The organism is Rhodococcus sp. IEGM 1302 (assembly GCF_030056935.1).
In the GTDB taxonomy this organism is placed as follows: Bacteria; Actinomycetota; Actinomycetes; order Mycobacteriales; family Mycobacteriaceae; genus Rhodococcus_F; species Rhodococcus_F qingshengii.
Map to the genome: position 1 here is coordinate 56,457 of NZ_JASHKY010000019.1, position 45,978 is coordinate 102,434.

The window sequence follows — 45,978 nt, forward strand, 5'->3', positions numbered from 1 at the left end:
CGAACGCTGCCAGATGGGTGTTCGTACTGACTTTCTCGCCGTGCAGTCGGCTGATCACGTAACTGGTGGAACCGATCCGCAGGATCAAGACGATTTCCGCGATCAACTGCGCCGTCCGTGGTTCCAGGAAGTTGAACCACGCCGTCGCGAGAATGACGACAGGAACAACCGCAGAGGTGAGGATCGGGACGGAATCGCGAAGAGAGTCGATTCTCTCCGCGGTCGTCAGTCGGCGATCGTTGCGAATGCTCTCGCCGACTCCCTCGGCAAATGTGTGGGCGATGTATGTCGACAATGCCGTGCCGACCACAATCGCGGCGCCGAGCGATTCCTGAGATTTCGTCACCGGTATGAGTGCGGCGAGGACAAGAATGTTGCCGTAGATGTAGGCGGTGGTCCTCGCCGCCACACGTTCTTGTCCCAGCGGCGCACCGTGAGACGTGATCGGACGGTTCAGCAGGGTTCGCAGGTCCCACTCCATGTTCAGAGCATGGCAGATCAGACCCTGGGGCTGTAGTGCATCGGGTTATCTCGCTGCTCGAGCGGGGGCAGGTTGCGCGCCGGTGTGTGGACCAGTGGTGCATCGGCGGGGATTCGGCCGTCAGCTCGATCCCATCCCGCGCGAGCACGTGGCTGATACCGGTATCGCCACGGCACCAGACGGAAGACGGCGTTGACGGTGCGGCCGACAGCGTTGTGAATTTTCTGATCGCGACTGGTCCACGAGTAGCCGAGTAGGTCTCGAACCGGTTGGTCGTACATTCCGACCGTCAGCCACACGAATCCGCGGGCGAGGGGGATTCGGGCGAGCCGCCACAAGGGATCGGGTAGCCACGTCATGTACGGGGGCTTGCCGAGTCCCGACAGGTCGAGGACGTCGCGGGTCGCCTTGTTGTCTTCGAGTACGTTGCGGCACATGTGGTCCCAGTACTCCTGAAATGCTTCCCAGGTCTCGGGAACAGGGCGCATGCTCATCCCGTACAGGCGGTACCACTGAATGTGCTCGGTGAAGAGCTGACGTTTCTGGGCCTCGGTCAAGCCACCGGAGAAGTTCTCGGCAGTGACGATTGTGCCCATGAAGAACGTTGCGTGCGCCCAGTAGAAAGTATCGGGATCGAGTGCGTGATACCGACGCCCCAACTTGTCGACGCCCTTGATTCGTGTGTGATAGCCGCGGACTTCTTCGGCTGTCTGCTGCGCGCGATCGCCGTCGAAGACCACGCCTGCAATGGGATACAGCGAGCGGTACAGTCGTTCCCACCGCTCGTCGAAGAATTGTGAATGCTCCTCGACTCCGGCGCCGAGGCCGGGGTGCATGTTCTGCATCGAACCGGCCCAGACGCCTTGCAGCATCCCGCGCCAGTCGCCGAAATACCTCCACGTCAGGGAATCCGGACCGAGGGGAACCGGGGTGCTGCTGTCGTCAAGTTGACTACGCATGTTGTCAGATTAGGATCGACAACAGCGGTAGTCAAGGATCGAATGCCGGGTGCATTGAAGATCAAGTGTCGGCGAAGTGGGGAAGTTGTGAGCATCGAAGAACGCAGGGCCACTCGAAAGGCGACGTTGTTCGACGTCGGAGTGACACTGCTCGGTGCGGTCGACGGTCCGGCCGTCAACGTGCGTGCGGTCTGCAAGGCCGCCGGTTTGACCGAGCGGTACTTCTACGAAAGCTTCACCGATCGCGATCAGTACGTTGTCGCGGTCCACACGTTTGTCGCCGAGCGTGCGCAGTCGGCGCTTGCGTCGGCAGTGGAGTCGGAGACGACATCCGAGGCCGTCGCCACCGCTGCGGTCGACGCTTTCGTCAAGCTCATGGTCGACGATCCGGCGATGGGGAGAGTGCTCCTGATCGCCCCGCTCTCGGAACCCGTTCTGAGCGGCCGCGGTATCGAATCGATGCCGGCGTTCGTCGACCTGGTGTACGACCAGTTGTCCGAGATCGCTGATCCCGTGGACAAGCAACTGGTGGCAGTCGGACTGGTCGGGGCGTTGTTCACACTGTTCATCGGTTATCTGGACGGCACGATCGTCGTGGACCGTGATCGATTTGTCCGCCACTGCGTCAGGCTGCTGATCAACGCTAACCAGGCGTGAAGGGCTGGCAGGCCGGGCAGAAGAAGATATTTCGCTCGGTGAGCTGATCCGGTCCGAGGGTGTCTTCTCTGATGCGAGTTCCGCAACGGCGGCATGGTTTTCCGCGTCTGCCGTACACCCATGTCTGCCTACCGGGGCGGGTGTCGCCGGTGGTGACCCGGATGCGACGCGACTTGTTGACGTTGATGGTGCGAAAAGACAGATCCACTATCGCGTCGAGATTCCCCGCGAGATGTGTCGGCGTTTTCGGGTGAATACCTCGTAGGAAGCAGATCTCGTTTCGGTACACGTTGCCCAGTCCGGCCATCACCCGCTGATCCAGGAGCGCGATTCCGATCGGTACGGAGTCGGCAGCCCGAAGATTTCGGGCGGCCACGGAACTGTCCCAATCGGTCCCGAGCAGATCCGGTCCGAGATGTCCGACGGCCTCCTGTTCCTGCCCGAGTTCGAGGATCTCGGTGATTCCCAGTGAAAAGCCAACTGCTACAGAGTCTTCGGTGGCCAAGATGATGCGCGCTTGATGAGCGGGTCGGCGCCAGCGCTCGCCGGGGCGATAAATCTGCCACTGACCTTCCATCTTCAGATGCGTGTGAATGGACGCTTCGCCCACTCGGATCAGGAGATGTTTTCCGCGGCTGGCGACGGAATCCACGCGGTGGCCCGAGAGATCAACCGTGGCGTAACGAGGAACGCGGACGTCGCAGGTGGTGAGTACCTTCTCGGCCAGGGCAGCGCGCAGTTCATTGGCGGCCCGCCACACGGTATCGCCCTCAGGCATGGTCGCCGCACCCACACTTCAGGATCTCAACTTCCACGATCTCAATCATCATGACCCCAATCCTCATGACCGCAACCGGAATCCGCGAGGGGTGGCCGCGAAGCCGGCTTCGACCAGGACCGGAGCAAAATCGTTGCCGTGGATGGTCTCTCCGTCGACCTTCTCCACTACCAACTTGTCGATGGCGCGAGAAGTCACCTTCTGAGCAAGTGACAGTGCTGCCAGGCGCAACGTTCCGCCGTCGTCGGTGAATGTCAGGATCGTGCGACCGCCGCGCTCGACGAACAGAACCAACTCACCCTCCACCAGAACTACCAGTGCGCCGGCTTTTCGTCCGGGTCGGTGTCCTGGTGACTCTTCGCCCCCCGACGCCGGCCACGGCAGCGCCGCGCCGTACGGGTTTGCCGGGTCGCACGCCGCGAGAGTGACTGCAGCCGAGGAGGTGTGGCGCCCCTCGATGGAATCACCGAACGTCCGCAAGCGGTCCACCACGGGAGGCGTGGAGAATTGAGCGCCGCCCAGGGTGTCCACGAAGTATCCGCGTCGAGCGCGCCCGTTGTCCTCGAACGTGCTCAGTACCTTGTAGATCAACGCGAAACCGCCCGGCACGTTCTCGCTCATCACCGAACCGCGGGTGACGACGCCGTATCGTTCGAGCAGCAGATCAGCCGTGGCGTGCGCCCGGATAGTGGGGTCAGGTTCGATACCTGGCAGCTGGAACCACCGACCGGAGGCAGTTGCCGGTCCCGTGCGCGCGGGCGTGGAAGCGCGGGCCATTCCGCGGTACGGACGGGCCCGCGGAACACGGCGAGGTGATCGGTGACTGGTTGTTGTTCTGGTGGTGTCGGAGAGAAGTGCGCGCAGCGGTGCAACGGTGTCGTTACCGATGTGTCCGAGCCACACCAACTCCCACAGTGCCGTCGTCACCGCACTGTCGACCGTGTCCGCAGCCGACTCCGTAGTTCGCAACGCGTCGACCAACTGGCGGAAGAAGTAGGCACCGCCGCCGGACAGCAGGTCGAGGATGCGCTTCTGCAATTCCGAGACGTCGGTGTCGGCGGGCGAATTGAGCGTGATCGGTGCCAGGTCGGCGGGGTGCAGCACTACCCACCCGTCTTTGCCCGAGATAGCTCCCGATCCGGACCACAGGACTTCACCCGTCGACGTGAGTTCGTCCAACATCGCGGGAGAGTAGTCGGCAACTCGGCTCGGCAGGATCAACGATTCGAGAGCGGACGCCGGAATCGGAACGCCGGCAAGTTGATCGACCACCGTTGCAACACCGTCGATTCCTCGCAGCGTGCCGCCTACGTGCTGCCAACTGGGAAGGAATCGCCCGAGCGTCGCGGTGCTGACCGGCTCGACCTCCTGCCGTGCCGCGGCGAGCGAGCGTCGCCGCAAGCGACGCAGGACCTCGGCGTCGCACCATTCGCTCCCGGTTGCAGACGGGCGGAATTCACCTTCCAGGACCCGCTTTTCGAGCGCGAGCCGACCGAGAACGTCACGCGCGACTGATACTCCGAGACCGAAGCGTGCAGCCGCGTCGGCGAGAGTGAAGGGACCGTGGGTGCGGGCGTACCGGCTCAGGAGGTCGTCGAGTGGTTGATCGACCGGCTCGATGAACGCGGCCGGAACGCCGATGGGTAGGGGAACGCCGAGTCCATCGCGAAGCCGCGCTGCATCTTCGACGACGGTCCACCAGCTCTCGCCCGCATACGAGACGTGGAGGGCGCGTTTGTCCGTAACCAACTTCTCGAGCCATGAGACCGGGTCCTCGAGACAGCGTTCGGTGACTTCTTCGGTGGTCAGCGGGCCGAGCATGCGGAGGAGATCGGCAACACCCTCGAGGTCCTTGGCCTTTCGGTCAGGGACGAGCCGTTGCAGTTCACGTTCGGCCTGCTCGATCACTCCGGCGTCGAGGAGCTCGCGCAGCTCGACGCGGCCGAGGAGTTCGGCCAACAGCGTGGAGTCCAAGGACAAAGCGGCGGCGCGTCGCTCGGCGAGGGGGCTGTCGCCCTCGTACATGAACGCACCCACGTAGTTGAACAGGAGCGCACTGGCGAACGGAGACGGAGAGGCCGTCTCCACCTCGACGATTCGAATCTGCCTTTTCTCGATCTTGCCGAACAATTCCTTCAGTGCAGGCAGGTCGTAAACGTCCTGCAAGCACTCGCGTACGGTCTCGAGCAGGATCGGGAAGGTCGGGAACTTGCGGGCGACGTCCAGCAGTTGCGCCGACCGCTGACGCTGCTGCCACAGCGGTGCACGTTTTCCGGGATTGCGGCGGGGGAGAAGCAGTGCGCGGGCGGCACATTCGCGGAATCGGGAAGCGAAGAGCGCGGAGCCGCCCACCTCCTGGGTGACCAGATCTTCGATGTCCTCGACGTCGAAGGTGAACAGTTCGGCGCCGGGAGGTTCGTTCTCGGTGTCGGGGAGTCGGATGATGATGCCGTCGTCGGAGGCCGTCGGGCTGGAATCGACGCCGTATCGTTCCTGCAGGCGCGCCCCGATGGCGAGGGCCCACGGTGCGTGAACCCGTTGGCCGTACGGGGAATGCAGCACCAGACGCCAATCACCGAGTTCGTCGCGGAAGCGTTCGACCACCAGGGTTCGATCCGACGGCACCTGCCCGGTGGCATTCTTCTGCTCACCGACGAGTTGGATCAGGTTGGTAGTCGCGTTGTGATCGAGCCCGCCCACGCGGCAACGCTCGACGACGTCGGCTTCGTTGCCGAGAGCCGTTTCGCGGACGAACTGCCCCAACGCCTGTCCGAGTTCGGCGGGGCGACCGAGTCCGTCGCCGTGCCAGAAGGGCAAACGACCCGGCATGCCGTAGGCGGGGCTGACCAGAACCCGATCGAAGGTGATCTCCTCGATCCGCCAACTGGTGGCGCCGAGCGCGAAGACGTCGCCGACCCGGGATTCGTAGACCATTTCCTCGTCGAGTTCGCCGACGCGGGACGCTTTCTCGCCAACCATGTAGACGGTGAAGAGGCCGCGGTCGGGGATTGCGCCGCCGGAAGTGACGGCCAAACGCTGCGAACCCGGGCGGCCCGTGAGCGTGTTGGACTCACGATCCCAGACAAGGCGAGGACGTAATTCGGCGAACTCGTCCGAGGGGTACCGCCCCGCCAGCAAGTCCAGAGTCGATTCGTACGCCGAACGGGGAAGCGTTGCAAAGGAACCGCTTCGGCGCACGGTCTCGAACCAGTCGTCGACGTCGATCGGTTCGAGAGCGGTGGCCGCAACAGTTTGCTGAGCGAGGATGTCGAGGGGATTGGCCGGAACGGCCATCGCTTCGATCTTGCCTTCGACCATGCGCTCGACCGTCACCGCGCAATGAATCAGGTCGGTGCGATGCTTGGGGAAGACGACGCCTCGCGATATCTCACCGACCTGGTGGCCGGCGCGGCCGACACGTTGCAGGCCGCTGGCAACCGAAGGCGGTGCCTCCACCTGGATGACCAAGTCGACGGCGCCCATGTCGATTCCGAGTTCGAGACTGCTGGTGGCGACGACGCATCGCAATCGACCCGATTTGAGGTCGTCTTCGATGAGGGCTCGCTGGTCTTTGCTGACCGATCCGTGGTGGGCGCGAGCAAGGAGGGGTTCTGCGCCGTAGTTGACCTCGGTGGGAGCCCCGATCTGCGCGGGCGGGCGAGATGTTTTCTCGACGGCCAGACCGATGCGTTCTGCATGAATCTCGTTGAGCCTGGCTGTCAATCGTTCGGCGAGGCGGCGAGAGTTGGCGAACACGATGGACGATCGGTGGTCGAGAACGAGGTCGACGATCTGTTCCTCGACGTGGGGCCAGATCGAACCGGCTTGCGGGGTGGGAGATTCGGAACCGTCGTCCGGCGTCGCGATCCCCAGTTCGGTCATGTCCTCGACGGGAACACGGACCGTGAGGTCGAAGGTCTTGGCGGCAGGCGGAGCCACGATTCGGATCGGTGCCGAACCGGCGAGGAACCGCCCGATCTCCTCGTGCGGACGGACAGTGGCCGACAATCCGATGCGTTGCGCCGGACGCTCGAGCAAGCCGTCCAGGCGTTCCAGTGAGAGCGCGAGGTGAGAGCCGCGCTTGGTGCCCGCCACCGCGTGAACCTCGTCGACGATCACGGTGTCGACACCGACCAGTGTTTCCCGGGCAGCGGAGGTGAGCATCAGGAACAACGACTCAGGCGTGGTGATCAGGATGTCCGGGGGTCGTTTGATCAACGAGCGCCGATCGGCCTGGGACGTATCACCGGAACGGACACCGACGGTGATCTCGGGCGGAGTGAGGCCTAGACGCTTCGCCGTCTGCGTGATGCCGACCAGCGGCGCGCGAAGGTTCCGCTCGACGTCCACACCCAGCGCTTTGAGCGGCGAAATGTAGAGGACTTTGGTGGCGCGTTCGCCTTCGTCCTTGGCGGCGAGTTGATCGAGGGCCCACAGGAACGCCGACAATGTCTTGCCGGAGCCGGTGGGCGCGACGACAAGTGTGTGAGAGCCACTCGCGATGGATTCCCAGGCGCCGAGCTGCGCAGCAGTCGGAGCGCTGAAAGCGCCGCCGAACCACTCGCGTGTGGCGGGCGAGAACCTACCGAGGACGTTGGTCACGACCACCATATTGCCCCTTCCCACCGACAGCGTGTTCGTGCCTGCAGCCGAAGCGCAGAGCATACTATTTGCCCTGTTATAGCGATTCTCTTGTTATCGAGAAGGCGAGTGCCTGATGGAAGCAGTCAAGATTGTCCTCGAGCTGGCGGTAGTGCTCGGGGCGATTGTCATGGGTACCAGATCGAGCGGTGTCGCTCTCGGTCTGTGGGGCGGCGCAGGTGTTGCCGTCCTCGTGTTCGTCTTCGGAGAGGACGTCGGCAGTCCGCCGGTCGACGCTCTCCTCATCGTCCTGTCCGTCGTCCTCGCGTCGTCGATGATGCAGGCGGCCGGTGGTATCGACTGGATGGTCACCATCGCGGCCAAGTTGATCGAATCTCGCCCGAAACAGATCACGCTGATCGCGCCGTTGGTGTCATTCCTGTTCTCGGTCGGTGCCGGCACGTCCAACATCCTCTACCCACTGCTCCCCGTCATCTACGACGTCTCGTACAAGAACGGTGTGCGGCCGTCACGACCGCTGTCGCTGTCAGTTGTCTCGACCGGTGTGGCGCTGGCGTGTAGTCCGGTGTCCGCGGCAATGGCGGCAATGGTCACGCTGACCGACGTGCCGCCTTACGATTTCGAACTCATCGACATCATCAAGATCACCTTCCCGGCTGCTGTTGTCGGCATCATCCTTTCCTCCATCGCGGTCAACCGACTCGGCAAAGATCTCGACGACGACCCGGAGATACAGGCGAAGATGAAGTCGGGCGAATTGGCCGGACCTGGTGCAGCCTCCAAGACCGAACTCGTCTCGACGAAGACCGGACGAAACGCGGCACTGATCTTCCTCGCCGGCGTCCTGGCTATCGTGATCTTCGGCCTGTTCAAGGGGATTCGTCCCGAAGCTGCCGACGGTACTCCGATGGGGATGACACCGATCATCGAAATGCTGATGTTCGTCGTGGGTACGTTGATCCTGCTGGTGTGCCGCCCGAATGTCGCCGACGTGCCGTCGTCGACGGTGTTCCGTGCCGGTATGGTCTCGGCCATCGCGCTGTTCGGTCTGGCATGGCTGACGGACACGTTCATCAGCGCCCATTCCGAGCTGATCACGAGCACCGTCGGCGACTGGGTCAACGCCGCGCCGTGGATCTTCGCGCTCGGTGTCTTCCTGGTCTGTGTACTGACGACCAGTCAGTCGACCGCTACGAGGACCATCGTGCCGATCGGTCTCGCTGCCGGGATTGCACCCGGTCTGGTGAGCGGAATGTGGGCCGGAGCGTTTGCCGGCGTCTATCTGTTGCCGACAAACGGTTCGCAGATCGCGGCTGCGAACTTCGACCTCTCGGGCAGCACGAAGCTCGGTTCCAAGCTCGTCGACCACTCGTTCTTCCTGCCGACCATCATCTTGGCCGTCACGACGATTGCGGCCGGCGCGTTGTTCGGAGTGGTGCTCGGTTGAGTATTGCGGCTGAGTCAGCCCTGAGTGACAGCGCTGAGTCAGCTGTTGCGGTAGTGGTCCCAGCTCGCCTTGCACGCGTGAGCGAGCTGGTCCACCCGTTCGGCGTCGGGTGTAGGCCAGTCGACGCCGGGTTCCATGATGTAGGCGGCCAGTTCGTCTCCCAGTAGGAATTCTCGTTTGAATTCGGCCTGAACCGCGCTCAACGTGATCCCGGCTTCGGCGGCGCGGGCGCTCAATTCGGCGAATCTCGCTCCGGCTCGGATGATTTCGAAACTGCCGAGGTACGGCTGATTGAGAGCGACCGCATCCGGATCGTCGACCTGAAATCCCTTGCGATGTGAGACCGCAAGTGTGCGAATGAGCTCCGGATCCATCGTCACGGGATTGTCGCCGCGTCGATTACCGTCGTGATCGCCACGATTGGAGAGTGCGACGACGTCGGGGAGTCGATCTGCTTCCGGCCGTTCGACATTGACGGCGCCGTCCCGCCGGGTGGTGTGGTTCATCGTGTCGTGGAACGACAACGTCGTGAACGATCGACCGAGTTCGAAGCTCTTCTCCACCATGGCTTCGATCAGTGTGTCGCGAGTTCTTTCGTAGACACCCAAACCGTGTTCGGCTGTCTCGGTGAAGGTCTCGGCGAGGTTCTTCCAGCCCGCGTCGTCGGTCGGCTCGAGCAGCAGGGGGTAGAACGAGAAGGTGACAGGGCGAACTGCGTCGACGCCGGTGAGGTCTGCTTTGTTGCCTGCACCGGCCTTGTGGACGCGGGCGAATGCTTCGCGCAGTGACGCTTCCAGGTTTTCGGGCTTCGCACGGTTGGGATCGCGAATCATGCGAGGGTGCGGATTCTCCACGTATACGATGCGCGAATCGATTTCGGCCCAACGGCGCACGATGGGACTGGTGGACATGTCGGTGAAGTCGAATTGCAGCCGCTGTGTGAACTCGGGTGCGAGAAAACGTGAGAGTTCTGCTGGAATCGCGGAACCCGAGTGTGGGCAACTGACAAGAAGGTCGGCTTCGGCGATGGCGTCGTCGAGACTGCGGGAGTCGCGATCGGCATAGAACGTCAGGTCCTCCGGCGTGAACACGGTTCCGGCCGGGATGAGTACTGGTTCTCCACTGGTCATGAGCCCCAGCGTAATCGAGTATAACCGTGCGTACTCAGTATCCGCTGAGTCGTTCCACGAGAGCTGTTTTGATCTCCGGGCGACCAGCCGCGACAAGAGTGAAGGTGGCTTCACGCATGAGCCGCTCGGGGGTGTTGCTGCCGACCAGAGCGCGGCTTCCGGTCGCAGTCACGAGTGCGGCCGACGCGCGTATCGCAAGTTCCGACGCTCGGGCGCGGGCGGCCGACATGTCGCCGCCGTCGCGCAGTGCTGCATCGAGATCGGCGCGCGCCCGGGTGGCTTGTTCCTCGAACGCGTCGGTGTCGACTCCCAGATCCGCAAGTTCGGTGACAGCGCGGCGGGTGATGCCCATGGCCATCGCGCCGTTGAGCCACAAGCCGGGGAGCTGGGTGCTCTGGAATTGTTCGTCGCTGACGACAGCACAGACGTCGGTATCGGGAATTTCGAAAGCGTCGAACACGATTCGGACGGTGTTGCTTCCGCGCGCCGCGATCAGTGGAAGTTCCTCGATCGTCAGACCCGGGGCCTCGCCCACCGGTACGACGGAATGAACGATGGAATTGTCGAACTCGTCGCGCGCCGACACCAAGAGAACATCGACGATGCCCCAACCGGTGACGAAGGGTGCGATCCCGTCGAGGACGTAGCCGTCGTTCACCCGCTTCGCCCACAGGAGCGGTGGGCGGGGGATGGCGCCGGCATAGGCAACCCCACCGCGAATCGTGCCGGAAACCAGACCGTCCCAGTATTGTTCGCGCAGAGGTGCATTGGGACTCGCCGCCAGGGCTCCGACGACGCCGTGATGCTGCATCCAGGTGAACGTCGTCGCGAGGCAACCGCCGCACAAGGTTTCGAGGACCTCGACCAGTTCTTCGCTGCTGGGGCCACCCTCACCGAGGGCAGCGATGCCGTAGAAGCCGTCGGCGGCGAGCGCGTCGAAATGGCTGCTGGGGATTTCTCCGTCGGCGTCGACGCTGTCGGCGACGGGAAACAGAACGGTATCGGCGATTTCGCGCGCAAGTTCCGGCCACATGGTCACGCTGTCAGGGTAAGCCGTGAGCGGGGGGTTGTGGTGTGGAACTACAGCCGCGCATCTAGAACGAGGGCGGCGAACTCACGATGAGGAACCTCGCGACCGCATCGGTGCGATTGAACCACCGGTGCGGGATGGTCGAGGTGTAGAGGAGGGTGTCGCCTACATGAAGAACGTGATGCTCGTCCAGTCCCACCTCGACCTCGACAGATCCTTCGAGAACATGAATGAACTCTTCGCCGGCGTGCTCGGTGTGCTCACCTGCCTCGGAATGAGGTGCTGCCGTGATCTCGTTGGGTTCCATGGTCCGTGAGCCGGTGGAGCAGAATCGAATCACCGAATCGTGTGCCAGTTCGAAGGTTCGCCCCTCGCCGGCGCGGACGAGGCTGGACGGAGTTCGCTCACCTTGTGCCAAGAGTGCGTGCGCCGTGGTGCCGAGCGATTGCGCGAGGCGATGAAGGTTCATGACACTGGGTACTGCGTGGCCGTTTTCGGTCTGGCTCAGGAAGGGCTGGGACAAGCCCGACTTCACGGCAACCTCGCGCAACGTCAGTCCGGCTTCTTTTCGCGCCGTCCGCACGGCAGCCCCGATTGCGGTCGCTATCGCCTTCTGGTCGTCGTCCATGTGCCGAAGATAGCAGTGCTCTGGTGAAAGTTTTGATTACACAGACGAAACAAATTCGACCACGGTAAGAAATTATCGACGTGCTGAATAGTCCCGTACACGAAACACTTCCAGCTTCGGACGGAGATCGGCGCATGGCCATCCATCCTGTCGACCAGCGGCTCCCATTTGCCCGCCAGTCTGCTTTTGCTCTTCAGCACGTCCTCATCATGTACACCGGCTGCATCACGGTTCCGCTGGTTTTCGGTGCCGCCGTAGGGCTGGACCGCAGCACAGTCGCGATGCTGATCAGCGCGGACTTGCTCGTTGCAGGCATCATCACGATCATTCAGAGCCTGGGCGTCGGGAAGGTCGCCGGTGTCCGGCTGCCGATCGTCTGCGGGGCGACCTTCGCCGGGCTGACGCCGATGATTCTGATCGCCAAGGAGTACGGCCTGCAGGCGGTGTACGGGTCCATGCTGGTCGGTGGCGTAGTCGGCATTGCCTTGGCCGTGCCGTTCGCCAAGATCGTCCGATACTTCCCACCCCTGGTTACCGGCGTCGTCCTCACAGTCATCGGCATCTCGTTGATCGGTGTCGCAGGAGGACTGATCGTCGGAAACGACCCCACCTCCCCGTCGTTCGCCGACCCGAAGAATCTGGCGCTGGCTGCCGCAGTCGTTGTGGTCGCGGTGGCCTTCATCTGCCTCGGCCGCGGGATGTGGACGCAGCTCGGTGTACTGATGGCGCTTGTGATCGGCACCGTGATCGCCATCCCGATGGGCCTGATCGATCTGAGTGGCGTCGGCGGCTCGGCCTGGGTGGGCTTCCCGATGCCGTTCCACTTCGGCGCTCCGGAGTTTCCCGTCACCGCCGTGGTGGCGATGAGTATCGTCATGGCAGTCGTCTTCGCAGAATCGACGGCGAGCATGCTGGCGGTCAGCGAGATCACCGGAAAGCCTTTGAAGAAAGCAGATCTCGCACGAGGGCTGGTGGCCGACGGGATGTCGGGAGTTCTGGGCGGAATCTTCAATGCCTTTGTCGACACCGTTTTCTCGCAGAATGTCGGCGCCGTTGCCACGACCCGGGTGTACAGCCGGTACGTGACCGCTACCAGCGGTGCCATTCTGATCGTCCTCGGCCTCATCCCGCGAATGGGTGAAGTGGTTGCAGCCCTGCCTGATCCGGTGGTCGGCGGTGTCGGAATCATCTTGTTCTCCACTGTCGCCGTGGTCGGAATCAACACGCTGCGCAAGGTCGATCTCAGCGACCCGATCAACACCACGATCGCCGCTGTATCGGTGGGGATCGGTATTCTTCCGGAATTTGCGGAGGGGATGTTCGAGCGATTCCCCTCCTCGGCTCAGATCCTCCTCGGTAGCGGCATCACCTTGGCTGCGGCCTCGGCCTTTTCGCTCAATCTGCTGTTCAATCACACCCGACTCGGTGAACTCGCGAGGCGATCGCGAGAGAGCCTCCATGCCACTGCAAAATCTGAACCCGCCACCAGCTCTGCAGGAGACGCCAGTGTCACAGTCCCAGTCTGATCCCTTCGAAGTGCCCGTCGTCGACATCTCGCCTTACGTGCTCGGTGGTGCCGACCAGGACAAGGCGCGAGTGGCTGCCGAAGTCGACCATGCTTGTCGGACTGTAGGTTTCATGCAGATTCGGGGCCACGGTGTTCCGGCCGCTGTTTCTTCCGGCCTCGCCGAAGCGATGGACGACTTCTTCGGGCTGCCGATGGAGACGAAGTCGGGCTACCGAATCGAGGGCGCGAATCGTGGGTACAGCCCGCCCAAGAGTGAGTCGCTGAGCCTGAGCCTCGGCGTCGAATCCGCGACCAGAATGAACGACTTTTTCGAGGCCTTCAACGTCGGAACCGAAGCCCGATCATTCACCGAACTCGAACTGTCGGAGGACGATTACGGAATCAACCTGTGGCCCGCAGTGTCTGGTTTCACGGAGCGGGTGGAGAATTACTACGCCCATGGCGAGCGGGTGGCACGCACACTGACCACCATTTTCGAAGACGCGCTCGGGCTGACCCCAGGATTCTTCGAGTCGATCACCGACCACTCCATCGACGTACTGCGGATGAACAACTACGCGTTACCCGAAGGGACGGTGACGTTGGACGGTGAGTTGAAGGGGATGGGCGAACATACCGATTTCGGGCTGGTCACCGTGCTGTGGGCGGATCAGGTCGAAGGTTTGCAAGTACTCGGGAGCGACCGACGCTGGCACGATGTCTGGCCGCACGACGGCGCGCTACTGGTCAACCTCGGGGATCTCACCGCGCGACTGACCAACGACAGGTGGATGTCCACGCTGCACCGAGTTGCGCCTCCGGTGGTGAACGGCACCATCAAGCGCCGGCGATCGGCGGCCTTCTTCCATGACGGAAACGTCGACGCGGTGATTGCGACCTTGCCGAGTTTTCAGGACGACTCCGGCTTGGAGTACGAACCCATTACCGTTCGCGATCACATCAAGGCCAAATTGGCCGGGTCGAGGCAGGGGAAGTCCAACGCCGCCGCAGGTCGTGAGGCGGCTCGGGTACTTTCGGCTGCAGAGCTCGAGGTCAAGCAGTGAGTGCACGGAACATCGTCCTGATCCACGGAGCATGGGCCGGCGGTTGGGTCTGGGATCGTGTGTGTGGCCCACTGAAATCGGCCGGCTTCAATCCTGTTGTGGTGGAGCTTCCCGGCTCGGGAAGTTGGAACTCAGACGACGTGATCGATCTCGATGTCGTTGCCGAACATGTTGTGGCAGTTGTCGAGTCCTTGGACGGGCAGTGCGCCCTCGTTGGTCACTCCGGCGGTGGCATCGTGGCCTCACAGGTGGCTGAGTTGCTGCCTTCGCGGGTAACGGGTCTTGTGTACGTCGCAGGGATGATGCTTCCATCGCAGACGGACTTCGGGATGCTCTGCATCGAACTCGGTCTGGAAAGTCCGGTCGGGATCTCACGTTGGTTGGTCCCCACCGACGACGGGGATGCGACGGTGGTACCGCCCGAAGCCGGTGCCGCTGTGTTCTTCCACGAAGCGCCGGTGGCTGATGCGATCTTCGCCGCGCGCATGCTCGTTCCACAACTGGAGTCAGCCCGCCTGATGGCACCGGTCTGGACGGAAGAGCGATTCGGAACCGTGCCGAGGTTGTATGTCGAATGCACGCTGGATCGAACCGTGCCGATCGAGGCTCAACGCGCCATGCAGAGACTTGTCCCCGGTGCCCAGGTGGTCAGCCTGGGCACCGACCATGCACCGCAGTTGTCGGCGCTCCCGGAGTTGATCGACGCGATCACCGATTTCGCCCGGCAGGTGTTCAGCCGAACTCGACCCCTTGAGCCAGCGGAAGCTGGTCCGAGTAATTGACGGTATTGGTGGCTCGGCGCATGTATGCCTTCCACGAATCCGAACCCGACTCGCGTCCGCCGCCAGTCTCCTTCTCCCCGCCGAATGCGCCGCCGATCTCCGCACCGGACGTTCCGATGTTCACGTTCGCGATGCCGCAATCGGAGCCGTCGGCGGCGAGGAAGTGCTCTGCTTCTCGCTGATCGAGTGTGAAGATCGAGGACGAAAGTCCTTGAGGCACGCCGTTGTGCAGCGCAATGGCGTCGTCGAAGTCGGTGTAGGTCAAGACGTAGAGGATGGGTGCAAAAGTCTCCGCCCGCACCACCTCGGTCTGTGCGGGCATACGAACGAGGGCAGGTGTCACGTAGAACCCGGAATCGCCGACGCGGTCCCCGCCACACACCACAGATCCGCCGTCCGCGCGTGCGGCCGAGAGCGATTTCTGCATCGTCTCGAACGCGGCTTCGTTGATCAGCGGCCCGACCAGAACACCGGAATCGAAGGGACTGCCGACCTCGAGCTGTGCGTACGCGGCCGCAACGCGCTCGACGACGTGATCGGCGATCGACTCGTGAACGATGAGCCGACGAAGTGAGGTGCACCGCTGCCCCGCAGTTCCGGCGGCGGAGAACACGATTCCGCGTACGGCAAGCTCGAGATCTGCCGACGGTGTGACGACTGCGGCGTTGTTGCCACCCAACTCGAGGAGGCTTCGCCCGAAGCGTTCGGCGACCCGCGGAGCCACCGCGCGGCCCATTCGCACGGAACCGGTGGCGCTGACCAAGGCCACCAGTGGGTTGACCACCAAGGCCTCACCGACATCGCGTCCGCCGATGATCAACTGGTGCACGTCGATCGGTGCATCACAGTCGGCGAGGGCGCGTCGGAGGAGGGCGTCACATGCCAGCGCAGTCAGCGGCGTGGTCTCCGAAGGCTTCCAGACGACGGCGTCACCGCACACGAGAGCGATGGCGGTATTCCACGACCACACCGCGACGGGAAAGTTGAACGCGGAGATGACCCCGACAACGCCGAGAGGGTGCCACGTTTCCGTCAACCGGTGTCCGGGACGCTCGGACGGCATGGTGCGTCCGTAGAGCTGCCGGGAGAGACCGACGGCGAACTCGCAGATGTCGATCATCTCCTGTACCTCGCCGAGAGCCTCCGAGGTGACCTTGCCTGCTTCGAGGGTCACGATCTCCGCGAGGTCCTCCTTGTGCTCGGTCAGTAGGCTGCCCAGCCGGCGCACGACCGCGCCGCGCGCCGGAGCGGGGACGGTGCGCCAGGTGAGGAACGCGCGATGCGCCGCGTCGACGGCGTCGTCGACTTCTCTACCGGAGTGCTGCCGAACGGTACGCAGTTGCGTACCGGTGATGGGGGTTCGTGCGCTCAGGTCGCCGGCGGGCCACTCGACACCGCACGCGGCAAGGGCGCTTTCGGCGCGATCGGCGAGGCTCGAAGAATCAGGCAGGTTCACTGGGGAGTCCTCTGTTGTTGTGGGCGGGAGGCAGCACGGCACGTGACGCCTCTTGTTGTGCGCGGTACAGCTCGAACGGATCTTCGATGGTGCGGTCGATGGCGCCCTCCAATCGATCCTGCCCGTATTCGGCGCCGGGCGCATCGGAAACGAATCCGGTCACGGAATCGAGATTGGATGCGAAGATCCCGGCCGCGGAGGCAGGTAGGAAGTCCTCGTAGACGATCGGGTCGCGGACGACAACAGTTCCTTCGTTTCGGTACGTGAAGTACGCCAACCCCGCGGCATCGAGTTCGCTTTCGGAGTGCGGAAATTCGCTGTCCCAGTCGGCGTCCTCGGGCGTGGCGATCAGTCGGTCGTAGATCGCTCGCCCGCTGCGGGTCAACGCGATTCCGCGTGCCTCCACCTCGCCGAATCTGACGCGGACGGGCTCAGTGGTGACCGATCCGTCGTGCTGACGGAAGAGTCTGTCTTCGGCCAATGCACGAAACGACGTCTGCCGCAGAAGTAGTAGTGGTCCGCTCCATCTCGGCGGGCCTTGGATGCGGTCGATCATGGTGATACCGCGCTCGGTCATGCGGCGGTACAACTCGTCGATGTCGAGCACTCGCGGGGTGAGGTGATTGACGTGGGTCGAGCCCTGCCCCGCAATGTCTGCAGCGACAGGCGAGATTGCGGCGAGTTCGCGGTACCAGCCCGCGTCGATGGGATCGGTGCCGAGCCGAAACGCCGAGGTCGCTGCATCGACGAACTGTGTCGCCTCGGGCTCCGTCAGGCCGCCCTCGCGACTCGATTGCCGTGCCCACTGCAGAAGTTCGGGAGAGAACAGGGTCCGGCGACGCAGGAACCTGGTGATCCGACGCTCGAGGTCGGTGTCGAAGAACCTGGAATCGGAACTGGTCAGCACCGAGGTGAAAACGCGGAACGGGTTCCGGGCGAGTTCGGCGGGATCGGTGGGGCGAAATGCCGTCGAGACAACGGGAATGGGGGAGTCGGTGAGCCGGAGGTCGTAATAGCCGACCGGAAACATACCGAATCCGCCGAAGACGGTGGCTACGTCACGTAGTTCGTCGAGAGTCCCCAGTCTGATGGCGCCGTGACGCTCGGCGCTGACTCTCGCCAGGCTGCCCAGGCGCTCCGCAGAATCCGGATGTTCGGCGGCAAAATCACGGTTCACCTGCATCGTTACATCTACCAAGGTGTTGTAAGCGGGGACCTCGTCGCCATACATCTTGGCGAGGGCCGCTGCGAACCGTGCACGTAGCTCCCAGGTTTCAACCATACGAATGTCCGATTGCGTTAGCCTGCGCAGGTGCGAGAAACAGAAACCAGTGACGTTGCCGGTGTTCCGGTCGACGAAACCGATCGACTCTTGATGCGTGAATTGGTCTTGGACGGCCGTGCCACTCTCGCGAGTCTTGCTGAGAAGGCTGGACTCTCGATCTCCGCAGTCCAGTCGCGAGTGCGTCGTTTGGAATCTCGCAAGGTGATCCGTGGGTACTCCGCGAAGATCGATCCGGAGGCACTCGGTCACAATCTGTCCGCATTTGTCGCCATCACTCCTCTCGATCCCTCGCAGCCCGACGATGCGCCTGCCCGCTTGCGTCATCTGCCGGCGGTCGTCTCGTGTCACTCGGTAGCCGGGAGCGAAAGCTACGTCCTCCTGGTCCGGGTGGCGTCACCTCGGGCGTTGGAGCGATTGCTGCAGGAGATCCGTACGGCAGCCAACGTCAACACACGAAGCACCATCATCCTACAAACTTTTTACGACGAATGACGCTTGTTCAATAACTTTTACGGTCCTCTATCGACACTCCCGGAAAATTGACATAGCCTTCGCGTATGAGTACTGCGATGCGAGACTTCGGTGACAGTGCGCTCTTTCCGGTCTACGACGTGTTGAAGGCCAGCATCCTCGTCGACGGATTCGATCTGATTCTCGACGTCGAAGGGTCGCGGGGTTCCTATCTCCGTGACCTGCGAGACGGAACCGAGTATCTGGACATGTTCGGTTTCTTCGGCTCTTCGGCCCTGGGTATGAATCACCCTGCGATCGCAGGCGACGAGGAGTTTCAACAGGAGTTGGCTGTCGTGGCCTCCAACAAGCCGAGTAACTCCGACATCTACACCGAACCCATGGCGCGCTTCGTTGCGGCTTTCGCTCGGGTACTGGGGGATTCGGCACTCCCGCACTTGTTCTTCGTCGACGGCGGAGCCCTGGCGGTGGAAAATGCACTCAAGGTTGCCTTCGACTGGAAGAGTCGGTGGAACGAAAGCCGTGGGTTGTCAGCAGATCTGGGGACAAAGGTCCTGCACCTGACCGAGGCTTTTCACGGCCGCAGTGGCTACACGATGTCGCTCACCAACACCGAACCGGGCAAGGTCGCGCGATTCCCCAAGTTCGACTGGCCACGTATCGACTCGCCGTACCTGGCAGACGGCCGCGATGTCGAAGCTGCGGAGAGGCAAGCTCTCGATCAAGCGCGCCGAGCTTTCGCCGACAACCCCGACGACATTGCCTGTTTCATCGCCGAGCCGATCCAGGGCGAGGGCGGCGACCATCACCTCAGGCCGGAATTTCTGCAGGCGATGCAGGAGTTGTGCCACGAAAACGACGCCCTCTTCATTCTCGACGAAGTACAGACCGGTTGCGGAATCACCGGAACTGCCTGGGCCTACCAACAATTGGGTCTGAGTCCGGATGTGGTGGCGTTCGGCAAGAAAACGCAGGTGTGCGGAATCATGGCCGGCGGGCGCGTGGATGAAGTGCATGACAACGTGTTTCACGTCAGTTCTCGGATCAATTCGACGTGGGGTGGCAACCTCACCGACATGGTTCGTGCCCGGCGGATACTCGAAGTCGTCGAGCAGGACCGACTGATCGACCGCGTGCGATTCACGGGTGCGCATCTCCTTGCCCGGTTGACCGAAGTCTGCGGGCGGTACGCGGCGGCAACCGAGCCGCGCGGTCGTGGTCTGATGTGCGCGATTACGTTGGCGGACAGTGACCTTCGTGATCGCGTTGTCCAGCGACTGCGAGAAGACGAGCATGTGATGATACTGCCAACCGGGAAGAGAGGAATCAGATTCCGTCCCGCGCTGACGGTGACCACCGGTGAGTTGGACGACGCGGTCGACGCAGTCGAGCGAGTGCTCGAGCGCGAAGTCTAGGCTCTGGCCTGGAGTTCGCTCCACACTCGATCCGGTGTCATCGGTGTGGAGTACATACGCACTCCACACGCGTTGGCTATCGCGTTTGCCAACGCCGGTGCTACCGGATTGAAGGGGGCCTCACTCATCGATTTCGCGCCGAAAGGCCCGAGTTTGTCGTACGTGTCGGCAAACAGTACTTCGGTGATCGGCAAATCTCCGATCTGTGGAACGTGGTAATTGCGTAGCTGAGGATTGATCACTCGGCCTTCTTCGATGACGATTTCCTCCGACAGTGCAGCGCCGAGGGCCTGTCCCACACCGCCTTCCACCTGCCCTCGCAGTTGTGCCGGGTTCATGACGGTGCCGGCATCGGCGGCCTGAACCGACTGCAGGATCTTCACCCGGCCGGTATCCGTGTCGACGGCAACGCGAAAGCCGTGAACGTTGAACGAGACCGAGCGCGGTGTTCCGTCGTGGCGACCGTCAGCGGCGAGCGGGCCACCTTCGAGTAGCGTCGCGAAATCGAGGCAACCGTGGGACGTTTCGACCCCGCCCGGCGAAAGATCGTCGATCTGCGCGCCGCGGCCACTCAATCGCACCGCACGGGTCAGTATTCGCTCGCGAAGGCGCTCGCAGGCGATCAGGAGCGCCTTGCCGGCGACCACCGTTCCCGTCGACCCGAATGCTCCGGTGTCGTATCCGCCGGCATCGGTGTCGGATTGAACAATCGTGATGCGATCGACTGTCGTCCGCAATTCGGTGGCCGCGATCTGTTGGTGAATCGTAGTGGTTCCGTTGCCGAACTCAGCGGTGCCGATGTTCACGACGTACCGACCGTCGGCCTCGAGTGCGACGGTGGTGTCGGAGAAGTGACCACGCGGCGGGATCGTCGCGATCATGGCAATTGCCATGCCCCGACCGATCTGCCAACGCGTCCCTGCCGGTGCAGCCTCTCCGCGTCCGCTCGACAGTGCACTGTCGACGAGGTCGATGCACTGGTCCAGTCCGTAGCTGCCGAATTCGAGATCACCGTCTTCGACGTGCCAGTCGACAAAATCGTCTCCGGGAACGACGACGTTGCGCCGCCGAAACTCGAAGGGGTCCATGCCGAGACGATCCGCGAGCTGATCCATGGCCGACTCGACGGCGAAGATGATCTGGCCGAGCCCGTAACCACGAAAGGCCCCGGAGGGAACGTTGTTCGTGTAGACCGCTTCGGCGTCGACGCGTTTGGTCGCAGCGCGATAGACCGCCATGGATTCGGCGCAACCATGGAACATGACTCCGATCGAATGGTTCCCGTACGCCCCCGCGTCGGAAAGGACGTCGATAGCGAGCGCAGTGAGAGTTCCGTCGGCGTCGGCGCCCGCACGCACCGATACTCGCATCGGATGCCGTGACGGTGCGATGGTGAACTGATCGCTGCGGCTGAACTCGTAGGCTACGGGCTTGCCGGTCTTCAAGACGGCCAGTGCGACCAGATCCTCGGTGAGTAGTTCCTGCTTCCCGCCGAAACCCCCGCCTACCCGTTTTGCGAACACCCGGATTCGGCTGCGATCGAGATCGAAGATGTGGGCCAATTCGTCCCGAACCAGAAACGGCACCTGTGTGCTGCTTCTGATGACGAGACGGCCCTCCTCGTCGAGCCACCCCACTGCGCCGTGAGTTTCCAAGGCCACGTGCTGGACTCGCGCAGTTTTCCACGTACCTTCGACGACTGCAGTCGCATCCGCGAGCGCACGGTCCAGATCGCCGACGCCATCGTGAAGCGCGGCAACCACGTTGCGAGGGGCCTCGGCGATCCGCGAGCTCTCGTCCTTGTCGCCGTGCAGGAGTGGAGCGCCGGGGGAACGCGCCAGATCTGGTTCGAATACCGCGTCGCGTACCTCGTAGTCGACTTCGATCAGCGAGAGTGCACGTTCCGCCTGCGTCGGGGATTCGGCGATGACCGCGGCTACGCGCTGGCCGCGGAAACGGAGGGTGCTGTCGAACACGCGCGTGTCGTCCGGATCGTCGTTGCGGTCCTCGTGCCGGGCGGTCGAGAACAGCACGTCCGGACTGTCATGAAAAGTGAGGACCGCAGCGACGCCCGGCGCCGCTTCGGCTGCTGCCGTGTCTATCCGCGTTATGTGTGCGTGTGCGTGCGGACTGCCGAGTACTGCGACGTGAAGCAGGTCGACCGGCTTCTCACCCGGGGAGAAGTCCATGGTGTACTGCTCGGTTCCCGTGACGATGCGCGCGGACGCCGGTGCTGCGATCGAACGCCCCTGAGCCCCGCCTATTTTGGCAGTCTCCGTATTGGATGTACCGGCGAGAGCGTCACGAATGGACCGATAACCGGTGCAGCGGCACAGGTTACCTTTCATCGAGCACGCGAGATCGGATTTTTGCTCGACCGACAACGCTGATGCGGTGACTACCATTCCCGCTGTACAGAAACCACATTGGAATCCGCCCGCGTCCACGAATGCCTGTTGAATGGGGTGAAGTTTCTCCGGTGTTCCGAGACCGGAGGCGGTGACGACGTCGCGGCCGTCGATGCGATGGGCGGGAAATATGCACGAATGGGTGGGGTGTCCGTCGACCAGCACCGAGCAGGCGCCGCAGTCCCCGGCATCGCACCCCTTCTTGACGGAGTTCGCTCCGTGCTCGCGGAGGAAAGTTCGCAGGCACTGTCCTGGGCGGGGCTGGTCGTCGCGCGGAACTCCGTCCACCGAGTACTTCATTCCAGTTCACCTCGGATTTCTTCGGCAAGAAGCTCGGTCATCGCCTTCCGCCACGGCGCAGTTCCATGGACATCGGTGAAGTAGGCGTCTTCCGGAATCCTGCTGCTCAACGCATCCGCAAGTGCTGTGGCGTCGGGGAGTTCGTCGAATTTGAGAGCGTACGGACGGCGGGTCGCGGCGGTGATCGCCAGCGTGAAACCGTCGGCGCCGCAGCGTCCGGCCACGGCTACGGCCGATCGCCCAAGTGACGTCTGAGCCAGCTTTCGCATCGCGGTACGTGCAGTCAATGCATGCACGGGAATCCGGATACTGCGGATGATCTCGCCGGACCTGAGTACGTTTCGAGAATCGTCGATAACGAAATCGACTACGGGGAACGAGTATTCGGTACCGTCCGGACGCCAGATCGTCAGTTCGGCATCGAGAGCGGTACACAGAGTCGTCATCGCTCCGGCCGGGAAGGAGAGCGCGATGTTGCCGCCGACTGTCGCGTATCGCAACACCTTCCACGATGCGAGTAGTGCGTCAGCGCAGTGTTGGAACAGCGCTGCGGCGCGCCAGGATGCGGGAAGTTCGGCGCGGCACAGTTCCTCGATGGTGCAGGTGGCCGCGATCTCGAGACCGAGATCGCCGACCGCCACAGCTTCCCAGTCGAAGCCCGCAAGGTCGACAAGGGTGGTCAGGTGCGGCTGCGGTTCCGAGTACAGCCAGGTGCCGCCACCGATGAACCCGATGCCGGGTGACGCACAGGGGAGTTCGGCGCGGGTCCGCGGCACCAGAACTTCGTCGACGCTGTGCAGGTCCATCGCGACCTCAAGCCTTTCCGAGTAGATCGCGGTGTGCGCGTGCGACATCCGAGGCCACGACGTCCTCGTCGACGGTGGTGACTCGTCCGTCGGCAACTACGATTCGTCCGTTGACGAGCAGTAACTTCAGCGGGGGAGTCGAGCCGAGTACGAGCGCCGCCACCGGATCGGTGATGCCGGCATGCGCGACGGTGTCGAGTTTCCACACCGCCAGGTCGGCAAGTTTTCCGACCTCGATCGATCCGATTTCGCCCTCGCGGCCCAGAACTCGTGCGCCGCCGATCGTTCCCAATTCCAAGGCTTTTCGCACCGTCATCGTCTGCGGTCCGCCCTTCGCGCGAGCAAACAGAAGTGCATGACGAGACTCCTCGATCAGGCTGCAAGCTTCATTGCTCGCCGCGCCGTCCACGCCGAGCCCCACGGTGACCCCGCCGTTCACCAAATCGGCGGCACGGGCGATACCGGCTCCCAGGCGCGCGTTGGAGGTCGGGCAGTGCGCCGCCGCAGTTCCGGTTCGCGCCATCGTCTCGATACCGGCGTCGTCGAGATGGACTGCGTGGGCGTACCAGACGTCCGGGCCCACCCAGCCGACTCGTTCCATGTATTCGACCGGCGTGCAACCGAAATGCTCGCGGCAGAATCTCTCCTCGTCCAGTGTCTCGGCCAGATGCGTGTGCATACGCACGCCGTTTTCGCGGGCCAGCGTCGCGGACTCGCGGAGCAATGCCTCCGTCACCGAGAAGGGTGAGCAGGGAGCTACCGCGATCTGCAGCATCGATCCGGGATTCGGGTCGTGCCAACGGTCGATTACCGACTGCGTGCCGGTCAGGATGTCATCGAGTTTTTCCACGACGTGATCCGGTGGCAGGCCGCCGGAACTCTGGCCGAGATCCATCGACCCACGACACGGGTGGAATCGAAGGCCGACCTGCGCAGCAGCGGTGATCTCGGCCTCGAAAACGTCGCCGGCGTCGCGGGGAACGACGTAGTGGTGGTCGGTGGTGGTCGTACATCCGGTTTTCGCCAACCACGTGAGGCCGCCGGTGGCCGCCACGTGGACGGCGTCGGCGTCGATACCCGCCCAGACGGGGTACAGGGTGGTCAGCCACTCGAAAAGCGTCGAGTCCGCGGCCAGGCCTCGGGTGATCCATTGGTAGAGATGATGATGTGTGTTGACCAGACCCGGCGTGATCAGGCAACCACTCCCGTCGATCACTTGCGCACCCGGGTATTCGGGTGGCGTTCCGGCGCCGACGTCGACGATCTTGTTGCCCGAGATCACCACATAGCCGTCGGAGTACTCGGAGCGGTCGCCGTCCATCGTGACCACATGAGCGCCCGCCACGACGAGTGTTGCCCCGAGAGCTGATTCGGTCACGACAACCAACCGGCGTAGGTGGTCCACGACGGTCCCGCGTCTGGTGCGTCGGATCGGCTGACCGCAGCTTGGATCAGGCCGTACGGACGATCCGCAGCGTGGAACACCTCGTTGTCGTTCTCCACTCCGAAGCGGCCGAGTGCATATTCGAAATGATGCTTGTTGGGTGCGGACAGTCGAACCTCCGCGATGATCGGGAATTCCTCGAGGATTGCCTTGCCGATGTGGAAGAGCGTCTGCTGCAGGGCAAGTGAATGTACCTGTGCGAACTGCTTGACGATCTGTGCCTTGATGCCCGCGTAGACCGATTCCCAGTCGACGTCGGTGGTGACGAATCGCCACTGGGCGACCAACGTCGTCGCCATGACGCGGTCGTCGGTCGGCTCGAGAACGGTGTACGGATCTTCGAGAAAACCCGAGAACTCACTACCGGTCGATTTGAGGATCACCAGGTCCTTCAGGCCGCCGATCACCCATGTCCCGGTATCGGCGATGGTGATCGACGCCGTCCGAACTTCCTGACCCTTCCGAATCCAGGTGTAGTCGTGCTCGCTGCCGTCGACAATCGCACGCTCCCAGGCGTATTCCTCGATCTCGATCCGCGCGCCACTGACCGGTTCGATGTCGTCGACGAAATGACGGGCGAGTTCGAGTCCGTACGTCTCGATCGAGATCAGACCCTTTTCCTTGGCGTAGGAGTAGGCCGTTTGTTTCTGCGTGTCGGTCGGCAGAACCTTCGATTGATCACCGGTGAGGTACGCGTCGGCGAAATCTCCACGCAGGCAGGTGGAGACGTTGATGTCGTGAATTTCGTGACGGGGGGTGTCTCGATAGATTCGGACTACTCGATTTTCCGCTTTGCCGTACTGGTGACCCGATAGTTCGATCGATCCGCTCAACCGTTCGGTGTTCGTACTGCCGGTTGTGATGTTGCCGGTCGTGATGTTTTCGGTAGTCACGTGTTCAGCTCCCGCGATAGGTGGAATAAGCAAAGGGAGACAGCAACAGTGGGACGTGATAGCCCCGTGCCGTGTCGTCCACCCGGAAGGTCACTGTCACTTCCGGGTAGAAGTTTTCTTGTCCGTTGGTCTCGAAATACGTTCCGGTGTCGAAAGTCAGGGTGTAGTGACCGGCGGTCAGGCCACCGGGAGCAAGTTCGGGGATGCGGCCGTCGGAGTCGGTCTCCGCAGTGGTGACGGAGGCGCCGTCTCGATCACGAAGTTCGACGCGAATCCCCGCCGCGGGGTTGCCCGTCGTCGCGTCGAGAACGTGCGTGCTGAGGGTCTTGCTCATGCTGTGCCTCCGGCGAGTGCATCGATCAGACGGGCGAGTCTGATCCGATTGATGGCGGCCAATTCGGTTCGAAGCACGGAACGCTCGGTCGCCGGGTCGTTTCGGAGACGACCTCGAAGGATGTCGAGGAGCTCCGTTCCAGATTTCCCCGACGCGCAGACCAGGTAAACATGGCCGAATGTCTCTTCGTACTCGGCGTTCTTCCGTCGAAGTTCCGTGAGTACGTCTTCTGTCGCCGACGAGACTCCCGACTGTTCACGGGTAGAGGCCGCGCTCTCGCTTCGCTCACCGATTCGTGGGTGGCCGGAGAGAGCGTCGTCGATCTCGGACTCGGGAAGCTCGGCCAGCACCGCATCTGCTTTGTCGAACAGAGCTTCCAGATCGGCGAACGGGCGAGACGAGGCGATTTCCTGTGCCCACACGGCGGAATGGCAACACTCGAGCAGCGCCGCGACTGCCTGGTGGTCACCGAGCGCATCGAAGGCTCCGAGACCACTGGAATTCGTTGTAGGCATGTCCACAGGATTACTTGAGCATGTTACGGATCTGTAGCGCAGCAATTACGGGAGATGATGTGTCTCGATCTTATTTCTCCGGCTGCTCTTCCCCGATCACGGTTTCTCGGCGACCGATACATTCTCAGGTATGACCGATACTCCGAAGCTGTCTTCCGTCGTACCGTCCCTGGCGAACCTCCGAGACATCGGTGGCCCCGAATCGAGCTTCGGTGGCACCGTCCGCACCGGGAGCGTGTTTCGTTCCACCGATCTGGCATCGCTCAGTGCGGACGGCGCACAGACCCTCGCCGATCTGGGCATCGTCACGATCTACGATCTGCGCACCGAATCCGAACGCGAGACGGCACCGGATCTGACGCCGGACGGTATCCGAGAAATCGGCCTGGACGTATTGGCGGACAAGCAGTATCGCGCCATTCCGGCTCAGATGCAGCAGATGATCGCCGACCCGGCGTTTGCTGCCGAAGCGTTGGGCAGCGGCCAGGCGCTCGAGTACTTTCAGGGAAGTTACCGCGATTTCGTGACCTTGCCGAGTGCGGTCGCGTCGTACCGGCAACTGTTCGTCGACTTGGCGCAGCCGCCCAGCTCGCCGGCACTCATTCACTGCACCACGGGCAAGGATCGCACGGGTTGGGCAGCGGCCGCGTTACTGCTGTTCCTGGGTGCCTCCGAGGACGCGGTCTTCGCGGACTACCTCGAAACCAACAAGATTTTGTTGCCGATGTTCGCGCCGCTCCTCGAGCGATTCGAGGCCAAGGGGATCGACCCGACCCTGCTCGAGGGTGTCCTCGGTGTCAGGCGCGAGTACCTGGAGGCGTCGATGGCAGAGCTCGCGCAGGTACACGGATCCATCGAGGCCTACTTCACCGACGGCTTGAAGATCGACGCGTCGACCCAGGACCAATTGCGGAGCAACCTGCTCAGCTGATCAGGACCTGCTCGGCTCGTCTCGGCGGGAAGTTCGTCGCCTCGTCACGAGACTGACGATACCGATCCCGATGGCGATGCCGAGCAGGTCGGCGCTGCCGTCCCAGATCGAACCGGAACGCGAAATGGGCAGCGCTGCTTGAAGAACCTCGGACGTCGCGGCAAAGATCAACAACCACACAGCCGTGAGCCACACCGGGATCCGCGCGTGCAACGAGGTGATCGCCAATACCGCGAACATCAGCGTGTGAGTGATCTTGTCGGTGTTCTCCGGGCTCGAGGGCACGGTGGAACCCGGGGAGAAGAGCATGATCAGGGCAATGACCACGGCGATCGCCAACGGCCAGTATCGGTTGTTCTTCAATTCGTCTGCCCCTCGACGACGACGAGTCCGAGTGCACCTTCGGCGAATCTGGTGACGGCGTCGGCGGCCGTCGTGAGCGCCTCGGTGTGCCCGTCGCGGGCCCAGCCGGTGAGCAGGGCGGTGGAGTCGAGAGGCGTCAGAACGACCTCGGCGAGAAGCTCACCGGTGTTGGGTTGGCACACTGCCCAGGAGTAGACGCTGTTTTCGTGCCACTGAGCGCTTCGCTGACTCACGTAATCGGGGTCGGTGATACCACCATCGGCAAGGGCGGGGCGGTCGTCCACACGCTCGTCTGCGCGTAGTGCGCGTAGATACCAGCCGCCTGCGTTGATCTCGATCGGCTCCATCAGTCGGAGTCCCGCTCGCGGCGGCGCTTGGCTTTGCGTTCCCGGTCGGTACCGAACAGCAGTGCACCGGCCAGGGGAATCGCGAGGAACCACAACCAGGTGCCGGTGACGAAGAACAGGATCACCGCGAGAATCGGGACGACGGCCATGACGCGACCGGACCAGTCGGGGTTGAAGCCTCGCTCCGCCGGTGCGTCGGGAGGCGTCACCATCGACAGGGGAGCGGTGCCGGGGGCTTGGTAGTTGCCCGGAAGATCGGCGAACACCGGAACGAGTTCACTGCGAGTTGTTGCGGCACTGACGATTCCGCTTCTCTCGTCGAACTCGGTGACGGTGAGGCGGCCTGCGGCGAAGTGCTCGCTCAGGAGATCGAGTGCCTGCTCGCGTTCTGCAGTGCCGATGCGAATGTCGGGGACGTCAGCCATCGTTACAGCCTACTCAAACGACTGTGCGCCTTTCCGGTAGTGGGGACTACCGGAAAGGCGCACGGGGCCGGAGGCCCTACTTCAGTTCTGCGAGAACCGTTCCCTGCGTGATTGCTGCACCCGGCTCGACGGACAGTCCGGTGACGACACCGGCCTTGTGCGCGTTGACGGGGTTTTCCATCTTCATGGCTTCGAGAACGGCGATCAAATCGCCTTCTGCGACTTCCTGGCCTTCGGTCACTGCAACCTTGACGACGGTGCCCTGCATCGGAGCCGTGACAGCGTCACCCGATGCTGCACCTCCGCCGGCGCCGCCGCGCTTGCGCGCCTTCGGCTTCTTGCGGATCGCACCGGAGGCAGCGCCGCCGCCGTTGCCGAGCGAGAACTGGCCCGGGAGGGAAACCTCGACGCGACGTCCACCGACCTCGACGACGACGTTCTGACGCGGCAGAGCCTCGTCCTCGTCGTCTACGGGAGCACCGGCGCCTGCGTACGGCTCGATGGGGTTGACCCAGTCGGTTTCGATCCACTTGGTGTAGATGTCGAACTTCTCGCCGTCACCGATGAACGCCGGGTTCTCGACGATGTGGCGGTGGAACGGGAGAACGGTCGCGAGGCCGTCGATCTCGAACTCGGCCAGAGCGCGCGATGCCCGCTGGAGGGCTTCTTCGCGGGTGGCGCCGGTGACGATGAGCTTGGCGAGCATGGAGTCGAACTGTCCGCCGATGACGTCGCCGGCAACGACACCGGAATCGACGCGAACGCCGGGGCCCGTGGGCTCACGGTAGACGGAGACCGGGCCGGGGGCAGGCATGAAGCCGCGGCCGGCGTCTTCGCCGTTGATGCGGAACTCGAAGGAGTGTCCACGCGGGGTGGGATCTTCCTTGATGGAGAGTTCTTCGCCGTTGGCGATGAGGAACTGCTGACGCACGAGGTCGATGCCCGCGGTCTCTTCCGTGACGGGGTGCTCGACCTGCAGGCGGGTGTTGACCTCGAGGAAGGAGATGGTGTCGCCCTGAACCAGGTATTCGACCGTTCCGGCGCCGTAGTAGCCGGCTTCCTTGCAGATGGCCTTGGCGGATGCGTGGATGCGTGCGCGCTGGTCGTCCGTCAGGAAGGGAGCGGGAGCCTCTTCGACGAGTTTCTGGAAGCGACGCTGCAGCGAGCAGTCGCGGGTACCGGCGACGACGACGTTGCCGTGCTGGTCGGCGATGACCTGAGCCTCGACGTGGCGGGCCTTGTCCAGGTACTGCTCGACGAAGCACTCGCCGCGACCGAAGGCTGCGATGGCCTCACGGGTGGCCGACTCGAACAGCTCGGGGATTTCCTCGATGGTCTGGGCGACCTTCATGCCGCGTCCACCGCCACCGAAGGCAGCCTTGATCGCAACCGGGACGCCGTATTCCTTGGCGAATGCGACGACCTCGTCGGCGCCCTTGACGGGATCCTTGGTGCCTGCTGCCATCGGCGCCTTCGCGCGTTCTGCGATATGGCGTGCCGTGACCTTGTCGCCGAGGTCGCGGATGGACTGCGGTGACGGACCGATCCAGATGAGGTTCGCGTCGATGACGGCCTGGGCGAAGTCGGCGTTCTCGGAGAGGAAACCGTAGCCGGGGTGGATGGCGTCGGCGCCGGACTTCTTGGCTGCGTCGAGGATCTTGTCGAACACGAGGTAGGACTCGGCGGACGTCTGTCCACCGAGGGCAAATGCCTCGTCTGCGAGCTTCACGAACTGCGCGTCTGCATCGGGCTCGGCGTAAACGGCAACGCTGCCGTAGCCGGCATCCTTGGCCGCCCGGATGACCCGTACCGCGATTTCACCGCGGTTCGCGACAAGCACCTTCGTAATGTGCGCGCTGGCATGACTGGGCACTGAGCCTCCTGTGGTTCGCATAGTCTGTCTCCGCGGTGTATTCCTCTGGGATTTCACCATCGGGGGATTGGCATCACTTCGGAGTGTATGCATCGCTTCGGCGCTGGTTGTAACCGGATCGCTAAAGCCCACTCCGGCTTAGGAAACGGTTTCGAAAACTACCGATGAGTAGCTGTCGGAGGTGGCGGCGTCCGGTTCGGTGACGATTTCTTCGATGGTCCGGCGCAGTGCGGCCACGTAGGCGTGAACCGCGGCGTTCGCCGTCTCGTTGCCTGGGTACCTGACCGCGAGGTTGAGTCCCTGGGGTGTGCGGTTGATCCAGATGTAGACGTCGTGCGTATATGCCTTGCTTCGAAGTGCTCTGGCGTTCCATTCGGGCCACTGTGCGGCTTCGGGCACGAAGCGAACGTCCATGTAGGACACGACGAATCGCGGTCGGATCGGGGTTTCGAGGTGCTCACCGATCCGATCGAACGGGACAGCTGCGGCAGGCTTGACCGAAGCGATGGATTCGGCGGCGCGTGTCGCGAGGTCGCCGAACGAACAGTCCGATCCAACGGCGAACTCGACCGGGCACAGTCCGACGAACCAGCCGAGCGCGCCCGCCCACTCCTGAGCGCTGCGGGTGTGAACCGGCGTCACGACCTCGAATCGATCGGATCCCGCGACTTCGCGACCTACAGCGGCAAGTCCGCCGAGAAGGCCGGCGAAGTACCCCACGCCGGTGGCTGCACACGTCGAACTGAAGGCCTTGGACTGGTCGGCGTCGAGCAGCCAGGTCGACAGGCCGTTCTGAGAATCGGTTCCACGGTCACCGATCGGTAGCGGGAACTGGGGTAGACCGTCCGTGCCGAGAGCCTTTCGCCAGATCTCGACCGCAGCCTTCTCGGCTTCCATGTCGGCCATCTGCTCGCGTTCGACGGCACCGAAATCGACGTAGCTGCCCACCGGAAACAGATTTGCAGCACTACCGGTCGAGGCCTCGCGGTACAGAGCTGCGATCTCGTGAGCGACCAGCACGATCGAGAACCCGTCGATGATCGAGTGGTCCGCCGCGAAGAACACGGTGAACGGACCGTCGCCACCGCGGGGCGTCAACGTCGCGAAGACGTACGACGGCCAACTGTGCGGGGACGCGTAATCGTCGAACAGGCGGTGAAGGTGGTCGAAGTTGTCCTGGCTGGACGCGTCGTAGCCGTGGCTGACGACCCCGATGTCGATTCCGCCGAGCGGGACCGTGTGCCGGGTGATCTCGCCGCTCGAGGGCTCGAGGACGGTATGCGAGCGCAGAACTTCGTGACGGTCGATCCACCGGCCGAGAGCGACTCGGAACGCATCGACGTCGAGCGGGCCGGAAATCTCGAAAGCTGTTCCCAGCCAAGACTTGTCGCCTGCGCCTGCAGCGGAACGGTTGAGATGTGCCTCGTGAATGTAGGAGACGGGCCGCGGATCCGGAACCCAGGGCCCGGTTGCGCACGGCAACCATTCGACGAGTGCGCCGGCCGGAATCGCATAGTCGGCCAGTTCGGTGAACTCCATGTTTTCAGCCCCGCAAGTGCCGCTTGATGCGCGCGAGCATGGCCGACATTCCGCGCAGACGGAGCGGGCTCACGGCTTCTGCGAGACCGAGCGCCGAATAGAAGTCGTCGGGTACACCGAGGATCTCGTCGGCGCTGTGGCCGTCGAGCCCCTGCGCGAGGATCGATGCGAAACCACGCGTCGTGGGAGCCTCGGGGGGAGCGCTGAAGTACAGACGGACGTTGTCGCGATCCGAATCGTCGACCGAGAGGAAGAGCGGCGACTGACATTCGGGGACCGGCTCCATCGCGCTCTGCTCGAGCTCCGCCGGCAACGGCGGCAACTCTCGGCTGAACTCGAGAAGAAGGGTGAGCTTGTCCGAGGCGCCGACGGCCGCGAAGTCGTCGACGATCTCGGCCAGAGCCGAAGGAAGAGCGCTCATGACGCCGATACGGAGGAAGGAACGGCTCCGGGCTCTTCGCCCTGGACGATCGGGACGCGCACGGCATTGCCCCACTCGGTCCATGAACCGTCGTAGTTACGAACGTTCGGGTAGCCGAGAAGATGAGTCAACACGAACCAGGTGTGACTGGAACGCTCACCGATGCGGCAGTACGCGACGATGTTGTCGTCGGCAGACAGGTCGCCGTAGATCTCGCCGAGTTCGGTACGGGTGCGGAAGCGGCTGTCCGGTGCCGCTGCCTTCGCCCACGGGATGCTGAGCGCGCTGGGAATGTGTCCACCACGCAACGCACCCTCTTCGGGGTAGTCGGGCATGTGGGTGCGCTCGCCGGTGTACTCCTGCGGAGATCGCACGTCGATGAGCGGCCCGTCGCCCAAGTGCGCGAGAACGTCGTCCTTGAATGCGCGAATGGGAGCGTCGTTGCGCTCGACGACCGGGTAATCCGTTGACGTGATGTCGGGAACGTCGAAAGCGGTGTCGCGGTTCTCGGCGATCCACGCATCGCGGCCACCGTCGAGAAGACGGACGTCCTCGTGGCCGAAAAGAGTGAAGACCCACAGTGCGTAGGCCGCCCACCAGTTGCTCTTGTCGCCGTAGATGACCACGGTGTCGTCGCGGCCGATGCCCTTGCGGTTCATCAACTCTGCGAACTTCGCACCGTCGATGTAGTCGCGGGTGACCGGATCGTTGAGGTCGAGATGCCAGTCGATCTTCACGGCTCCGGGGATGTGGCCGACGTCGTACAACAACACGTCTTCGTCGGATTCGACAACCTTGAGGCCCGGCGCACCGAGATTCGCCGAGAGCCATTCCGTCGAGACCAACCGGTCGGGATGCGCGAACTCGGCAAACGCGGTTGAGGGATCGGGGGCAACGGGCACGGGCGTACTCCTGAAGACGAATCGTTCGGTTCGAACACGGACTTGATCGATTCTATGCGCTGTGCGCAAGGTGAGACGCCCGGAAGCAGGTTCTGCCTGCTCGTGCCCGTTGCCGACCCTAAATCCTCGGTGTTCCTGCTCCGACGCTCGAATCTCTCAATTGTTCGGTGACACTTCCGATCGGCGTCACGCCCCGGGCGCAGACCTCTCTCAGAATCCGGTCGAGTTCGGTGAGGAAATTCACCATGGTGTCGTTTGCCGTCTCGGTGTCGGGAAAGCGTGAACGCAGCGAGAGACCACGGTTCGTTCGCGAAATCCAGAACTGGGCATCGTCGGCGACCGTCACATTGCTGATGTGATGGGCGTTGAGGAGATCATGATCGTCTGTGCCGGGTAGTTTGCGGTAATCGATGTACGACACCATGAAGACGTCGGTGCGCGTGCGTCGAATCTTGTCGCCCAAAGCATCTCGAACCTGGGCCATGGTGACGCCCTCGAGCGTCAACGCAACTCGGAACGACGCGTGCGTATGTGCAAGGGATGCACCGAAATCCGCGTCGGGAGTGATCTGGACCGTGATCGGCGCGCTGGTGGTGAGCCAGCCGATCGCGTCGGCCCAACGCGGATCTTTGCGAATGTGAAGCGGAAATTGCAGCGGAAGCGTCGACTGCCCGGTGTACGAGTGGACGGAAAGTCCCATCGCAGTGAGGATTCCGGTGAACACGCTACCGCCGGCGGATAGGCAGATCTCGTCGAACGTCGCAGTCAATTCCTCGTCGAGCAGCACGCGCACATCGGCGCCCTGCGGCGCGGGCTTTCCGCCCTCGACGCCGAGATCCAAGGGGAAACTCGGTGATGTGCCGCCGCAGATCTCGTAGAACCTTGCCCACTCTCGGATTCGAGGGTCGTTGTCGACGGGAAGCAGAGCGTCTGCCTCCAGTTCGCAGTACCGCACGAAACTTCCCGGGTCACCCAGTCGGCTCATCACTGCGTCGACGGCCTCGTGGTCGGTCAGGTCGGGTAGGGCGATCAGTCCCTCGTAGATCTGTCGCAGTTCCCCGAGAGCGATGACCAACGAGTAGCCGTCGACGAGTGTGTGATCGAACGCGCTCAGGACCGTGTAATGCTCTTCGCGTTCGACCGTGGCAAACGTGTATGCAGGGAAGGTCAGTGGATCGCATACCGTCGTGAATCGCTTCTTGAGATGCGCTCGGAGGTCTTCGGTCGAATCGAATTTCAGAGGTTCCGAAGTCTCGATGTGTGTGCCGTCTGGATCGAGTCCCATTCGGGTGGTGGTGAACTCGCCCACCTCGAATCCTGTGTGCAGAGTGTCATGGCGACTGATGAACAGGCGCAGCGCGAGATCGAGTGCAGGCCGATTCAGTTCTCCGGGAAGGTCGAATGCGGCTGCCATCCACACACTCCGGCCCATGCCGTGTGTTCGCGCAGTCTCGAGGTGAAAATGCTGGTTGTACGACGGTGGTACTTCCGACTCGGTGACGGCGCCGTCCGCGGGCTGAAGCGACCATTCGGTGACGATTCCGGGGTCGAGTCCGTATCGATCGATCGAGGTGACATGCATCAGGCCACTCCCTCTGGTGCCACGAACGAGTAGTCGCCTTGAGCTGCAACAGTTTTGATGATCTTCGAGACATGCTCGGCGAAGCGGGTGGCCGATTCGTGGGCAATGGGGGTGTCGGGGTGAGACACGGCGATCCAGGTTCCGGTGTGCATCCGGTTGATCCACATCGACGCGATTTGAGTCTCTTTGCCGCCGACGATTCCCGTTGCCTTCGTCTCGGCGTAACTGTATGGATCCGGCATGCGTCGGCCGTCGATGTACGAGACGATCGGCGGCGGGGTGAGCGTCTTCGACAGTCCGCCGGGTGCGGAATCCGACTCGGCCAAGCTCGACAGAACCAGATCGATGACCTGCTGCACAGAGACATCGAGGAGTGCCTTGCCGTCGTGGTACCCCTGCTGCCCGAGCTTTGCCAACTCGGTGAAGCGTCGCTTGTCGTCGACGTCGATGCCGACCGGGATCAGGTTGATGTACCAGCCCTGCGCAAACGAGTCGGCCTCGGTTCGTGTGCTGACCGGCGAGAGGGCGATGTACTTGTCGCGTCCGGCGAGTTCGAATTCCGCAATCGCGAGCGCGGTGAACATTCCGCCGATGAAGTTGGCGCCGTTGGCTTTACAAACCGCACCGAACTTCTCGCACTCGATGTCGTCGGCCAGGTCGAAGCGTGAACCGATAGCCGGTTTGGGCGCGTCTTCGGCCCCGAGCGGGAGCGGAAATCCGGGGAACGAGCCGCCGCTGCGCATGAGGTAACCGAGCCACTGGTGCACTTCGGGTGACTGCATCGTCAGTTCGGTTGTTCGCTCGCGTTCGACGCGACCGAACTGTGCGTAACTTCCGGCCGGCCCGAGCTCGGGATGCGATCCGGTCGTTTCCGCGGCGTAGAGCTGACGCAATTCTGCGTACATCAGCACCATCGAGTTCATGTCCGAATGGGCGTGGTCGACTGCATGGAACAGGGTGAAGCTCGGATCGGCTTCGAGGTCGGCATGGTGGTGCTCGACGGCACCGAACACGAAGGCCGGCCACTGCAGCGCGCTGGTTTCGGTGGCGAACTTGGTCGCGACGAGCGCGCGGATCGCCTCGGATTCGGAGACGTCGTCGCCGACGCGGTACTCGAGTTCGATGCTTTCGACCGGCACCACGTGTCGACGGACCTCGAACGAGGTGTCCGCAGCGTCGGTGGTTGCTTCGTCGAACGAGAACCAGCTGTGCAGCGTGTCGTGGCGACGGATGTAGCGCTGAAGTGCTCGCGTCATGGCGTCGCGGTCCAGTGTTCCTGCGAAATCGAAGGCGATACCGATCCACGGAGACTGCGGATCGCCCTTCTCTGCGGTGACGCGGGCGCGTCGCAGGTGGCGATCCTGCATCGTGGTCGGGGGTAGTTCTCGGTCGATCTCGGCTTCGGCGGCTCGTTGAGCGGAAGCATGCGTGACGCCCCATTCGATTACCCGCCCAGGAAGCGGGTGCCAATGGGTGATCAAGTTCAGATCCATCGAGTAGAACTCCTGCGTGTGTCGTCGAGAAGCCTGCTCTGAAAATGGGCAGACGACGAACTATCCCATCTGGGGGACTGAATTGTCCGAAATACTACAATCTAAACAAGAACAGGTTCTAGAAGCGTTGTGTTCGATTAGGATCATTCGGTGCTTCCGGACCCTTTAGGTGACGCTGTCGGCGCCGACCACAAGGGCGGGCGGCGAGCTGGTTCTCTGACGCCCTGGCTCGGGTTGGCGACGAGTCTGGCGGCGGCATTCATGCAATTGCTCGACGCGACCATCGTCAACGTCGCGCTTCCGAGTATCGCCGTCGATCTTCAAGCAGGCGTATCGGCGCAGTTGCTCATGGTCAGCGTGTACATCCTGGCTTTCGCGTGTTCGTTGATCACTGCAGCGCGGCTGGGGGACCTGTTCGGCCGTAGAGTTGTTTTTCTGACCGCCCTGTCCGTATTCGTGGTTGCCTCGTTGCTGTGCGGGCTCGCGCAGAGCGCGACGATGTTGATCGTCTTCCGGGGTCTGCAAGGATTGGCGGCCGGTTCGATGTCCGCCCAGACGTTCGCCATCATCTCGGGTCTGTTTCCGAAGGCCAGGCATCCGCGAGTCTTCGGGATCTACGGTGCGACCATCGGGCTCGCAACGGTCAGTGGGCCTCTGATCGGCGGGCTGCTGATCGAGTGGAATCTGTTCGACTGGGGCTGGCGCCTGATCTTCTTCGTCAACATCCCGATCGGCATCGCCGCCTTGATTCTCGGATATTTCCATCTCGTCGATGCTCGCGCTGAGCATGTGCGCTCACTGGACCTCATCGGCGCCGCACTGTCATCACTGGCGCTGTTCCTGCTGATCCTTCCCCTGGCCGAGGGAAGGGCGCGCGGATGGCCCACAGGTCTTGTCGTAATGCTCGCGATGTCGGTGCCGGTGGCATTGGCGTTTGTGCTCTACGAATCGCGTTTGGCGAAACGAGGCGGCGATCCGGTCCTTCGTCTCGAGCTTTTCCGCGACCGAGCCTTCACAATCGGCGCGGTTCTTGCGTTCGTTTTCTTCGGCACCCTGACTTCCTTGATCTTCACCATCAGTCTCACCCTTCAGTTCGGCTTCGGGTTCTCCGCATTGCGAGCGGGCGTCATGACGCTGCCGTGGGCCGTCGGAATGGGCGTGGCGGCGGTTCTCTCATCGGCGGTGTACCGGATGCTCGGAAACCGTGTTCTGATCCTGGGGATGGTCGTCTTTGCCGGCTCGCTGATCGCGCTGTCGATCATCCTCGAACGCGAAGGAACCGATCCACGCTGGCTCGCGCTCGCCGGTCCGCTGCTTCTCGGTGGCGCAGGTCTCGGACTGTTCGTGGCACCACTGCAAACCGCGATCCTTGCGACGGTCGAACCCGCGCACGCGGGTTCGGTGTCGGGACTGCTTCCTACCGTTCAGCAGGTTGGCAGCTCCATCGGACTGGCCTTGATCGGAGTGGTGTTCTTCTCGCTCGTCGCGGGGCAAGCTCCGCAAGCAGTGCAGGGGGAGCGGCCCGAGTACGTTGCGAACCTTGAAGCTGCCGGCGTTGGTCCCGGCCTGATCGACATCGCCGAAAAGGCCTTTGTCGATTGCGCGACAAGCCAATTGGCATCCGGAACACCGATGGAGGTGGCGCCGGAATGTCGCCGGGACGGCTCCGCCGGTGCCGGGGGTCAATCCGTTCAGGTGGCAGTTGATGCCGCGTACGCATCGACTCGCGCGGCGGCCGGCGAAGCATTTCTCGAAGCGCAGCGCCGTGTGCTCGCGATCATCGCAGCAATTGCGCTCGGTATCGGATTGGCGTCGACTGCTCTGCCGCGGGTCAATTCGCCGGTCTGAAAATTGCCCTTGACTCGAACGGGTGTTCGAGTACCCTGTGTGCAGGGGATCGGGGGATTCAATGGGTGTCTTGTTGTCGGACGTGGTGTCTGGTTCTGCGGTGGGGTTACGCGGACGCCTGTGGCAGTTGTCTGCTGCCGAGTTGCGCGCTGCTGCTGTCGAGGCGAGTGCGGAGATTCTGCGCCTGGAAGCCGTTCGAGTGGCTGTGGTGGACGAGTTGTCGTTGCGCCCGGATGATCAGGTGATTGCCAGCCGCGGGGTGGGTGCGTGGTTGGCGGCGAACACGATGTTGCAGGTTCGGGACGGGAAGAAGATCGCCGCGTTGGGTGCAGCTTTGCGGCCGTTTCCTGCGGTGGCGGCAGGCTTCGATTGCGGGGATTGCTCGTTCGATCATGCCGTGTTGATCGTGGCGTTCTGTGAGTCACCACCGAAGGGGATGCCGGAGGAGGCGCTCCCGAAGTGCATCGATTTGTTGTTGGCTGCTGCGTCGGGGGTGGAGGCGACGACGACGAAGGTGCGGAACGTGATCGCGACCTTGGAGCGAATCTTCGAATCGGATGAGATTCCACCCGCCGAAGACATCGACCGGAACGAGCTCCGCATCGCCTCGACGCTCAATGGTCGCGTGGTGGTGAGTGGGGATTTCGACGCCCTCACCGGGGAAATGTTGCTGACGGCGTTGTCGAATCTGACGATGCCGACCCCGGCACCGGACGGGACTCCCGATGCCAGGTCGGCGGCGAAACGCACCGCGGACGGGTTCACCGAACTGATCCGGCGTTATCTGGACTGCGCCAAGACCGGTACCGATGGTGGTCAGCGTCCACACGTGAACGTGCACATCAACGCCCATGATCTCGCTGAGCATCGAGACTGCGCCGCAACACCCTCCACTGCTGATGGTGAAGAGTCTCTGTCGGATCTCGATGTCGGGCACATGCCCTGGCTCGGGCCACTCTCGGTGTCGCAGACCCGACTTCTCGGATGCGATTGTTTCCTCTCCACCGTCCTGCTCGACGATCACGGCGCGCCCTTGGATGCGCAACCCGGGAAACGGTTGGTGACCGCGGAGCAGCGAGTGGCGTTGATCGCCCGAGACAAGGGCTGCGCGTTCCCCGGCTGCACGTGTGTACCGGCGTGGACTGATGCGCACCATATCCGGCACTGGGCCAACGGTGGCCCGACGGTGATGAACAACCTGGTCCTGCTGTGCCGTTCACATCACCGGCTGATGCACCGCAAATCCGGGTTCGTCGGGAAGTGGGAGATTCGGATCGGTGTCGACAACAAGCCGTGGTTCATTCCGCCGCCCTCGATCGACCCGCAGCAGCACCCGCTGCCGGCCAACACCACCTTCAAAACCTGAAGGTTCAAACCTTTTCGGTGACAACAAAAACGACCAGCTTCGCATCGGCATGGACCCGATGCGGGGCTGGTCAGTGGTGCTTAGAGAAAACGTGCTTGGAGAAAACGCGTCAGAAGATGCTCTGCGTGCGCCAGAGATCCGAGACGGAAACCCCGACACGCTCGAGAAGTGTTCGTACTAAAGGTAATCCGATACCGATGACACTCGAGGGATCACCCTCGATTCTCTCCACGAACCAGCCGCCGAGACTGTCGAGCGTGAATGCTCCGGCGACTTGGAGCGGCTCGCCCGTTGCCAGGTATGCCTCGAGATCCTCGGTGGACGGTTGCGCGAAATGAACCACTGTTGCGCTGTGATCCGAGGCCATGCGGACGATGCGGCCGTCGGCGACGCGTAGGACACAGTGCCCGGTCAAGAGAGTGGCGCTGCGTCCGGCCATTGCGGCCCATCGCTTTCGGGCGATATCGACGCTGCCCGGCTTGCCTTGAAGTTGCCCGTCGATCAGGAGCATCGACAACGACTACGTCGGTGAGATTGTCGGCGGCGAGGCCGGGGACGATTTCGGCGGCCTTGGCCTCCGCCAGCACCGTCACGACTTTTTCGGGGGCGGCGTCGGGTCCGAGGTTGTCGGCGATCTTGTCCTCGTCGACGCCGGAGACACGCACAAGCGGCGAAACCCCGGCCGCCCGCAGAACTGCGAGGCGAGCCGGGGACGCTGAAGCTAGAACCAGTTGAGTCACGTCAGCAGAGTGATCGTCAGCTGCGACGGATCGCGGGGTTCAGGTACGCGTACGGCGAGAACGGCGCACGCGTGCGGTGGAACTGAGTCGGATCGCCCCAGGTCTCCGCGGGAACGTTCGACTCGGGAGCTTGACCGCTGCCGGCAGCCGCAGCAAGCACGCTGACCAGTGCCGCGATCTCGACGTCCGTGGGCGAACCCTTGACGATCTTGATGACCGACGCGTCGGAGGTCGACGTCTCGGTCAGCTCCGTGAGCGAAGCATCCGTCGCGGTTCCCTCGACGACCGCACCGTTGGTCGGTGCAGTCTCCGCCAGTGCGACATCTTCGCTGAGAATGTCCTCGGTGGTTGCGGTCATAGGGGAATGTTCCCATGCTTCTTGGGCGGAAGGGAAACGGCCTTGCGCTCTAGCAGTCGCAATGCGGAAACGATTTGTCCGCGGGTGTGCGACGGAGGAATGACAGCGTCGACGTATCCGCGCTCAGCGGCGACGTACGGGTTGACGAGTGTGTCCTCGTACTCGTTCTGCAGCTTGAGGCGCAGTGCATCGACGTCTTCGCCGTTCTTCGCGGCTTCGAGAAGCTGCTTGCGGTAGACGAATCCGACTGCTCCGGATGCACCCATGACGGCGATCTGAGCGGTCGGCCATGCCAGGTTCACATCGGCGCCCATGTGCTTGGAGCCCATGACGTCGTACGCTCCGCCGTAAGCCTTGCGGGTGATGACCGTGATCTTGCCGACCGTTGCCTCGCCGTACGCGTAGAGGAGCTTCGCGCCGCGACGGATGATGCCGTTGTATTCCTGCTCGGTTCCGGGGAGGAAACCGGGAACGTCGACGAGGGTGATGATCGGGACGTTGAACGCGTCGCAGGTACGCACGAAGCGAGCGGCCTTCTCCGAGGCGTCGATGTCGAGGCAGCCCGCGAACTGGGTGGGCTGGTTGGCGACGATGCCGACCGAGCGTCCGTCGACGCGACCGAAACCGACGATGATGTTCATCGCGCGCTCGGCCTGGACCTCGAGGAACTCGTCGTCGTCGAGGATGCGACGAATGACCTCGTGCATGTCGTACGGCTGGTTGGCCGAGTCCGGGATGAGGGTGTCGAGTTCGATGTCCTCGGCGGTCAGGCTGTCTTCGATCGAACCGACGATGGGGTCGGTGATCTCGCCGCGGGGAGCTGCTGCCTGGTTGTTGGACGGCAGGTAGCTGAGCAGGTCCTTGACGTAGTCGAGGGCATCCTGCTCGCCGGAAGCGACGTAGTGGGCGACTCCGGACTTGACCATGTGGGTGCGAGCACCACCGAGGTCTTCCATCGTGACGTCTTCACCGGTGACCGTCTTGATGACGTCGGGGCCGGTGACGAACATCTGGGAAGTCTCGTCGACCATCACGACGAAGTCGGTCAGTGCGGGGGAGTACACGTGGCCGCCGGCGGCGGGTCCCATGATCAGTGAGATCTGGGGGATGACACCCGAGGCCTGGACGTTGCGGTGGAAGATCTCGCCGTAGAGGCCGAGCGAGACGACGCCTTCCTGAATGCGCGCGCCTGCACCTTCGTTGATGCCGACGAGGGGCCGTCCGGTGCGGATCGCGAGGTCCATGACCTTGACGATCTTCTCACCGTAGATTTCGCCGAGCGATCCGCCGAAAACGGTGGCGTCCTGTGAGAAGACACAGACGTCGCGGCCGTCGATGGTGCCGTAACCGGTGACGACGCCGTCGCCGACCGGGCGGTTGTCAGCGAGACCGAAGTTCACACTTCGGTGCCGTGCCAGTGCGTCGAGTTCGACGAAGGAGCCCTCGTCGAGGAGGGCGGTGATGCGCTCGCGGGCGGTCAGCTTGCCTTTGGCGTGCACCTTGTCGATGGCGGCTTCGCCGCTCGGTGCCTGCGCCTGGGCTTGGCGATTCCGCAGGTCCGCGAGCTTTCCCGCGGTCGTGTGGATATCGGGTGCGGCCGCCGCCTCCGGCGCGTTCGGCTCTTGGACAGTGGTCATGGACGTGAGCTTAACGAGAGTGCGTGGGGGGCTTCGAAGGCAGGTCCGATTGTCGCTGTCTTGCAGGCTCAAGCTACTGACCAGTACATTCTCGCCGTCGTCATAGGCTGGGGCTATGTGGACCGACTTGAACCGACCGCCCCTCGACGGCAATGCCCTACGACGCGCACTCGTGCGCAGTGACAACGACGACGCGCGCGTTTTCTGGAACCGCCTCGACGTTGTCGAGGAGACCGGTTCGACGAACGCGGATCTCCTTGCGCGAGCGGCAGATCCGGATGCCGACCGTCACGTTCTGATCGCCGAATATCAGGCGAGTGCCCGTGGCCGTCATTCGCGCACGTGGGTGAGCCCGCCGCAAGCGCAGATCTCGATGTCGGTTCTGCTGTCGATGCCCGGAATGAATCTCGCGGACATGGGTTGGCTCCCGCTACTGTCGGGAATCGCGGTCGTCGACGCGCTGCGCAACGTGGCCGAAGTGCCCGCAGAACTCAAGTGGCCGAACGACGTTCTCATCGGTGACAAGAAGGTCGCCGGCATTCTGGCCGAGGTGGCGAGGACGGCGCCCGATCCCGCGGTGGTGGTGGGGATCGGGCTGAACGTGAGCCTCGGCGTCGAGGAGCTGCCCGTCCCGACCGCTACGTCACTGCTGATCGAAGAAGCATCGACTGTCGACCGCGACACTCTCGTTCGCGCAATCGCCCGTGAATTGGCGACGCAATTCCGTGCTTGGGAATCGTCGAAATGGGATACATCTGTGTTGGCTGCCGAATACCGGCAGCGCTGCGGGACGCTGGGCAAACGAGTCCGCGCGGTCTTGCCGGGCGACAAGGAGGTGTTCGGTATCGCGACCGACGTCGACACTTCCGGACGCGTCGTCATCGAAATCGAGGGAACAGATGGGGAGACCTTTGCGGTCGCAGCAGGTGATATCACGCACCTTCGCGCCGCCCCGGTCACCGAATCGTGAACGTTGCCGGATTTTCTGGCACCAAAGTGCTAATTTTTGGCCCGGACCGGTTTTCGAACCAACCGTCCGTCCTTCATTTCACTCAACTGCGGGATTTACCGAGCTGCCTAGGGGCGTCATGACCACACCGATCGTTGTTCCGACCGAAGCCGAGACGGCCGAGAGCGCTCGCCGCGTACTCACCGGCGTGACGGTGCTGCTCGGTGTCCTCACATTGGGCCTGGGTATCGCGGTACTCGCGTGGCCGGATGCCACCCTGTTCGTGGTCGCGGTTGTCATTGCGATCCAGCTGTTCGGATTCGGAATCGTTCAGATCATCCGTTCGTTCGCGGACGTGACGGCTTCGGGTGGAACTCGCACGCTTGTCGCGATCTCCGGCGCGTTGGCAGTGCTCCTCGGATTCCTGGTTCTCCGTAGCCCTTTGCAGACGGTGGTTCTGATCGCGTTGGTGATCGGTGCCTGGTGGGTATTCCGTGGCGTTCTCGATCTGGTCGACGCGGCGTCCGGGCACACCGTCGATCGCGGTCTGTCGATCGTGCTCGGAGTCATCAGCATCGTCGCGGGTGCAATCGTCCTTCTGCAGCCCGAACTCTCGCTCGACGTCTTCCGCATCGTGGTCGGCGTGTGGATGGTGCTGTACGGCATCATCATCGTCGTGACCCCGTTGGTGCTGCGAAAGATCGCGCAGCCCTGAGCGTTGCCCTGAAGACGGGTGTGCCTGAAAGTCGGTGTGTCTGAAAGTCGGTATGCCTGAAAGTCGGTGCGGGGTGGCAGACTTCCCGTCATGGGATATCCCGAAGACGCCCTCGCTCAGGACGAGGAACTGATACTGCATCGCCATCCTCATTGGAAGATGTTGGTGCTTCCGGCGCTGACGTTCGTACTTGCGACGGCCGTCGCCGGGTTCTTGCTGGGCCTCGCACAGACGAGATTGGACGGCACGGCTCGCACCGTGTCGTCCATTGCCGTCGGAATCATCTGGCTCGGTGTCGTGGCCTGGCGATCGGTTGCGCCGTTCACGGTCTGGAAGTTCACGCATTTCATCGTCACCGATCGGCGAGTGCTCATCCGCCACGGAGTGCTCACGCACACGGGTATCGACATTCCCATGGGACGGATCAGCAATGTTCAGTTCCGTCACGGCCTGATTGATCGAATGCTCAAGACCGGAACTCTGGTCATCGCATCTGCCAGTGACGATCCGCTCGAGTTCGACGACATTCCTGACGTCGAGCACGTTCACGCCCTGCTGTATCACCAGGTTTTCGATTCCATGCAGCAGCCACCCTCGCAGGCACCGCAGTGGCCGTCAGGTGAAAACGACGACCCGAACGATCGAAATGGCTGGTAATCAACGTGCAAAGGCGTGTTGTCCGTAGTCTGTTCGTGTGACTGCCGTATTGCTAGCCGAAGACGACGAGGCCATTGCTGCACCCCTTTCCCGCGCCTTGGGGCGTGAAGGGTATTCGGTGACGGTCGAACCGACCGGACCCGCTGCGTTGCAGCAGGCGCTCGAAGGTGATTTCGACCTGTTGATTCTCGATCTCGGCCTTCCGGGCATGGACGGCCTCGAGGTCTGCCGACAGATTCGTGCGCATCGCACCTCGCTCGCTGTGCTGATGTTGACCGCCAGGACCGACGAAGTCGACTTCGTGGTCGGGTTGGACGCGGGCGCCGACGACTACGTCAGCAAGCCGTTTCGTCTCGCCGAGTTGATGGCACGTGTGCGAGCACTCCTGCGTCGCCACGGTGGCCGCGAGGACACGATCGTCGAGGTCGGTGGCATCAGGCTCGAGCCCGCGGCACGACGCGTACTCGTCAACGGCTCCGAAATCGCCTTGGCCAACAAGGAGTACGAGCTTCTGCGGGTCCTCCTCGAGCACGCCGGGGAAGTGGTCTCGCGCGATACGATCCTTCGTGAGGTGTGGGGCGACGTCGAGCTTCGTGGATCGAAGACGCTCGACATGCACATGTCGTGGCTGCGCCGCAAGATCGGCGACGAGGGCCCCGCCGTGGAACGCAGGATTGCCACCGTCCGCGGTGTCGGTTTCCGAATCAACACCGACTAACTTCTCGAGAATCAGGAACTGCCGGCATGCGGCGTCGCATATTGCAGTCGATTCTCGCTGTCGTGATCATGACGGCGTTGCTGCTGGGGGTTCCGCTGATCTACACGGCGTGGCTCTGGGTGGAGGACGTGACGCGAAGTGATCTCCGGGTGCGCCTCGACCGGATGGCCGCTGAGGTCATCGCGCAAGAGGGGACGAACGGACTCGTCGAAGGTGCGTTGAACACCGATTCGCTCAAGGTTCTCACCCCGAACGACGGGCGCCTCGTCGTCGTGTATCCGACCGTCGTCGACGGCGCCGCACGCGTCGACGTCGGTGAGGCGACGGTCAAGAACGCACTCGTCGAATCGCTCGCGATGGGAACGTCCGGCTCGTTGCGTCTCGAGGTGCCGTCGGAGAACCTGCGCACCCAGCAGAAGCAGGCGGTGATGGCTGTCGGCGTGCTCGTGCTTCTGTCCATCACGGCAGGCACCGTGGTTGCTGTGGTCACTGCGCGTCGGCTTGCCGATCCGCTGCAGGATGTGGCCGACCGGGCGGCGCGCCTCGCCGAAGGCGACTTCCGGCCGGATCCTCGTCGGCACGACATCCCCGAACTCGACCGCGTGTCCGACGTCCTCGATGCGGCAACCGTGGAGATTTCGGTGCGGCTGCAACGAGAGCGCGCGCTGGTTGCGGACGTCTCGCATCAACTGCGCAGTCGACTGACTGCAGTGCGGCTGCGC

At 62.9% G+C, this 45,978-nt stretch carries 40 protein-coding genes and 2 pseudogenes (1 of these 42 cut by a window edge); 15 read left to right on the forward strand and 27 right to left on the reverse strand.

Annotated elements, in window-relative coordinates; translation table 11 throughout:
- Nucleotides 1–481 carry the 5' portion of a hypothetical protein gene (locus QM609_RS21780; RefSeq protein WP_003940745.1) on the reverse strand. Its footprint begins 56 nt before the window's first position, so only the first 481 of its 537 coding nucleotides appear in the window; its start codon is at nt 479–481; its stop codon lies off the left edge, out of view.
- Nucleotides 482–498: 17 nt separating this feature from the next.
- A complete protein-coding gene (locus QM609_RS21785) occupies nt 499–1,440 on the reverse strand; it encodes an oxygenase MpaB family protein (protein ID WP_050654885.1) in 942 nt (313 codons plus the stop codon).
- 87 nt (nt 1,441–1,527) lie between these two features.
- On the opposite strand from QM609_RS21785, the gene QM609_RS21790 reads away from it, so the two are divergent.
- Nucleotides 1,528–2,097 (forward strand): TetR/AcrR family transcriptional regulator, encoded by a 570-nt coding sequence (locus QM609_RS21790; protein WP_007727263.1) that lies wholly within the window; start codon nt 1,528–1,530, stop codon nt 2,095–2,097.
- Here the strand turns inward: QM609_RS21790 and QM609_RS21795 are convergent.
- Both QM609_RS21795 and QM609_RS21800 read right to left on the reverse strand, forming a co-directional pair.
- Nucleotides 2,084–2,875 (reverse strand): DNA-formamidopyrimidine glycosylase family protein, encoded by a 792-nt coding sequence (locus QM609_RS21795; protein WP_030535047.1) that lies wholly within the window; start codon nt 2,873–2,875, stop codon nt 2,084–2,086. The two genes, QM609_RS21790 and QM609_RS21795, sit on opposite strands and share 14 nt — an antisense overlap.
- Before the next feature lie 63 nt (nt 2,876–2,938).
- On the reverse strand, nt 2,939–7,486 hold the full coding sequence (locus QM609_RS21800) for an ATP-dependent helicase (RefSeq protein ID WP_042449813.1): 4,548 nt from the start codon (nt 7,484–7,486) through the stop codon (nt 2,939–2,941).
- 106 nt (nt 7,487–7,592) lie between these two features.
- Between QM609_RS21800 and QM609_RS21805 the strand changes: the two genes are divergently transcribed.
- A complete protein-coding gene (locus QM609_RS21805; RefSeq protein ID WP_050654886.1) occupies nt 7,593–8,924 on the forward strand; it encodes an anaerobic C4-dicarboxylate transporter family protein in 1,332 nt (443 codons plus the stop codon).
- A 38-nt stretch (nt 8,925–8,962) separates the two neighbouring features.
- Here the strand turns inward: QM609_RS21805 and QM609_RS21810 are convergent, their stop codons facing one another.
- Genes QM609_RS21810 through QM609_RS21820 form a run of 3 tightly spaced genes read right to left on the reverse strand, consistent with a single transcriptional unit; the run spans nt 8,963 to nt 11,712 of the window.
- The gene (locus QM609_RS21810) at nt 8,963–10,054 is read right to left on the reverse strand and encodes an N-formylglutamate amidohydrolase (RefSeq protein ID WP_003940896.1); all 1,092 of its coding nucleotides are present in this window, start codon (nt 10,052–10,054) and stop codon (nt 8,963–8,965) included.
- 34 nt (nt 10,055–10,088) lie between these two features.
- The gene (locus tag QM609_RS21815; protein WP_081377504.1) at nt 10,089–11,093 is read right to left on the reverse strand and encodes an acyl-CoA dehydrogenase family protein; all 1,005 of its coding nucleotides are present in this window, start codon (nt 11,091–11,093) and stop codon (nt 10,089–10,091) included.
- Nucleotides 11,094–11,148: 55 nt separating this feature from the next.
- Nucleotides 11,149–11,712 (reverse strand): helix-turn-helix domain-containing protein, encoded by a 564-nt coding sequence (locus tag QM609_RS21820; RefSeq protein WP_007727247.1) that lies wholly within the window; start codon nt 11,710–11,712, stop codon nt 11,149–11,151.
- Nucleotides 11,713–11,846: 134 nt separating this feature from the next.
- Here QM609_RS21820 and QM609_RS21825 point away from each other — a divergent pair, with 134 nt between their 5' ends.
- The 3 genes from QM609_RS21825 to QM609_RS21835 are packed head-to-tail and all read left to right on the forward strand — an operon-like array spanning nt 11,847 to nt 15,065.
- A complete protein-coding gene (locus QM609_RS21825) occupies nt 11,847–13,238 on the forward strand; it encodes a uracil-xanthine permease family protein (protein WP_007727244.1) in 1,392 nt (463 codons plus the stop codon).
- Entirely contained in the window at nt 13,219–14,283 is a 1,065-nt protein-coding gene (locus QM609_RS21830) for an isopenicillin N synthase family dioxygenase (protein ID WP_042449601.1), read from the forward strand. The genes QM609_RS21825 and QM609_RS21830 overlap by 20 nt, the downstream gene beginning before the upstream one ends.
- On the forward strand, nt 14,280–15,065 hold the full coding sequence (locus tag QM609_RS21835; protein WP_050654887.1) for an alpha/beta fold hydrolase: 786 nt from the start codon (nt 14,280–14,282) through the stop codon (nt 15,063–15,065). The genes QM609_RS21830 and QM609_RS21835 overlap by 4 nt, the downstream gene beginning before the upstream one ends.
- Here QM609_RS21835 and amaB read toward each other — a convergent pair.
- Both amaB and hglS read right to left on the reverse strand, forming a co-directional pair.
- Nucleotides 15,016–16,521: an L-piperidine-6-carboxylate dehydrogenase gene (gene amaB / locus QM609_RS21840; RefSeq protein ID WP_042449599.1), complete on the reverse strand. Its 1,506-nt coding sequence runs from the start codon at nt 16,519–16,521 to the stop codon at nt 15,016–15,018. The two genes, QM609_RS21835 and amaB, sit on opposite strands and share 50 nt — an antisense overlap.
- Nucleotides 16,508–17,803 carry a 2-oxoadipate dioxygenase/decarboxylase gene (hglS, locus tag QM609_RS21845; RefSeq protein WP_050654888.1) on the reverse strand — a complete coding sequence of 432 codons (1,296 nt, stop codon included), beginning with the start codon at nt 17,801–17,803 and terminating at the stop codon, nt 16,508–16,510. Before hglS ends, amaB begins: the two co-directional genes overlap by 14 nt.
- 30 nt (nt 17,804–17,833) lie before the next feature.
- On the opposite strand from hglS, the gene QM609_RS21850 reads away from it, so the two are divergent.
- Together QM609_RS21850 and lat are read left to right on the forward strand one after the other, a co-directional pair.
- A complete protein-coding gene (locus QM609_RS21850; RefSeq protein WP_003940830.1) occupies nt 17,834–18,298 on the forward strand; it encodes an Lrp/AsnC family transcriptional regulator in 465 nt (154 codons plus the stop codon).
- Nucleotides 18,299–18,363: 65 nt separating this feature from the next.
- Nucleotides 18,364–19,692, forward strand: coding sequence for an L-lysine 6-transaminase (gene lat, locus QM609_RS21855; protein WP_050654889.1), 1,329 nt, complete (start codon nt 18,364–18,366; stop codon nt 19,690–19,692).
- On the opposite strand, the gene QM609_RS21860 is transcribed toward lat, so the two are convergent.
- The 6 genes from QM609_RS21860 to uraD all read right to left on the reverse strand — a co-directional run bounded on the left by QM609_RS21860 (nt 19,689) and on the right by uraD (nt 26,392).
- Nucleotides 19,689–22,400, reverse strand: coding sequence for a molybdopterin-dependent oxidoreductase (locus QM609_RS21860; RefSeq protein WP_050654890.1), 2,712 nt, complete (start codon nt 22,398–22,400; stop codon nt 19,689–19,691). The genes lat and QM609_RS21860 overlap by 4 nt on opposite strands.
- A complete protein-coding gene (locus tag QM609_RS21865; protein WP_050654918.1) occupies nt 22,397–23,206 on the reverse strand; it encodes an FAD binding domain-containing protein in 810 nt (269 codons plus the stop codon). The genes QM609_RS21860 and QM609_RS21865 overlap by 4 nt, the downstream gene beginning before the upstream one ends.
- Before the next feature lie 7 nt (nt 23,207–23,213).
- On the reverse strand, nt 23,214–24,527 hold the full coding sequence (locus QM609_RS21870; protein ID WP_230359898.1) for an 8-oxoguanine deaminase: 1,314 nt from the start codon (nt 24,525–24,527) through the stop codon (nt 23,214–23,216).
- A 53-nt stretch (nt 24,528–24,580) separates the two neighbouring features.
- On the reverse strand, nt 24,581–25,483 hold the full coding sequence (pucL, locus tag QM609_RS21875) for a factor-independent urate hydroxylase (RefSeq protein WP_030535035.1): 903 nt from the start codon (nt 25,481–25,483) through the stop codon (nt 24,581–24,583).
- A 64-nt stretch (nt 25,484–25,547) separates the two neighbouring features.
- Nucleotides 25,548–25,877 (reverse strand): hydroxyisourate hydrolase, encoded by a 330-nt coding sequence (uraH, locus tag QM609_RS21880; protein ID WP_007727227.1) that lies wholly within the window; start codon nt 25,875–25,877, stop codon nt 25,548–25,550.
- A complete protein-coding gene (uraD, locus tag QM609_RS21885) occupies nt 25,874–26,392 on the reverse strand; it encodes a 2-oxo-4-hydroxy-4-carboxy-5-ureidoimidazoline decarboxylase (protein WP_050654891.1) in 519 nt (172 codons plus the stop codon). The genes uraH and uraD overlap by 4 nt, the downstream gene beginning before the upstream one ends.
- Before the next feature lie 130 nt (nt 26,393–26,522).
- Here uraD and QM609_RS21890 point away from each other — a divergent pair, with 130 nt between their 5' ends.
- Nucleotides 26,523–27,323 (forward strand): tyrosine-protein phosphatase, encoded by an 801-nt coding sequence (locus QM609_RS21890; RefSeq protein ID WP_007727222.1) that lies wholly within the window; start codon nt 26,523–26,525, stop codon nt 27,321–27,323.
- On the opposite strand, the gene QM609_RS21895 is transcribed toward QM609_RS21890, so the two are convergent.
- The 9 genes from QM609_RS21895 to QM609_RS21935 form a co-directional block, all read right to left on the reverse strand.
- Nucleotides 27,324–27,686: a VanZ family protein gene (locus QM609_RS21895; protein ID WP_042922147.1), complete on the reverse strand. Its 363-nt coding sequence runs from the start codon at nt 27,684–27,686 to the stop codon at nt 27,324–27,326. It abuts the gene before it with no gap.
- Entirely contained in the window at nt 27,683–28,033 is a 351-nt protein-coding gene (locus QM609_RS21900; protein ID WP_003940792.1) for a hypothetical protein, read from the reverse strand. The genes QM609_RS21895 and QM609_RS21900 overlap by 4 nt, the downstream gene beginning before the upstream one ends.
- Entirely contained in the window at nt 28,033–28,458 is a 426-nt protein-coding gene (locus tag QM609_RS21905; RefSeq protein WP_003940708.1) for a DUF1707 SHOCT-like domain-containing protein, read from the reverse strand. Before QM609_RS21905 ends, QM609_RS21900 begins: the two co-directional genes overlap by 1 nt.
- 76 nt (nt 28,459–28,534) lie before the next feature.
- Entirely contained in the window at nt 28,535–30,331 is a 1,797-nt protein-coding gene (locus QM609_RS21910) for an acetyl/propionyl/methylcrotonyl-CoA carboxylase subunit alpha (protein WP_030535031.1), read from the reverse strand.
- A 138-nt stretch (nt 30,332–30,469) separates the two neighbouring features.
- Entirely contained in the window at nt 30,470–31,870 is a 1,401-nt protein-coding gene (locus tag QM609_RS21915; protein ID WP_003940858.1) for a condensation domain-containing protein, read from the reverse strand.
- Between the two features lie 4 nt (nt 31,871–31,874).
- Nucleotides 31,875–32,291, reverse strand: coding sequence for a SufE family protein (locus tag QM609_RS21920; RefSeq protein ID WP_003940804.1), 417 nt, complete (start codon nt 32,289–32,291; stop codon nt 31,875–31,877).
- On the reverse strand, nt 32,288–33,193 hold the full coding sequence (locus tag QM609_RS21925; protein WP_003940962.1) for a sulfurtransferase: 906 nt from the start codon (nt 33,191–33,193) through the stop codon (nt 32,288–32,290). Before QM609_RS21925 ends, QM609_RS21920 begins: the two co-directional genes overlap by 4 nt.
- Nucleotides 33,194–33,311: 118 nt before the next feature.
- On the reverse strand, nt 33,312–34,775 hold the full coding sequence (locus QM609_RS21930) for a condensation domain-containing protein (protein ID WP_050654892.1): 1,464 nt from the start codon (nt 34,773–34,775) through the stop codon (nt 33,312–33,314).
- Nucleotides 34,775–36,268 carry a condensation domain-containing protein gene (locus tag QM609_RS21935; protein ID WP_042449584.1) on the reverse strand — a complete coding sequence of 498 codons (1,494 nt, stop codon included), beginning with the start codon at nt 36,266–36,268 and terminating at the stop codon, nt 34,775–34,777. The genes QM609_RS21930 and QM609_RS21935 overlap by 1 nt, the downstream gene beginning before the upstream one ends.
- Nucleotides 36,269–36,418: 150 nt before the next feature.
- Here QM609_RS21935 and QM609_RS21940 point away from each other — a divergent pair, with 150 nt between their 5' ends.
- Both QM609_RS21940 and QM609_RS21945 read left to right on the forward strand, forming a co-directional pair.
- Nucleotides 36,419–38,116, forward strand: coding sequence for an MFS transporter (locus QM609_RS21940; protein ID WP_050654893.1), 1,698 nt, complete (start codon nt 36,419–36,421; stop codon nt 38,114–38,116).
- A gap of 61 nt (nt 38,117–38,177) precedes the next feature.
- The gene (locus tag QM609_RS21945; RefSeq protein WP_050654894.1) at nt 38,178–39,482 is read left to right on the forward strand and encodes an HNH endonuclease signature motif containing protein; all 1,305 of its coding nucleotides are present in this window, start codon (nt 38,178–38,180) and stop codon (nt 39,480–39,482) included.
- A 109-nt stretch (nt 39,483–39,591) separates the two neighbouring features.
- Here the strand turns inward: QM609_RS21945 and QM609_RS21950 are convergent.
- The 3 genes and pseudogenes from QM609_RS21950 to QM609_RS21960 all read right to left on the reverse strand — a co-directional run bounded on the left by QM609_RS21950 (nt 39,592) and on the right by QM609_RS21960 (nt 42,217).
- Nucleotides 39,592–40,222 (reverse strand): annotated as a pseudogene (locus tag QM609_RS21950) (Maf family protein).
- Nucleotides 40,223–40,238: 16 nt separating this feature from the next.
- On the reverse strand, nt 40,239–40,580 hold the full coding sequence (locus QM609_RS21955) for an acyl-CoA carboxylase subunit epsilon (RefSeq protein ID WP_007731147.1): 342 nt from the start codon (nt 40,578–40,580) through the stop codon (nt 40,239–40,241).
- Nucleotides 40,577–42,217: an acyl-CoA carboxylase subunit beta gene (locus QM609_RS21960; protein ID WP_003940853.1), complete on the reverse strand. Its 1,641-nt coding sequence runs from the start codon at nt 42,215–42,217 to the stop codon at nt 40,577–40,579. Before QM609_RS21960 ends, QM609_RS21955 begins: the two co-directional genes overlap by 4 nt.
- 115 nt (nt 42,218–42,332) lie before the next feature.
- Here QM609_RS21960 and QM609_RS21965 point away from each other — a divergent pair, with 115 nt between their 5' ends.
- The 5 genes and pseudogenes from QM609_RS21965 to QM609_RS21985 form a co-directional block, all read left to right on the forward strand.
- Nucleotides 42,333–43,187 (forward strand): biotin--[acetyl-CoA-carboxylase] ligase, encoded by an 855-nt coding sequence (locus QM609_RS21965; RefSeq protein ID WP_003940755.1) that lies wholly within the window; start codon nt 42,333–42,335, stop codon nt 43,185–43,187.
- Between the two features lie 118 nt (nt 43,188–43,305).
- A complete protein-coding gene (locus QM609_RS21970) occupies nt 43,306–43,881 on the forward strand; it encodes an HdeD family acid-resistance protein (protein ID WP_003941007.1) in 576 nt (191 codons plus the stop codon).
- A gap of 90 nt (nt 43,882–43,971) precedes the next feature.
- The gene (locus tag QM609_RS21975; RefSeq protein ID WP_003941034.1) at nt 43,972–44,538 is read left to right on the forward strand and encodes a PH domain-containing protein; all 567 of its coding nucleotides are present in this window, start codon (nt 43,972–43,974) and stop codon (nt 44,536–44,538) included.
- Nucleotides 44,539–44,575: 37 nt separating this feature from the next.
- On the forward strand, nt 44,576–45,256 hold the full coding sequence (locus QM609_RS21980; protein WP_003940916.1) for a response regulator transcription factor: 681 nt from the start codon (nt 44,576–44,578) through the stop codon (nt 45,254–45,256).
- Nucleotides 45,257–45,282: 26 nt separating this feature from the next.
- A pseudogene (locus QM609_RS21985) lies at nt 45,283–45,978 on the forward strand (sensor histidine kinase); the annotation flags it as partial.

Excerpts from the sequence above, each read along its gene's own strand:
- QM609_RS21785 (WP_050654885.1), bottom strand. The coding sequence starts at position 1,440 with ATGCGTAGTCAACTTGACGACAGCAGCACCCCGGTTCCCCTCGGTCCG.
- QM609_RS21795 (WP_030535047.1), bottom strand. The coding sequence starts at position 2,875 with ATGCCTGAGGGCGATACCGTGTGGCGGGCCGCCAATGAACTGCGCGCT.
- QM609_RS21800 (WP_042449813.1), bottom strand. The coding sequence starts at position 7,486 with ATGGTGGTCGTGACCAACGTCCTCGGTAGGTTCTCGCCCGCCACACGC.
- QM609_RS21805 (WP_050654886.1), top strand. The coding sequence starts at position 7,593 with ATGGAAGCAGTCAAGATTGTCCTCGAGCTGGCGGTAGTGCTCGGGGCG.
- QM609_RS21810 (WP_003940896.1), bottom strand. The coding sequence starts at position 10,054 with ATGACCAGTGGAGAACCAGTACTCATCCCGGCCGGAACCGTGTTCACG.
- QM609_RS21820 (WP_007727247.1), bottom strand. The coding sequence starts at position 11,712 with ATGGACGACGACCAGAAGGCGATAGCGACCGCAATCGGGGCTGCCGTG.
- QM609_RS21825 (WP_007727244.1), top strand. The coding sequence starts at position 11,847 with ATGGCCATCCATCCTGTCGACCAGCGGCTCCCATTTGCCCGCCAGTCT.
- hglS (WP_050654888.1), bottom strand. The coding sequence starts at position 17,803 with ATGGTTGAAACCTGGGAGCTACGTGCACGGTTCGCAGCGGCCCTCGCC.
- lat (WP_050654889.1), top strand. The coding sequence starts at position 18,364 with ATGAGTACTGCGATGCGAGACTTCGGTGACAGTGCGCTCTTTCCGGTC.
- QM609_RS21860 (WP_050654890.1), bottom strand. The coding sequence starts at position 22,400 with ATGAAGTACTCGGTGGACGGAGTTCCGCGCGACGACCAGCCCCGCCCA.
- QM609_RS21865 (WP_050654918.1), bottom strand. The coding sequence starts at position 23,206 with ATGGACCTGCACAGCGTCGACGAAGTTCTGGTGCCGCGGACCCGCGCC.
- QM609_RS21870 (WP_230359898.1), bottom strand. The coding sequence starts at position 24,527 with ATGGACGGCGACCGCTCCGAGTACTCCGACGGCTATGTGGTGATCTCG.
- uraH (WP_007727227.1), bottom strand. The coding sequence starts at position 25,877 with ATGAGCAAGACCCTCAGCACGCACGTTCTCGACGCGACGACGGGCAAC.
- uraD (WP_050654891.1), bottom strand. The coding sequence starts at position 26,392 with ATGCCTACAACGAATTCCAGTGGTCTCGGAGCCTTCGATGCGCTCGGT.
- QM609_RS21890 (WP_007727222.1), top strand. The coding sequence starts at position 26,523 with ATGACCGATACTCCGAAGCTGTCTTCCGTCGTACCGTCCCTGGCGAAC.
- QM609_RS21900 (WP_003940792.1), bottom strand. The coding sequence starts at position 28,033 with ATGGAGCCGATCGAGATCAACGCAGGCGGCTGGTATCTACGCGCACTA.
- QM609_RS21905 (WP_003940708.1), bottom strand. The coding sequence starts at position 28,458 with ATGGCTGACGTCCCCGACATTCGCATCGGCACTGCAGAACGCGAGCAG.
- QM609_RS21915 (WP_003940858.1), bottom strand. The coding sequence starts at position 31,870 with ATGGAGTTCACCGAACTGGCCGACTATGCGATTCCGGCCGGCGCACTC.
- QM609_RS21920 (WP_003940804.1), bottom strand. The coding sequence starts at position 32,291 with ATGAGCGCTCTTCCTTCGGCTCTGGCCGAGATCGTCGACGACTTCGCG.
- QM609_RS21930 (WP_050654892.1), bottom strand. The coding sequence starts at position 34,775 with ATGCATGTCACCTCGATCGATCGATACGGACTCGACCCCGGAATCGTC.
- QM609_RS21935 (WP_042449584.1), bottom strand. The coding sequence starts at position 36,268 with ATGGATCTGAACTTGATCACCCATTGGCACCCGCTTCCTGGGCGGGTA.
- QM609_RS21945 (WP_050654894.1), top strand. The coding sequence starts at position 38,178 with ATGGGTGTCTTGTTGTCGGACGTGGTGTCTGGTTCTGCGGTGGGGTTA.
- QM609_RS21955 (WP_007731147.1), bottom strand. The coding sequence starts at position 40,580 with ATGACCGCAACCACCGAGGACATTCTCAGCGAAGATGTCGCACTGGCG.
- QM609_RS21960 (WP_003940853.1), bottom strand. The coding sequence starts at position 42,217 with ATGACCACTGTCCAAGAGCCGAACGCGCCGGAGGCGGCGGCCGCACCC.
- QM609_RS21965 (WP_003940755.1), top strand. The coding sequence starts at position 42,333 with ATGTGGACCGACTTGAACCGACCGCCCCTCGACGGCAATGCCCTACGA.
- QM609_RS21970 (WP_003941007.1), top strand. The coding sequence starts at position 43,306 with ATGACCACACCGATCGTTGTTCCGACCGAAGCCGAGACGGCCGAGAGC.
- QM609_RS21975 (WP_003941034.1), top strand. The coding sequence starts at position 43,972 with ATGGGATATCCCGAAGACGCCCTCGCTCAGGACGAGGAACTGATACTG.